The organism is Pseudomonas sp. 6D_7.1_Bac1, assembly GCF_025465945.1.
In the GTDB taxonomy this organism is placed as follows: Bacteria; Pseudomonadota; Gammaproteobacteria; order Pseudomonadales; family Pseudomonadaceae; genus Aquipseudomonas.
Map to the genome: position 1 here is coordinate 1 of NZ_JANLNW010000060.1, position 57,671 is coordinate 57,671.

The 57,671-nt window shown below is 59.9% G+C and carries 48 protein-coding genes (1 of these 48 running past the window's edge); 21 read left to right on the forward strand and 27 right to left on the reverse strand.

What is annotated here, in order from left to right:
• Positions 1–74: 74 nt before the first annotated feature.
• The 5 genes from NTD87_RS16230 to NTD87_RS16250 form a co-directional block, all read right to left on the reverse strand.
• Positions 75–1,409 (reverse strand): DEAD/DEAH box helicase, encoded by a 1,335-nt coding sequence (locus tag NTD87_RS16230; protein ID WP_262115031.1) that lies wholly within the window; start codon positions 1,407–1,409, stop codon positions 75–77.
• Positions 1,410–1,460: 51 nt separating this feature from the next.
• Positions 1,461–2,387 carry a drug/metabolite exporter YedA gene (gene yedA, locus NTD87_RS16235; protein WP_262115033.1) on the reverse strand — a complete coding sequence of 309 codons (927 nt, stop codon included), beginning with the start codon at positions 2,385–2,387 and terminating at the stop codon, positions 1,461–1,463.
• A 247-nt stretch (positions 2,388–2,634) separates the two neighbouring features.
• Positions 2,635–3,246 carry a PolC-type DNA polymerase III gene (locus NTD87_RS16240; protein ID WP_262115034.1) on the reverse strand — a complete coding sequence of 204 codons (612 nt, stop codon included), beginning with the start codon at positions 3,244–3,246 and terminating at the stop codon, positions 2,635–2,637.
• A 22-nt stretch (positions 3,247–3,268) separates the two neighbouring features.
• Positions 3,269–3,748: an NYN domain-containing protein gene (locus NTD87_RS16245; protein WP_262115035.1), complete on the reverse strand. Its 480-nt coding sequence runs from the start codon at positions 3,746–3,748 to the stop codon at positions 3,269–3,271.
• Between the two features lie 138 nt (positions 3,749–3,886).
• Entirely contained in the window at positions 3,887–4,663 is a 777-nt protein-coding gene (locus NTD87_RS16250; RefSeq protein WP_262115037.1) for a DUF2076 domain-containing protein, read from the reverse strand.
• Between the two features lie 176 nt (positions 4,664–4,839).
• On the opposite strand from NTD87_RS16250, the gene NTD87_RS16255 reads away from it, so the two are divergent.
• From NTD87_RS16255 to NTD87_RS16265, 3 genes are all read left to right on the forward strand, one after another.
• Positions 4,840–5,514 (forward strand): YciC family protein, encoded by a 675-nt coding sequence (locus NTD87_RS16255; RefSeq protein ID WP_262115039.1) that lies wholly within the window; start codon positions 4,840–4,842, stop codon positions 5,512–5,514.
• 67 nt (positions 5,515–5,581) lie between these two features.
• Positions 5,582–6,661 (forward strand): endonuclease/exonuclease/phosphatase family protein, encoded by a 1,080-nt coding sequence (locus NTD87_RS16260; RefSeq protein WP_262115040.1) that lies wholly within the window; start codon positions 5,582–5,584, stop codon positions 6,659–6,661.
• Between the two features lie 837 nt (positions 6,662–7,498).
• Positions 7,499–14,470: a TcdA/TcdB pore-forming domain-containing protein gene (locus tag NTD87_RS16265; RefSeq protein ID WP_262115041.1), complete on the forward strand. Its 6,972-nt coding sequence runs from the start codon at positions 7,499–7,501 to the stop codon at positions 14,468–14,470.
• A 335-nt stretch (positions 14,471–14,805) separates the two neighbouring features.
• Here NTD87_RS16265 and hrpB read toward each other — a convergent pair whose 3' ends face one another.
• Positions 14,806–17,340: an ATP-dependent helicase HrpB gene (hrpB, locus tag NTD87_RS16270; RefSeq protein ID WP_262115042.1), complete on the reverse strand. Its 2,535-nt coding sequence runs from the start codon at positions 17,338–17,340 to the stop codon at positions 14,806–14,808.
• A 109-nt stretch (positions 17,341–17,449) separates the two neighbouring features.
• Here hrpB and NTD87_RS16275 point away from each other — a divergent pair, with 109 nt between their 5' ends.
• Together NTD87_RS16275 and NTD87_RS16280 are read left to right on the forward strand one after the other, a co-directional pair.
• Complete coding sequence (locus tag NTD87_RS16275; protein ID WP_262115043.1) at positions 17,450–17,869, forward strand: polyribonucleotide nucleotidyltransferase; 420 nt, start codon at positions 17,450–17,452, stop codon at positions 17,867–17,869.
• Positions 17,870–17,897: 28 nt separating this feature from the next.
• Complete coding sequence (locus tag NTD87_RS16280; RefSeq protein WP_262115044.1) at positions 17,898–18,794, forward strand: cation diffusion facilitator family transporter; 897 nt, start codon at positions 17,898–17,900, stop codon at positions 18,792–18,794.
• Here the strand turns inward: NTD87_RS16280 and NTD87_RS16285 are convergent.
• On the reverse strand, positions 18,788–19,870 hold the full coding sequence (locus NTD87_RS16285; RefSeq protein ID WP_262115045.1) for a DUF6515 family protein: 1,083 nt from the start codon (positions 19,868–19,870) through the stop codon (positions 18,788–18,790). The genes NTD87_RS16280 and NTD87_RS16285 overlap by 7 nt on opposite strands.
• 435 nt (positions 19,871–20,305) lie before the next feature.
• Between NTD87_RS16285 and NTD87_RS16290 the strand changes: the two genes are divergently transcribed.
• Complete coding sequence (locus NTD87_RS16290) at positions 20,306–20,785, forward strand: Lrp/AsnC family transcriptional regulator (protein WP_007894448.1); 480 nt, start codon at positions 20,306–20,308, stop codon at positions 20,783–20,785.
• 230 nt (positions 20,786–21,015) lie between these two features.
• Positions 21,016–21,225: a DUF2788 domain-containing protein gene (locus NTD87_RS16295; RefSeq protein WP_007975837.1), complete on the forward strand. Its 210-nt coding sequence runs from the start codon at positions 21,016–21,018 to the stop codon at positions 21,223–21,225.
• Here NTD87_RS16295 and NTD87_RS16300 read toward each other — a convergent pair.
• From NTD87_RS16300 to NTD87_RS16315, 4 genes are all read right to left on the reverse strand, one after another.
• A complete protein-coding gene (locus NTD87_RS16300; RefSeq protein WP_262115047.1) occupies positions 21,220–21,861 on the reverse strand; it encodes a pseudouridine synthase in 642 nt (213 codons plus the stop codon). The two genes, NTD87_RS16295 and NTD87_RS16300, sit on opposite strands and share 6 nt — an antisense overlap.
• Before the next feature lie 69 nt (positions 21,862–21,930).
• Positions 21,931–23,430, reverse strand: a complete 1,500-nt coding sequence (gene amn, locus NTD87_RS16305; RefSeq protein WP_262115048.1) for an AMP nucleosidase — start codon at positions 23,428–23,430, stop codon at positions 21,931–21,933.
• Positions 23,431–23,607: 177 nt separating this feature from the next.
• A complete protein-coding gene (locus NTD87_RS16310; RefSeq protein ID WP_262115049.1) occupies positions 23,608–25,257 on the reverse strand; it encodes an acyl-CoA dehydrogenase family protein in 1,650 nt (549 codons plus the stop codon).
• Positions 25,258–25,331: 74 nt separating this feature from the next.
• Positions 25,332–27,716 carry a hybrid sensor histidine kinase/response regulator gene (locus tag NTD87_RS16315; protein ID WP_262115050.1) on the reverse strand — a complete coding sequence of 795 codons (2,385 nt, stop codon included), beginning with the start codon at positions 27,714–27,716 and terminating at the stop codon, positions 25,332–25,334.
• 292 nt (positions 27,717–28,008) lie between these two features.
• Between NTD87_RS16315 and NTD87_RS16320 the strand changes: the two genes are divergently transcribed.
• From NTD87_RS16320 to NTD87_RS16335, 4 genes are all read left to right on the forward strand, one after another.
• Positions 28,009–28,806 carry a hydroxymethylpyrimidine/phosphomethylpyrimidine kinase gene (locus tag NTD87_RS16320; protein WP_123423520.1) on the forward strand — a complete coding sequence of 266 codons (798 nt, stop codon included), beginning with the start codon at positions 28,009–28,011 and terminating at the stop codon, positions 28,804–28,806.
• An 18-nt stretch (positions 28,807–28,824) separates the two neighbouring features.
• Positions 28,825–29,448 (forward strand): thiamine phosphate synthase, encoded by a 624-nt coding sequence (thiE, locus tag NTD87_RS16325; protein ID WP_262115053.1) that lies wholly within the window; start codon positions 28,825–28,827, stop codon positions 29,446–29,448.
• Between the two features lie 32 nt (positions 29,449–29,480).
• Entirely contained in the window at positions 29,481–30,764 is a 1,284-nt protein-coding gene (gene hemL / locus NTD87_RS16330) for a glutamate-1-semialdehyde 2,1-aminomutase (protein WP_262115054.1), read from the forward strand.
• A gap of 227 nt (positions 30,765–30,991) precedes the next feature.
• Positions 30,992–31,546 carry a tetratricopeptide repeat protein gene (locus NTD87_RS16335; protein WP_262115055.1) on the forward strand — a complete coding sequence of 185 codons (555 nt, stop codon included), beginning with the start codon at positions 30,992–30,994 and terminating at the stop codon, positions 31,544–31,546.
• A gap of 159 nt (positions 31,547–31,705) precedes the next feature.
• Here NTD87_RS16335 and NTD87_RS16340 read toward each other — a convergent pair whose 3' ends face one another.
• Complete coding sequence (locus tag NTD87_RS16340; protein ID WP_003185742.1) at positions 31,706–32,035, reverse strand: DUF1820 family protein; 330 nt, start codon at positions 32,033–32,035, stop codon at positions 31,706–31,708.
• A gap of 134 nt (positions 32,036–32,169) precedes the next feature.
• Here NTD87_RS16340 and miaB point away from each other — a divergent pair, with 134 nt between their 5' ends.
• The 5 genes from miaB (at position 32,170) to lnt (ending at position 37,591) form a co-directional block, all read left to right on the forward strand.
• Positions 32,170–33,498 (forward strand): tRNA (N6-isopentenyl adenosine(37)-C2)-methylthiotransferase MiaB, encoded by a 1,329-nt coding sequence (gene miaB, locus NTD87_RS16345; RefSeq protein ID WP_262115057.1) that lies wholly within the window; start codon positions 32,170–32,172, stop codon positions 33,496–33,498.
• Positions 33,499–33,701: 203 nt separating this feature from the next.
• Positions 33,702–34,721 (forward strand): PhoH family protein, encoded by a 1,020-nt coding sequence (locus NTD87_RS16350; protein ID WP_262115058.1) that lies wholly within the window; start codon positions 33,702–33,704, stop codon positions 34,719–34,721.
• Positions 34,714–35,208 carry an rRNA maturation RNase YbeY gene (ybeY, locus tag NTD87_RS16355; RefSeq protein WP_262115059.1) on the forward strand — a complete coding sequence of 165 codons (495 nt, stop codon included), beginning with the start codon at positions 34,714–34,716 and terminating at the stop codon, positions 35,206–35,208. The genes NTD87_RS16350 and ybeY overlap by 8 nt, the downstream gene beginning before the upstream one ends.
• A gap of 5 nt (positions 35,209–35,213) precedes the next feature.
• Complete coding sequence (locus NTD87_RS16360; protein WP_262115060.1) at positions 35,214–36,053, forward strand: HlyC/CorC family transporter; 840 nt, start codon at positions 35,214–35,216, stop codon at positions 36,051–36,053.
• Between the two features lie 14 nt (positions 36,054–36,067).
• Positions 36,068–37,591 carry an apolipoprotein N-acyltransferase gene (lnt, locus tag NTD87_RS16365; protein ID WP_262115061.1) on the forward strand — a complete coding sequence of 508 codons (1,524 nt, stop codon included), beginning with the start codon at positions 36,068–36,070 and terminating at the stop codon, positions 37,589–37,591.
• A 189-nt stretch (positions 37,592–37,780) separates the two neighbouring features.
• Here the strand turns inward: lnt and NTD87_RS16370 are convergent, their stop codons facing one another.
• Both NTD87_RS16370 and NTD87_RS16375 read right to left on the reverse strand, forming a co-directional pair.
• Positions 37,781–38,542: a YdcF family protein gene (locus tag NTD87_RS16370; RefSeq protein WP_262115062.1), complete on the reverse strand. Its 762-nt coding sequence runs from the start codon at positions 38,540–38,542 to the stop codon at positions 37,781–37,783.
• A gap of 138 nt (positions 38,543–38,680) precedes the next feature.
• Complete coding sequence (locus tag NTD87_RS16375; protein ID WP_262115063.1) at positions 38,681–39,004, reverse strand: hypothetical protein; 324 nt, start codon at positions 39,002–39,004, stop codon at positions 38,681–38,683.
• A gap of 316 nt (positions 39,005–39,320) precedes the next feature.
• Between NTD87_RS16375 and leuS the strand changes: the two genes are divergently transcribed.
• From leuS to NTD87_RS16400, 5 genes are all read left to right on the forward strand, one after another.
• Positions 39,321–41,927, forward strand: a complete 2,607-nt coding sequence (gene leuS / locus NTD87_RS16380; protein ID WP_262115065.1) for a leucine--tRNA ligase — start codon at positions 39,321–39,323, stop codon at positions 41,925–41,927.
• 90 nt (positions 41,928–42,017) lie between these two features.
• Positions 42,018–42,623 carry an LPS assembly lipoprotein LptE gene (gene lptE, locus NTD87_RS16385; RefSeq protein WP_262115066.1) on the forward strand — a complete coding sequence of 202 codons (606 nt, stop codon included), beginning with the start codon at positions 42,018–42,020 and terminating at the stop codon, positions 42,621–42,623.
• A gap of 39 nt (positions 42,624–42,662) precedes the next feature.
• Entirely contained in the window at positions 42,663–43,700 is a 1,038-nt protein-coding gene (gene holA, locus NTD87_RS16390) for a DNA polymerase III subunit delta (RefSeq protein ID WP_262115067.1), read from the forward strand.
• A 183-nt stretch (positions 43,701–43,883) separates the two neighbouring features.
• Positions 43,884–44,039, forward strand: coding sequence for an alternative ribosome rescue factor ArfA (arfA, locus tag NTD87_RS16395; RefSeq protein WP_019693801.1), 156 nt, complete (start codon positions 43,884–43,886; stop codon positions 44,037–44,039).
• 72 nt (positions 44,040–44,111) lie between these two features.
• A complete protein-coding gene (locus NTD87_RS16400) occupies positions 44,112–45,434 on the forward strand; it encodes a lytic murein transglycosylase (RefSeq protein ID WP_262115068.1) in 1,323 nt (440 codons plus the stop codon).
• 129 nt (positions 45,435–45,563) lie between these two features.
• Here the strand turns inward: NTD87_RS16400 and NTD87_RS16405 are convergent, their stop codons facing one another.
• The 13 genes from NTD87_RS16405 to NTD87_RS16465 all read right to left on the reverse strand — a co-directional run.
• The gene (locus NTD87_RS16405; protein ID WP_262115069.1) at positions 45,564–46,514 is read right to left on the reverse strand and encodes an LD-carboxypeptidase; all 951 of its coding nucleotides are present in this window, start codon (positions 46,512–46,514) and stop codon (positions 45,564–45,566) included.
• Positions 46,515–46,686: 172 nt separating this feature from the next.
• Entirely contained in the window at positions 46,687–47,685 is a 999-nt protein-coding gene (gene lipA / locus NTD87_RS16410) for a lipoyl synthase (RefSeq protein WP_162491279.1), read from the reverse strand.
• A gap of 31 nt (positions 47,686–47,716) precedes the next feature.
• Positions 47,717–48,364, reverse strand: a complete 648-nt coding sequence (lipB, locus tag NTD87_RS16415; protein WP_262115070.1) for a lipoyl(octanoyl) transferase LipB — start codon at positions 48,362–48,364, stop codon at positions 47,717–47,719.
• Positions 48,364–48,639, reverse strand: coding sequence for a DUF493 domain-containing protein (locus NTD87_RS16420; RefSeq protein ID WP_008152827.1), 276 nt, complete (start codon positions 48,637–48,639; stop codon positions 48,364–48,366). The genes lipB and NTD87_RS16420 overlap by 1 nt, the downstream gene beginning before the upstream one ends.
• 81 nt (positions 48,640–48,720) lie before the next feature.
• Entirely contained in the window at positions 48,721–49,878 is a 1,158-nt protein-coding gene (locus NTD87_RS16425; RefSeq protein ID WP_262115071.1) for a D-alanyl-D-alanine carboxypeptidase family protein, read from the reverse strand.
• Positions 49,879–50,071: 193 nt separating this feature from the next.
• Complete coding sequence (locus NTD87_RS16430) at positions 50,072–51,082, reverse strand: septal ring lytic transglycosylase RlpA family protein (RefSeq protein WP_262115072.1); 1,011 nt, start codon at positions 51,080–51,082, stop codon at positions 50,072–50,074.
• Positions 51,082–52,092: a lytic murein transglycosylase B gene (gene mltB, locus NTD87_RS16435; RefSeq protein ID WP_262115073.1), complete on the reverse strand. Its 1,011-nt coding sequence runs from the start codon at positions 52,090–52,092 to the stop codon at positions 51,082–51,084. Before mltB ends, NTD87_RS16430 begins: the two co-directional genes overlap by 1 nt.
• A gap of 17 nt (positions 52,093–52,109) precedes the next feature.
• Entirely contained in the window at positions 52,110–53,213 is a 1,104-nt protein-coding gene (gene rodA, locus NTD87_RS16440; RefSeq protein ID WP_123423501.1) for a rod shape-determining protein RodA, read from the reverse strand.
• Positions 53,214–53,244: 31 nt separating this feature from the next.
• Positions 53,245–55,140 (reverse strand): penicillin-binding protein 2, encoded by a 1,896-nt coding sequence (gene mrdA / locus NTD87_RS16445; protein WP_262115074.1) that lies wholly within the window; start codon positions 55,138–55,140, stop codon positions 53,245–53,247.
• Between the two features lie 12 nt (positions 55,141–55,152).
• On the reverse strand, positions 55,153–55,620 hold the full coding sequence (rlmH, locus tag NTD87_RS16450; RefSeq protein WP_003185785.1) for a 23S rRNA (pseudouridine(1915)-N(3))-methyltransferase RlmH: 468 nt from the start codon (positions 55,618–55,620) through the stop codon (positions 55,153–55,155).
• Positions 55,621–55,629: 9 nt separating this feature from the next.
• Entirely contained in the window at positions 55,630–56,124 is a 495-nt protein-coding gene (rsfS, locus tag NTD87_RS16455; RefSeq protein ID WP_071552060.1) for a ribosome silencing factor, read from the reverse strand.
• 73 nt (positions 56,125–56,197) lie between these two features.
• Complete coding sequence (nadD, locus tag NTD87_RS16460; protein WP_262115076.1) at positions 56,198–56,920, reverse strand: nicotinate-nucleotide adenylyltransferase; 723 nt, start codon at positions 56,918–56,920, stop codon at positions 56,198–56,200.
• Positions 56,889–57,671 carry the 3' portion of a glutamate-5-semialdehyde dehydrogenase gene (locus tag NTD87_RS16465; RefSeq protein WP_262115077.1) on the reverse strand. It continues 489 nt past the right edge of the window, so 783 of the gene's 1,272 nt are visible here — the last part of the coding sequence; its start codon lies beyond the right edge, outside the window; the stop codon is at positions 56,889–56,891. Before NTD87_RS16465 ends, nadD begins: the two co-directional genes overlap by 32 nt.

The following is a 57,671-nucleotide window of genomic DNA, read 5'->3' on the forward strand; positions in this document are numbered from 1 at the left end:
GTTGACTGACAACCCCACCGCGCGAGCAGGCTCGCTCCCACATGGAATACGGCATCAGACACCTGGCGCTGCCGTCAAGGCTTACGCTTACGCGGCCCGGTATTGAACACCGGCACTTTTCGCACAGGCTTGATCGAAGGTTCCGGCGCCGAAGCATCACCGCTCTCCACCCACTTGCCCAGGTTGCGTTTGCCGCCACCGGAGACTTTTGGCTTCTTCGGCTTTTTCGGCTTCTTGACCACTTGGCCGCTGGCGTCGGTGTCCGGCACGCGGTGTTCCGGTTCGAAATCCTGTTCCATATGGCGGGTCAAGGTCTGACGCGTCAGCATCTCGATGGCCGACAGCTGATTCACCTCATCGGCACACACCAGCGAAATCGCCTCGCCGGTCGCGCCCGCACGGCCGGTACGACCGATACGGTGGATGTAGTCCTCGGCGACAATCGGCAGGTCGAAGTTCACCACCAGCGGCAAATCTTCGATATCCAGACCACGGGCGGCGACGTCGGTGGCCACCAGAATCTGCACTTCACTGGCCTTGAAGCGGTCCAGTGCGCGCTGACGCGTGGCTTGTGGTTTGTCGCCGTGGATGCCGTCGGCATTTACGCTCAGGCCCTGGAGCTTTTCCACCAACTGGTCAACGCCGTTGCGGGTCTTGGCGAACACCAGCACCTGCTTCCAGCGATTCTTGCGCAGCAAGTGAATGAACAGCTCGGCCTTGCGCTTCTTGTCGACCGTGACCACCCATTGCTTGACCGTATTGGCCGCAACGTTACGCGGGCTGACTTCGATGCTCAGCGGATCATTGAGCATTTGCCCGGCCAACTCGCGAATCGCATCGGAAAAGGTCGCGGAGAACAGCAGTGTCTGACGTTTTTTCGGCAGTGCCTTGTAGATGTTCGCCAGTTCTTCGGAGAAACCCAGATCGAGCATGCGATCGGCCTCGTCCAGCACCAGGGTTTGCAACTGGTTGAACTTCAGCGCGTTCTGGCGGAACAGATCCAGCAGACGACCGGGCGTAGCCACCAGCAGGTCGACGCCTTTACGCAGCTTCATCATTTGCGGGTTGATGCTGACGCCGCCGTACACCGCATAGGTGCTCAGCGGCAGGTGTTCAGCGTACTGACGCACGCTTTCATGAACCTGCTCGGCCAGTTCACGGGTCGGCACCAGGATCAGCGCACGCACCGAGTTACTGGTGACTTTCGGCCCTTCCATGGCCAGCAACTGCAACAGCGGCACAGCGAAACCTGCGGTCTTGCCGGTGCCGGTCTGGGCCGCAGCCATCAGATCGCGACCGGCCAGCACCGCCGGAATGGCTTGCGTCTGCACTGGGGTTGGGGTCTGGTAACCGAGCGTCTCAAGGGCGCGCAGCAAGGGTTCGATCAGGCCAAGAGTGGCGAAAGTCATGGGAATACCGTAGGAAAATCAGCGCGAGTGTGCAATGGCGCGCAGTTTACCCTAATTCACACGGGATTCTGTCAGCACCACGGCGGCAGGCCGCTCAGGAGCACGTCGCCACTGCGGCAAGCCGATCAACACCACGGCGCTGATGATCACCGCCATCGCCACCGCCTCTTCGATGCCGATGCTTTCGCCGGCAAAAACGATCCCCAGCAACACCGCCACCGCCGGGTTGACGTAGGCATAACTGGTGGCCGCTGCCGGGCGCACGTGCTTGAGCAGGTACATGTAGGCGTTGAAAGCAATGATCGACCCGAAGACGGTCAGGTACACCAGTGCTGCCCAGCCTTCCAGCGGCGGCAGGCGGTCCAGGTGTTCTCCCTTGAGCGCGCTGCCGATCAACAGCACCACGCCACCGACCAGCATTTGCGCCGCGCTGGACATCGCGCCCTGAGGCAATGGCAAATGCTTGCTCCACACCGAACCAAACGCCCAGGCTGCCGCCGCACCAATCAGCAGTGCAGCCCCCAAAGGGCTCGATTGCAGATTGGAGCCCAGATTGAGCATGGCGATACCGATCAGCCCCAGCACAATCCCCGCCCATTCCAGACGGGTATTACGCGCGCCCCAGAAATACCCGCAGAGCAAGGTAAACAACGGCACTGTCGCCACCGCCAATGCCGCGACGCCGGAGGCTACGCCCGTGTGCTCGGCCATGCTGACCGCGCCGTTGCCAAAACTGAGCAACAACATCCCGATTAACCCCGCCGCCTTCCACTGCGGCCACGTCGGCGCTGGCACACCGCGCCAGCGCAGGAAGGCGTACATCAGCGTCCCGCCGACAATAAAACGAATGCCGCCGAGCATCAGTGGCGGCCAGTACTGCACGCCGATGCGAATCACCAGATAGGTCGACCCCCAGATCACGTACAACGCGAAAAAGGCACCCATCAGCGGTAACGGGAAACGGCGCAGGCCAGGCATGGGACGCTCGAAGGCAGGACAAGGAGAGCGTTATTTTAGAAAGCCGACAGACGAAACTTAAGTTACAAAACCTGTTTATAAGGCCGGTACACTTTTCAAAGCACCTTTGAGAAACGCATGCCGTTGGGATAACTGCGCCACTGTGGGAGCGAGCCTGCTCGCGATGACGCCGGCACGCTCACCCCACAAGTGACTGACAGACCGCTATCGCGAGCAGGCTCGCTCCCACATGGAGGTGGTGCTGCGGTCAGAACCCGCGATGGCGCTTGAGGTGTTCGTTGATCTTCGCCGCCGGCACCTTCTGCAAGCTGCACAGCAGATCATGGGACAACTCGCGCAAGCCGTATTTGTGCCGCAGTTCCTGTGCCAGATGGGCGGTGAGGTTGGCGGCCATTTCGGCGTCGGCCATGGCCCGGTGAGCCTGGCCGGTATGGGGCAATTGAGCGAAGGTGGTGAGGGTGCCGAGTTTGTGGTTCGGTGCGGCCGGCATCAGGCGGCGGGCGAGTAACAGCGAGCAGGCAAAGTTCTGCAAGCGTGTGCGTTTGATCCGCCCCAACTCGTAGTCCCAGAACTTCTGGTCGAACGCAGCGTTGTGGGCCAGCAGTGGCGTGATGCCGACGAACTCGTTGACCTCGTTCATCACCTGCTCGGCCGAGGGTGCGGTGCGCAACATGGCGTTGCTGATGCCGGTCAGTTGCTCGATGAACGCTGGCACTCGCACACCGGCATTCATCAGGCTTTGGTAACGCTCGACGATGCGCCCCTGTTCAAGAATCACCACGGCAATTTCAGTGGCCCGGCAGCTGCTGCTCGGGGAGATTCCGGTGGTTTCAAAGTCGATGACGGCTATGCGTTCCAAACCTGTTCCTTGGGTAAATTGTTCAGTTTTTAAGCAGCAATGCGCCTTCGATCGGCACGTAACGACTGGCAGCGCGAATCAGCGAGTTGGCGGTGAGCCCCGGCACGCCATAGGCAACCGCTTCAACGCCGTGCTTGCTGATGATCCGCTCCAGCAGCATGTCGAAATCACCGTCACCCGAGGCCAGCACCACTTCGTCGACGTGATCGGCGGCGTCCATGATGTCAAGGGTGATGCCCACGTCCCAGTCGCCCTTGGCCGAACCATCGCTGCGCTGGATGTAGGGCTTGAGCTTCACGATGAAACCGAGGTTGCGCAGGATCTGCTGGAATTGCTGCTGCTTGCTGTCGCCGCGATCGATGGCGTAGGCATAGGCCTCGACGATCTGCCCACGCTGACTGATGTCAGCCCACAGGGCGGCGTAGTTGAAATGACAACCGTAGGCCTGGCGCACGGTGTAATAGAGGTTTTGGACATCGGCGAACACTGCGATCTTCTTCACCGCAAATCCTCATGGCGCACACAAGCGCAGGCGATTGATCAGACCCAAGATCTGAAAAGTCGCCCAGTATGCCAGCCAGAAGGAATTTTCCGCGAATAATCAGTCCGGGGCGCTATAAGGCCCCGGACGAATGGCGTATCAGACGAAGGAATCGTCGTCATCACCGCCGCCGAAGAATGAGCTGTCGTCGCTGTCGCCGCCCTGGTCGCTGTTGCTCCAGGAATCATTGTTGGCCATGCGCTGGTCGTCATTGCCCCAGCCATTGCCGGAATCACTGGCCGGTGCCGGCTCTTCCTTGATGACTTCAACGATTTGCTGCGGCTGCTGATTGCTGTGGAACAGGCTGCTGATACCTTCTGCCAGCATCACGCCACCCGCCACGCCGGCTGCGGTTTTCAAGGCACCACCGAGGAAGCTGCTGCCCGCTGCCGGAGCCGGAGCCGGTTGCTGCGGGGCATAGCCTTGTTGCGGGGCACCAAAGTTCTGCTGTGGCGCACCATAGTTTTGTGGTGGTGGGGCAGAAGGCCGCGCCGGTTCACGCCAGCCGCCGCTCGATGCCGGTGCGCTTTGGGTCGGTGCAGGCTGCGGATCACGGGAACCACCGAAGATGCTCGACAGGAAACCACCGCCACTGCTGCTCGACGCCGGTGCGGCGGCCTGAGCCTTGGCTTGTTGCAATTCGGCTTGCAGTTGCTGGATTTGCTGGGTGAGCTGTTTGTTCTGCTCGTCGAGGCTCTTGATTGCTGCCTCTTGCACCAGAATCGCCTGAGTCATGAAATAGCCCGCCGCAGGCTGGCGGTTCAAATGTTCCTTGATCCGCGCTTCGGCCAAGGCATCGCGCGGGGCTGAATCCGTCTCGGCCTGTTGCAGCCGGGAAAACAGTCCATCGATCAGGGTTTGTTCTTCGCTGTTCATGGCGACCTCATAGATTGCCGGAAATCATTGTCCTTTTCCCTTATGGAGAAGGTGCTCACTAGTTATGGGGCTGTTACCGGTTGTTTCAATAGCCTTTACCGAACGTTTACGTTTGCTCGACTGCCGGTTGCATCGGTTACAGTGTCTACATACTTTGTAACCTGCGATAGCGACCGATGAATCCGTTAGACGTACTCCGCGACTCCCTGTATTTCTTCCAGCGCAACCTGGGCCGCATCGTGCCGCTGTGTCTGCCATTGGTGGTGCTCGAAGCCCTGCTTCAGCAACTGGTCGACCACTCCCAGGGGCCGGAGGCATTTCCCGGCTATAGCGTGATCGTCGGGCTACTGGTCTACCCCTTGTACACCGCCGCGCTGATCCTGTTTCTCGATGCCCGCAGCCGTGGCGAATCGCCGCGCACGCTGGACCTGTTGTCGGCGTCTGTCAGCCTGTGGCCGCGCTTCGCCCTGCTGACGGCGCTCAATACATTGCTGATTCTGGTGGGTTTGTCGCTGTATTTCCTGCCAGGCATCTGGCTGATGGTGATGCTCGCCTTTGCCGAGTACCTGTTGGTGCTGCGCAATATGCAACCGCTACAGGCCATCAGGGAAAGCATGCGCCTGGCCCGTGGCAACTTCCTGCGCATTCTGTTCTGCATTTTCTGTGTGATGGGCCCGTTGTGGGTGCTCAAGGGCGCGAGCATGGCCATCTACCCGGAGCCGCAGAACCCGGCACTGACGCTGATCATCGAAAGTGTTCACAGTTTTCTGCAATTGTTCACCAGCGTGGTGCTGTTTCGCCTGTTCATGTTGATCAGCGAGGCGCCTGACAGACCCGAAGGAAGCGCCTGACAGCTCTACCCTTGGGGTCTGGGCCTCGGTTATGCTCGGGCTCAACTTTGTAACGCCAAGCCGAGCCATGACCCGTCTACTGCGCTACACCCTGCTGGGCCTGCTGATGCTCATCGGCCTGCTGTCTGCCTTGCTCTATAGCCTGACCTGGCGCCCCGATGCCAAAGAGACGCTGGCGGTCAGTTGCACCAGCGTGGCCCCCACGCTGGTGCCGGGTCAGGCGTTGAAGGTGATGACCTGGAACGTTCAGTACCTGGCAGGCAAACGCTATGTGTTCTGGAATGACCTGGCCCAAGGCACCGACGAAAGCCCGACCCCGGAAGACATGGCCTTCAGCCTCGACGAAGTGGCGCGGGTGATCCGCGATGAACAGCCGGACCTGGTCCTGCTGCAAGAACTGGATGATGACGCCAAGGCCAGCGACTATCAGAATCAGCTCAAACTGCTCCAGGAACGCCTGGCCGACCTCTACCCTTGCAGCACACACGCCTTCGACTGGAAGGCCGACTTCGTTCCCAACCCGCATATTTTCGGCAGCGTCGGCCGGCAATTGGCGACCTTGAGCCGCTACCAGATCGAACACGCCGAACGCCTGCAACTGCCCGAAGCACCGATCAACTTCATCAGCCGCCAGTACCAGCCGAAAAATGCCCTGCTGGTGAGTTACTTGCCGCTGCGCGACGGCGGGCAAATGGCGGTGCTCAATACTCACCTCGATCGGGCCGTGCAGCCGGACGAAACCGTGCAAGCCAAGGTGACGGCGGTTGCCAAAGTGCTCGACACATACGAAGGCCACGGTACGCCGTGGCTGATCGGCGGCGACTTCAACCTGTTACCGCTGGGCCAGTATCAGCGCCTCGCGCCCGAGCAGCGCACACCCTACTCCGCCGACAGCGCGCTGCATGTGCTGTGGGACAAGTACCCGATGATCCCGACCAACAACGAGGCCAGCGGCATTGATCGGGACCAGTGGTTGACCCACTACCCCAATGACCCCGCCCTCAACGGCCCGGATCGCACCGTCGACTACCTGTTCTACAGCCCGCGGATCAAACGGGTCGAAGCACAGGTGCGACAGGAGGATACGTTGCGCATCTCCGACCATTTGCCGGTGATTGCACGGTTTCTGCTGCCCGCCGCCCCGTAACACTGATCGTTCTCACGCTCCGTGCAGGAATGCATCAAATTCAGGCTTTGGGTCGCTAGATCTTACCTCTGCGCGGCATTAATCCGGGGGCGAGCACTGCACCTTGTGACGGATTGTTAAGTCAAATTGAATACTTTGCAGTTATGCCAACCCATCAGCTTTAAAAAAGAAAACCTCTGCGGCTAAAAACACAAGAGAAGCAGAGTGATGCAAGTTACCCACCGTAACTGAGGCGCCCCCACCTTCAACGCTGACATTGGATGCTCGATGTAGCGGCTCCGACTTTAAGGTTTTTCAGGGCCGAACTGGGGCATCATAAAGCCCATGGATTATATTTATTGCAGCTGCAAACTTCGCTAAACCGCGCTTAGGCAACGCCCCCCGCTATCGGACTGACAGTATGGGATAACATACTGCTGCCTTAAGATCTATATAGGCCATCTCACTTCACAACTGCACTTTTAATCCTTTCAGTCTCGGATAGCCAGACAGGAATATGAAATCATACCCTTGTTGATTGTCGACACACAGTAAAGCATGATCGAGTTACTGTAATGCACAAGCAAGCATTGAATACTGATTGTTTGTACGTGCCATGAATTGGTTACACAGAGCCCCGCCAATCGCGACCTTTAGGTAACTACTGGTTTGTTTGTTAGCGGCTTGGCCATGCAGCCTTCACATCTGACACTGCCTCATCGGTCCGCGCTTGCCGGGCTTCAATAATGGAAGATTAATCACGTTAAGCGCCCGATCATTGACGGTCTTATAACTGCCATCACGTGAGTTCACGTGTTGCACCTCGTAATTAATATAACTTTTCTCAGGAGACATATGATGCCTAGCAACAGCTATCAATCGTTACTTGCATCTGCGCAAGCAACATTTAAAGAGATGAGCCGAACAAAAAAAGTACAGACACTGATCGATGAAATTAAAAGTAACTACCGGGATAACGGTAAAAAGTGGACCCCCGAGGCACTTGGCAAGCAACGGCTGTTGGAAGACACGCTGGAGAAAGATGCTTACCAGCGTTACAGCAACGACACTCCAATCGGTGTCAGCGGCCTCGACGAAAATGAACAACGGGAGTTTGTTGCCTATATCAAGGCGCTGGCTGCTCGCGTTGAGACCGTCGACATCCTGGTGCAAGGCAGTGAGAAAGTTGCATTATCGTCGCAACCCGATAGCGTTCTGGAGGGAGCCGAAGCATTTCGAGTACTGCCCAAGGACTTCGCGCAGCGGCACGGTGCTCGCGCCAAGGTTGGAGCGCGGTTGACCATCAACGTCGATAAGGCGCACTTCAATCAGTTGGCCCAGGCGTTGACCCAATTGTTCAGTGACGACAATCGAGGCTGGCTTGATCAGGCCAAGATCATCGGGCCGAAAAAGCTTGGCAGTCTTACCGACCAGGCCGTGATCTACCTTTCCAGCGCTGGAGTGGAATATGCCCAGGCTATCAATAAAAAACTCAGCGAGCTGCTACCGGCGACAGCCTTTGTTGAGCATACCCCGAGCGGCATGTACCGAGTGGGCAAAGGCATTGCCTACTCTGAGACAGCCGAGGGTGAATCGAGCAGTCACGGCCAGTCCAGGGCAAAATTGATTGCGGCAGCGGGTGCTCAGTCCTTGCTCACCGATACCCCTATCGAGAAGACCTTGCCGAGAGTCTTGCAGACACGCGGGTACGATGTACGTAATCCGGCCCTGCTCGCTCAAGCAGTGCTAGACCGCAAACTCAAGGGCGGGCTGGTTCCTATGAGCGGCGGGGCTGAACCCCGCGAAGGCAGCGTCGACATCCAGCAGTTTATTACTGATCCTGTACTGTTCGCCAAATCCCATACGATCAGCGCTGAGGCACTGGCCAAGTCAGGGCGCCTGCCGGCAGAGGGGCATGCACAACTGGTGAACGTCACGCCAGGCGTGTACGAGGTCGAATACATCGACCAATCTGACCACCGTGACAGCGTGCAGGCGTATTTCCTCGGCTACAACGGCTCCAACCAGGCTAATGCGTCACCCGCCTATGTGGATATTCCCAAGCGGGCAGCCCCCAGCGCCTTCCTATTCACGGGAACGTTGTCGGGGTGCTCGCTGGTAGTGACCACACTCGACGCCAATACCTACCGGGTGTACCACGATGGTCGAGTCAACAGCTCGTTACTTTATGACCGCGTGGTAATGGCCGTTGACTATAAGGATTATCAAATCCCCGGCACTGCTGAAGGCCTCGCAGCGGCATACATGCAGTACATCAATGGCGAATGGCAATTGGTGTTTCAGAAGCAGGAGTACCAACGAGAGGCTCAGATGCTATGGCCAAAGTTACGCAATGGTGAGGAACCGATCTCGATCCAGGTCGCGGGTGATCAAGTGGTGGAGCAAAACCAAACCGAATTTGCCACCTACCGCGAACAGGTTCACCAACAACTGAAGAAGGTTGCGGCCCAGTTCCGAGTGTCCGTCGAAGGGATCACCGACGGTGTTTACACAACGGGGGAGTTTTCTCCTCATCACCCCGCGATTGCCGAGTGGACTAAACTGCGTGATCAGGTTCATGCCAAGATCAACACCGACATCCAGCAGTTGGTAGACAAGCGATCCCAGCTTCATGAGACGCGACGGAATTCAACCCAAACCACCTTGATCGACCAACAGATCAAGCAGGTCAACCTCACTCTGGATTACTACAAGGCGCAGTACGACGCAGTGTTGCGTGAAGCCAGCTCCGTGGAAAAGACCTGGCTCTGGCAACAGATCAAGGCCAAAAACGGTACGGGCGCCGTGGTGCGGATTGACGATGCATCGATTCAGGATGGGGGGGAGGAACGCACTAGCAGCCTGGCCGAACATTACGCGATCACTGAAGCTTACCAGCGTGGAGCTCTAGGTTCAGCGTTCGTCGAAGGCTTGCGCAACTTCCACGAGACCACTATCCCTGGGGTAGACGACAAGACGTCGGTTCTGGAGATGAAACGTTTGGTTCTTGAGGGGCAACTGACCCCCACGCAGAAGGGGGCATTGAGTGGGCGCATTACTGAAGTGAGCCAAGCGGAGTACATCGACAAGGTCTTGGCGCAGGCAGCCGTATTCAGCGAGGACTTTCAGGGCGCCGGCAGTACGTTCAGCCGTCTGGTGCCGCAGGACTTTTATCTGTCGCTGGTCGGCGACAAATCCGGTGGCCGTTGCTACCCCTTGGTCCGGGCGATGGCAGTGGCACTCGCCAGTGGTGGCGAGGAAGGTATTGATAGCCTGGTTGAAAAATTGTTCCTGGCCGCCGCTGATCCAGAAGCCGGTAGCTCCACGCTGCTCAAAAATAGTCTGATCACGTTGCACTCCAACGTGGATGCCGTTCAGGCGTCAACGGCGCGGGGCCGGGTCAAACTGCGTGATGTTGTGTCCCGGCTGGCCGCATCAACCCAGACTTCGATGTTCGCGCTTAATACTCAAGGGCACTCGATGATGGTGGGAAGCACCGTTGGAGCCGAAGGACGTCGTTACTATTTCTATGACCCGAATGTGGGGATTTTTGCCTTCGAAGATACGAATAGTCTGTCCAAGGCGATGACGCAGCACTTGGTAGACCGCAAACTGGCGGCTCATTACGGCTCGTTGGGCAGCGCGTCGTCACCGATTTTCAATCTGGTTGAAATCGATACTGACAAGATGGCCGCGGTTCCCTTGAACCGCCGCCTGAGCGTGGCCGATCTGAGCCGTCCCGGTGAGTTGGTCAATGTGATCGAAACACAACACCAGGTTGAGCGTACGGTCAATGCGCAAGAGCGGGTAGGCGCGGACTCTCTGTTACGCGCCTCATTGGCGACTTTCGATGCCGAGCAGTGGGGCGTCAAGTATCACGAGGCCAGTACCCGGCTTGCCCTGGAGGCGGGTCTGGATTACCGCTGGATGCCGGTGATTGCCAATACCCAAAAGCAAGGTGAGGGGCGCTACGAGGTACAGTTCATCAACCGTGAGCAGCCCGAGGAAACTCGCTGGCTGACCACTCACGACGCCATCTTTGTCGAGTTCCGCGACTTTGTCGATGAGCACACCTCGGCCATGGGCGAACACTATACGCTCGATCGCGGCCAGATTCGGCCTAAGGCTGGAGCCGGCGAAGCGGCGCCAGTTGACGGTTTGAACTCCGGGTTTGCGGTGCAGGCGCTGATCCGTTGGTTTACCGATAAGAGTCGTCAAGACGCGGCCAGCGGCATTACGTCGCCTGAGTTGGCGATCGCCTTGAAGGTCCACAGCTATCTGAATCTCGCTCAGATGGTTCATGGCGGCGTACAGGACGTGACCAAGATCATCGCGCTAGTCCGTACAGCGTTACGCGGCGAAGTGGTGGCTGCTGAAACCTCGCTAAAGGACTTTGTCTCATCCTTGGGCCACACCGTCAACGAAGGCGTAGGCGTGGCGTTTGGCGGCGCCTTCGTCGTACTGGACGCCTACGAGCTGGCGTATGCCGAGAATGAAGGCCAGAAGGCTATCTACGGGACCCAGTTGGCGTTCGACTCGGCCAGTTTCGTCTCGAGTGCTGCGGGGATTGGTGCCGGGCTGCTCGGTGCCTCGACTGCCGGGGCGGTGCTTGGTGGGGCTGGGGTGATCTTGGGTGGGCTCGCGGTGGGCTTTACTGGATTGGCGCAAGCGTTTGCTCCGGTGGCGGAGGACATCAAGGCAGTGGGCCGTTACTTTGATGCAGTTGACGCCGCGTACAAAGGCAATGGCTACCGTTACGACGACAAGCAACAGGTGCTGGCGCCCCTTGCTGGGGCGGTGATCAAGACCCTTAACCTGCTCCAGGGTCAGGTCGAATTCGACAGCCAGTACATCTATCGCACTCATCACGGTAAAACTGGGTCGGGGAAAATCAACTACTTCTTCTGGGGCGGTGACTTTCCGACCATTGTTCGTGACCGCAGCCAGGCGATCGAGGTGCGTAGTGGAATTGGTTACGGGAGCCAGCATGGGCTCTCTCACAGCGACAGCAAGGTGGTCATTCTACCGGGCACAGTCAAATCCTATATCAGCTATGGATACATTCATTTCCCTGGCGCAACCACTCGTCACGATTCTGGCTTCGATGTCATCCGCAGGCTTGAGCAGGACTACCGGTTCGACTACGACTTCTACATTTTTCCATCTGAATATACGGTCAGCAGGATTCATCAAGAGTACGTCGCGACCCCGATCGACGTGGTGCTCGATCAGCGCAACCGACACCTGTTGGTGCCCGAGCTACCCAAGGAGCTGCACGGCTACCTGCACTACGAGATAAAGGGTGGGGGGGGAGAGTATTTAATCGCGCTCAACGAAGGTGCCACTGTCAAATTGACCAGCGCTAGCGCAAGCGTGCCGTCACGCTGGATCATTGACAGCAATCAGCTCGATAGTGACCACATCACCGTCTCGAAGAGTCGACTGGTGGTCGGCGGCGTAGTTGTTGACCTCGATTCGCCCCAGAGCGAACGCGTACTGGTGATTAGCCACAAGGGCGAGGTACGTGAAGTCGATTTCGCCCGCCTGACCACTCAGGTCGTGGGCGAAGACGCCAGCAAGTGGAAGGTTCCTGGCCAGCCAATTGAGCAATATCTGCGTGAACTTGCCCAGAAGCATCAACTGAATGGGCAATATGTGGTGGTTGAGAACTACAACCATGGCGGACGCAATGTTGGGCGAGGGTTCTACGATGTGGCCAAGGACCGGATGCTGTTTACTGACACCGTCCAAGAACAGGCCAAGCAAGGTAATCTGGGGGCGGTGATTGGCGACCATGCCTATTTCTATGACGCCGAGAACGCGGCTGTGTGGCGGGTCACGATTGCCAACGGACAGGTCAACGCGCAGTTCGATCCATGGTTCAGTCAAAGTGCGGGCAAGATCAGCCGGCTATGGCAGGAGGGCGATGCAGTCCACCTGGTTCGCAATCATCTGCTCAAGGATGGTAGTGAGGCCGAGCTGAGCTATCGGATCTCAGGCGATCAAATGGAACTGGTCAGTGCTGTGGGTGATGATGCCTTGTTGCGGCTCTCGGCGCGTACTGACCAACACGGCGATGCGGTCAAAGACTTGCTCAAAGGCTACGAGAGCAATAGCACGCCGCGCGCGACCCCGGCCTATGTGCTGCGCGCTCCTTTGGTTAAACCTATCAATGCGGCGCTGGTGACAGTGTTTGGCAAAGATGCGGCCGGCGTAGCGCACCGCTACTGGATTCGCACCAGCGATGGCATGGTGATCAAACCGAATCTGGCGCCACCAAAGGACCAGACACTGCGCTTCCAAGCGCATGAGCAGACCCGTAGCGCCTGGCCGATCCCGGCTGACCTGATGTTGGCTGGCAGCATGCATCGCTCAAATGCAAAGGAGGTGTTCTTCTTCTACAGCAAAGAGCAAAACGTCCTATTTCGTCAGGAAGGGGCCGGTCAAGCGGTACTCGATGCCAACCGGCCCAGTGCATTGCGGATAACCGCCCCGCCCCTGGCCAGTGTGGTTGATGTGAACGGCAACCTGATCGCCATTACCGAAGATGGGCGCGTGGCCCAACTTGATGTTCTGGGGCGGCTCAACTACGAAGCCGTCAACGAACATTGGCTCAAGGGACGTACAACTTGGTGGAAAGACCTCGAGGCTGTTAATGGCAAGGGCGCCACCCTAGCCGTGTTCGGGATCAAAGGCACTGACGGCAAGAGTGTGCTGCCAGTGTGGTACCACAACGGTCAGGTGGTGGTAGCTTCGGCGGCGCTGCAGAACAAGTCGCTGCAATTCCTGGAATTCGAAGCGGATGGCTCCGCCGCACGGCTCTTCGAGCCCCAGAGCGGTAAGCTGTATCGCCAGCCGGCCATGGCCCCGGATGCACTGACCGCCGCGTTTGGCGCCGATCAGGTGCTTAAACCGTCGGCGCAGCGTCCTGTTGCCAGTGAGTTGGCGCCTGAGCTGCACCTCAGGGCGGCGGAGCAAGTCGATACCGGAATGCGGCTGACCACAGTCAAGGGCGAGATTTTGCTGCGCGCCAACAGCGGCGAGCTTCAGCTGGTTGCGGTCGACAATGAATGGCAGAAGGATAACCTCAGCAATCTGCCACAAGCACTTGCCAAAGTAGCCTCTCAGTGGCGGGCCAAAGGGGTGCTGACCTTGCAAGGCAAGCTCGCACAAGGCTGGTTCGATGTCGCCAGTGGCCAGGTGTTCTGGAGTGGCGGTGTTCCTGCTGCGGACAATCTGCGCTTCCTGGGGATCGCCCCAGGGGAAAAGGCGGCCTACGTGTATAACCCAACGGTTCAGACACTGTATCGGGTCAAGGATAGCGGCAGCGAAATGCTGAGCCATTTCACCAATGCCGGGCGCTTTGGTACGTCTCTACTGCTCCAAGGCGGGGGCAGCAAGGACGATCTGACAGCACCGATCATTGCCGGTGTCGACAAAGTGGTGTTGCATGGCGGCGGCGCTGATGATACCTACCGCCTCAGCAAGGCAATGTGGCGGCATTACCCAACCGTCGTCATTGACAACGAGGATCCGGGTCAAGCCTTGGATCGCCTGATCATGGCGGTGGCCAATCCGGAGCAAATCCTCGTCAGCCGCCACGATGACGACCTACTGCTGAGCGATTCCGACACTGGAACGGTCTTGGTGGTGCGCAGGGTATTCAGTAGCTCGTCCGCGGCGCATCGGCATCTGCAAATCGAGCTAGAGGGCACTTCGTTGGCGGTCAGCGTTGACCAGCTAGTCAAGGTCTTTGCTGCCGTGGGGACCCACAAGGACGTGCTGTTCGCGCTATCGTGGGCCATTAAATCGCCGCCCCCGGCGACTTGAGTGTAGGGCTGCAGCCTGGCGTAGTTGAGGGACGCGCGCACTTGCCGCAAAGTCGTCGATCCGCCCAGGCCGGGCTGGTGCCTACGCTGTATTGAGATCGCAGGACAATTAGCTGGAGGGGTGCAATGCCCCTTCTGCTTTTTTGTGCGCTTTCGGTTTTTTTGTGGAAGCTGTCCAGCTCATGAACAACCCAACGGATTCGCAACGGCGACCGCTCATGGTTTTTTGATGCCATATGACTGGTTAACACTCGGTGTAATCGAGCTCATCTGTGCACCATAGGCATTGCGCAGCATCTGACGCTGCCCAGTCTGAGCATTTATTCAAAGCGCAGGTCAGGTACCCCTGGGTTTTGCCCGAGCAGTGGCCTCTGCTACCAAGGGATCATCCGGCCAGTAATGCTTTGGGTATCTCCCCTTAAGGTCTTTCTTCACATCGCTATAGGTCGTACGCCAGAAATTGGCTAAATCCTGGGTAACCTGCACAGGCCTCCGAGCCGGTGACAGTAAGTGCAGCTTGAGCACTTGCTTGCCATTGGCAATACGCGGGGTATCGGACAGACCGAACAGCTCCTGCAGCCTGACCGCCAAGACTGGCGGCTGCTCGCTATAATCGATTCGGATGTTCGAGCCGGAAGGCACAGTGATTGTCTGCGGTGCTTGCGAATCCAGTTGCTGTGGAAGCGGCCACGGCAGGAGGTTGCGCAAAATCGCAGGCAAGTCGAGTTGCCCGAAATGGCTCAGGCGGGAGACCTTCGCAACGTAGGGAGTAAGCCACTCTTCTAAGGTCGCCATGAGCATCTGATCACTAAGGTCAGGCCATTCACTCTCTCCGCCCCTATCGAGATCCAGTTTTCGCAGAAGCCCAACGCGTGCCTGCCACTGACGTAGCTCCGGGGTCCACGGCAACAGCTCCAGCCCTTTGCGACGCACCAGATTGACCAACGCCTGGCTACGCGCGGCCTCATCAAGACCGGTCAGCGGCTCGCGGCTGAGCACCAGCTCGCCGACCTTGCGCTGACGCTCGGCCCGCAGCACGCCCTCACGCTCGTCCCAATCGAGTTGATCGACGCAACGCACCTGCTCCGCCAATACCGAATCGAACAGCGCCGGATCAAAATCCGCCGCCAGATAAATTCGCTCTTCGCGCTGCCCCTGACGGCTGCCCAGATCGGCGATTACCAACCAGGGTTGCTTCATCAGGCTGTCGGCTTCGGCGAACAGTGCCGCACGACCGTTGGCCAGACGATATTCAGCACCGCCGGCCCGTCGTTGCTGCGCGACGCGGTCCGGATAGGCCAGCGCCAACAGCGCACCGAGCCAGCGCGGATGCTCTGGATCGCTGACCGGTTCCTCGGCTTTGCCGCGTAGATAACCGCGATATTGCCGGGCCAGTTGCCGTGCCCGCTGCACGCCACCCTGAGCGCCGCGTGCCGCCCGTTCTTCGCCAGATAAAAGCACCAGACGACTGTGCAAGTCCGCGCCGACACCACGCAAAATGTCCCGTTCACCGAGTAACGCGGCAACGTCGCAGGCCATGTTCGCCAACCCCAGCGCCTGCCCTCGCAGTAACAAATGAGCGATACGCGGATGGGCCGGCAGTTCGGCCATGGCCTGGCCGTGACGCGTGAGTTTCCGGTCTTCAGCGGACTTGCCTGCAAGCGCACCGAGGTGCTCGAGCAAGTCCTGAGCCTGTGCATAAGCCGCCGCCGGCGGCATGTCGAGCCAGACCAACTGCCCAGGCAGAACACCCCAACGCCCGAGCTGCAAGGCCATCCCGGCGAGGTCCGCCGAGAGAATTTCCGGGCTGGCATAAGCCGCCAGTTGTTCATGCTGATCCTGCGACCACAACCGATAGCACACGCCCGGTTCCAGCCGTCCTGCCCGACCGGCACGCTGAGTGGCGCTGGCGCGGGAGATGCGCTGGGTATCGAGGCGAGTCATGCCGCTGCCGGGGTCAAAACGCGGCACTCGCGCCAGCCCAGCGTCGATGACCACGCGCACACCGTTGATGGTCAAACTGGTCTCGGCAATGTTGGTGGCCAGCACCACTTTGCGCTGGCAGGGCGGCGCCGGATCGATGGCCGCCCGTTGCGCCGCCAGATCGAGCTCGCCATGCAACGGGCAGAGCAGCACCTCAGAGCGCTCGCCCAAGGCGTCGGCCAGTTGCTGATGCACGCGACGGATTTCCGCTTGCCCGGGAAGGAACACCAGCAGGCTGCCGCTTTCATCATTCAAGGCATCGAGAATGGTCTGCACCACTCGCGGTTCAATGAACTCCCCCGGCTGAAACGCTCGACCCCAGCGCATCGTCACCGGGTACATGCGACCTTCGCTGCGCAGGATCGGCGCGTCATTCAACAAGCCGGCCAAGCGTTCGCCTTCAAGGGTCGCCGACATCAACAGGATCTTCAGCGGCTGTTCATCGCGAAACAGCTCACGGCCATTGAGGCTCAGCGCCAGCGCCAGGTCGGCATCGAGACTACGCTCGTGGTATTCGTCGAAGATCAGCAGGCCTACGCCTGCAAGCGACGGGTCCTCCTGCAAGCGGCGAGTGAGGATGCCTTCGGTGACCACTTCGATGCGGGTGTTCGGCCCGACTTTGCTGTCCAGACGAATCCGGTAGCCGACCGTTTCACCGACTTTTTCGCCCAGCTCACTGGCCAGCCGTTCGGCCGCCGCCCGCGCGGCCAACCGACGCGGTTCAAGCATGAGGATGGTTTGCCCGGCCAGCCACGGCTCATTCAACAGCGCCAATGGCACGCGGGTGGTTTTACCGGCGCCGGGTGGTGCTTCGAGCACAGCTTCGTGGCGTGTCGCCAAGGCCTCACGCAGCGCGGGTAAAACTTCATCAATTGGCAAAGAAATCATGCTGGCTCCAAAACAGATCGCCGAGTATAACGGCGAACTGCCTGGCGTTAATCACGGTCCTAATTCATACCAACGACGTTTCGTTTCATGTTTGCTCAGGAGATTTACTATGCGTGCTCCGTTTCGCCTGATTGGCGGTGTATTGGTGGCGACCCTGCTGACCCAAGTGACCGCGTGCGGTTCGATTTTCTACCCGGATCGCCGTGGCCAGATCGACGGCAAGATCGACCCGGCCATTGCCGCGCTCGATGCCGTGGGTCTGCTGTTCTATATCATCCCCGGGCTGATTGCGTTCGCCATAGACTTCACCACCGGCGCGATTTACTTCGAACCAGGAAAAACCGCACAAGTGGCGCCCGAGAAACTCCGGCAGGCCATCGGCGCCGACGGCACGGTCGATAACCACAAGTTGCAGACCATTCTCGAAAGCGAACTGGGCCGCAGCTTCCCGCTGGATGACCCGCGCCTGATCCAGCACAAGGGCAGTGCCCAGCAACTGGCCATGTTCGGTCTGCAACCCGCCGCTTGATACGACTCACCGAGGGAACGCTCCACTTATGACCAGCAGCCCGGAACACGCTCGCCTGTTACGCCTTGCCACCCGCGCCTCAGTGGCCGTGGCGAGCACCCTGATTATCGCCAAGGCCATTGCCTGGTGGCTGAGCGGATCGGTGAGCATGCTCGCCGGGCTGACGGACTCGGCACTCGACGGTGTGACGTCGCTGCTCAATCTGTTGGCGGTGCATTACGCGTTGCGCCCGGCCGATGACGATCACCGCTACGGGCACGGTAAGGCGGAATCCTTGTCGGGCATGGCCCAGGCCCTGTTCATCGCAGGCAGTGCGGTGTTGATCGCGTACCAGGCCTTTGAGCGCCTGCAACACCCGGAACCGGTAGGCGCGCCGTGGATCAGCATTGGCGTGATTATCTTTTCCCTCGTCCTGACCCTGGCCCTGCTGATGCTGCAACACCGGGTGGTCCGCGAAACCGGCTCCAACGCGGTGCGCGCCGACTCGCTGCATTACCGTTCCGACATGATGCTCAACGGCAGCATCCTGGTGGCGTTGGTACTGGCCAGTTTTGGCTGGCATCAAGTCGATGCCTGGTTCGGCCTGGGGATCGCCTTCTACATTTTGTGGAGTGCGATCCAAATCGCCCGGGAAAGTTTTGCGGTGTTGATGGATGAGGAGCTGCCGCCAGACGTCAGCCAGCACATGCTCGAACTGGCGTGCAGCGTACCTGGCGTGCTCGGCGCACACGACTTGCGCACACGGATTTCCGGCAGTCACTGGTTCGTGCAATTGCATCTGGAGTTGCCGGGGGAATTGACGCTGTCAGTGGCGCACGGCATCAGCGATCAAGCGGCGGATGCCATTCAGACCGCTTACCCGCGAGCCGAAGTGCTGGTGCACGCCGACCCGCAGGAAGTGGTGAAGGCCGCCCAGGCTCAGTAGCTGACCTGATAACCGCGCGAGCTCAGACAGTTGCCCTCGGCCTGGCGATAGGTCTGTACTACTTGTGGTGCCGGTTGATAGGTCACAGAGTGTGGATCAAAGCCACTCTGCTGGACCGCCCAACGGTAGCAGTCATAACCGTCCTGAGTGACCTGCTCGGGCGACTGCCCATTGGCCGGATAAGCCACTACGTCATAACCATTGCTGGTGGGTTGCGGCTGCGGGTTACCTACCGGAGGCTCAACCACGACGTACTCCTGAGTGCTCTCCTCATAGGTGTAGTACGCACCTGCCGCCAGAAACATCAGCGCGCCACCGATCCAGACCTCCTGAGCGTAATCGGGCAAATACCTCACACGGATCCCGCGAGGCGGTTCAACCACCACATAGCGCGGCCCTTGTGGGCGATACCAATAGCCGCCGGAGTAGAAATAATCCTGCCCACGGTACGGCACACGGTCGTGGCGCTCAGGGAAGCGGTCGATCATGTAACCCGGCCGATAGCGCGGACCATCGCCCCAGCCATTGCCATGTCCTTCCGGACGTCCCGGCCAGCGACGCTCATCCCGATGGTCATCGTGACCGCCGGCTTGCCAGTGCTGGTTGTAATCGTTGCGCCGCGGGACGTCCTGATAGTAGCCACGCTGCGGCTCCTGGGTCTGGCGAACAGTGTCCGGATGGCCCTGGATCGGCAGGTTGTTCACCGGCGCAGGTCGGCCCTGGTTCTGCCCGTTGCGCTCGAACTGCTGACTATTGTTGCCATGGATGACTTCAGTCTGCGGACGTGGCTGATTATTCTGGGGGCGTGGTTGGTTGTATTCCACGCGGGGTTGATTGTTTTGGGGGTGCTGTTGGTTGGGCTCTACGCGAGGCGGATTATTTTCGGGGCGCGGTTGATTGTTGCCCTGATGACCTTCGCCGCCATGCTCGTGCTGACCACCACCATTATTGTGTTGCTGTTGTCGTTGCTGCTCCTGAAGGTGCTCCTCTGGCCCCTGACCTTCTGCCAGCAATGGCGCGCTGACACTCACACACAACATACCAACACCTGCCATACGCCAGATGCGCGACTTCATGCTATTCCTCACTGCGGTGGTGACCTATACGTAAGACTGGAAAAGCACAGGCCGGTTCAGCAACAGGTTATCAGTCACGAGACTTATTTTGCAGGCAATAAAAGGCGTTTCGCAGGCAATAAAAAAGGGAGACCCGTCGGCCTCCCTTTGAGAACTTAGTCCGTGCTCGACGCTTTTGACGCCGGCTCACCTCACTCCGTCTTCTGGACAGTGTGTAGCCCGGGGGCCAACTCAACCCCTGTGGGAGTGGTGGCCGCGGCTGGCCTGATTCGGCGGGCCGCTGTGGACTGTTTGTCCGGGCAGTGATTCTGGTGATAAGAATAGGCTTGAGGCGGCGACAGAGGATTGCGAAGATTGCTCAAATAAACATGACTTGCGCAATTTTTCATCGCAGATAGATAATCCACCGCAATAGTTAAGACAAAGGCCTGATTCATGAGCAAACTCGACCGATACGACTTGAGCATTTTGGCGGAATTGCAGCGCGACGCACGCATCTCCAATCAGGAGCTGGCCGAACGCATCGGCCTGTCGCCATCGCCTTGTTCGCGGCGGGTCAAACAGCTTGAAGACGACGGCTACATCACCCGCCAGGTAGCCCTGCTCGACCGCAAGATGCTCGGCCTGAGCCTGACCGCCTACGTGTTGATCGGCATGGACCGCCACACGCCCGAGCGTTTCGAAAACTTCGAAGCCGCCATCCGCACCTTGCCGCAAGTGCTCGAATGCAGCCTGGTAACCGGAATGGACGCCGACTATCAACTCAAGGTGGTGGTGCCGGACATGGATCACTATCAAAAACTGTTGCTCGGCCACCTGACCCGCATCGAAGGCGTGACCAGCGTGCGCTCAAGCTTCGTGCTGAATCAGGTACTCAACAGCACCGAGTTGCCGCTGACTCACCTGCGCAGCTAAGTACGCCATCGCGAGCAGGCGAACGTCGCCCGGCTCTTCCCACATTGGATCTTCAGTGAACACATTATTTGTGAACACCCTAGATTAACTGTGGGAGCGAGCCTGCTCGCGATGGGGCTGGCACAGGCGACGAACAACTGCGGCAGACCGACGCACGTCAATGCGCCGCCAATCCCCCTTGGCGTATACTCTTCAGGCCTTTTTTGCCCCGCACGCGCTGGAGATAGTCGATGGATCCTGCAGTATTTGAAGAGTGGATGATGACCGGCCTGGTGACCATCCTGATCATTTTCATGGGTTTCATCGTCTGGGATCTGGCGAAAAAATCCAAGGCCGGACGCTTCGGCTCGTTCATCCTGTTCTTTGTGCTGGGCTTGGGCGTGGCTGCGTTCATCATCAAAAGTGTGGTCATCGGCCTGATCGAATCCGGCGCTCTATAAGCGCGCTGGCACTTCTTTCCACTGGCCCTGATCAAGTCCTTCGATCGTCCAGTCACCGATTCGCACCCGCACCAGACGCAGCGTCGGCAAGCCCACCGCAGCGGTCATGCGCCGCACCTGACGGTTGCGCCCTTCGCGAATCACCAATTCCAGCCAACTGGTCGGCACGCTTTTTCGAAAGCGCACGGGCGGGTTGCGCGGCCATAGCTCAGGTTCTTCCAGCTGCCGTGCCTGCGCCGGCAAGGTCATGCCGTCATTCAACTCGACGCCCTCGCGCAAACGCTGCAATTGCTCGGCGCTCGGCTCGCCTTCCACCTGCACCCAATAGGTCTTGGTCAACTTGTGTTTCGGGTCGGCGATGCGCGCCTGAAGCTGGCCGTCGTTGGTCAGCAACAGCAAGCCTTCGCTGTCACGGTCCAGCCGTCCTGCCGGGTAGATCCCCGGAATCTCGATAAAGTCCTTGAGCGTCGCCCGCCCTTCACCGTCGCTGAACTGCGTCAGCACATCGAAGGGTTTATTGAACAGAATCAGTTTCGGCTCGGCCGGCGGCGCTTTGGCAACACGTCGCGGAGCTGAAGAGGATTGTGCGGGCGCAACACCTGGGCGGCGGGAAGCGGGACGAGGAGGACGCGACATGGCAAAAATAACATCTAACGGTCAGGGCTGGTAATGCTAGTGCCCTGACCATCAAATGACCATCGCGAATCAGCGGAACGGCGGTTCGTCGAAGCTGCGCAGTTTGCGCGAGTGCAACGAGTTGAGTTCGGTGCGCAACAGGTCCACCGCCGCGATACCGATCTTCAAGTGCTGGCTGACCGCACGTTCGTAGAAGGCGTTGGCCGAACCCGGCAGCTTGATTTCGCTGTGCAGCGGCTTGTCCGACACACACAGCAAGGTGCCGTACGGCACGCGCAAACGGTAGCCTTGCGCGGCAATGGTGCCACTTTCCATGTCCACGGCAACCGCCCGCGACAAGTTGATTAACGGACGCTCCTGCGCCCAGCGCAGTTCCCAGTTACGGTCGTCATAGGTCAGCACAGTACCGGTACGCAGGCGCTTTTTCAGGTCATCGCCCTTTTCACCGGTGACGTTGGCGGCCGCCTGCTGCAAGGCCATCTGCACTTCGGCCAGGGCCGGAATCGGAATGTTCGGCGGCACCACCCGGTCGAGAATCCCGTCGCGGCGCATGTAAGCGTGAGCCAGCACGTAGTCGCCGATGGTCTGCGACTGCCGCAGACCACCGCAATGACCGATCATCAACCAGCAATGCGGGCGCAACACGGCCAAGTGGTCGGTGATGTTTTTGGCGTTGGACGGGCCGACACCAATGTTCACCAGGGTCACGCCGTGGCCGTCAGACGCCTGAAGGTGATAGGCCGGCATCTGATAACGGTGCCAGACCACGCCCGCCGCAATGGCCGACGCTTCGCCGTGATCCATGCTCTTTTCAATGATCACGTTGCCTGGCAAGACCATGCGCACGAAGCGCGGATCGGTGCGCAGTTGCTCCAGGCCATGGGTGATGAACTGGTCCACGTAACGGTGATAGTTGGTCAGCAGAATCCACGGTTGCACATGGCGCCAGTCGCTGCCGGTGTAGTGCACCAGACGACGCAGGGAGAAATCCACCCGCGCGGCGTCGAACAATGCCAATGGCAGCGGATCAGTGTTTTCCCAATCGTACAAACCATCGGCAATGCCATCGGTGGCGGCCGACAAATCGGTACTCGGGAACACCCGCGCCAGCACCGCAGCGGTCACGCCGGAGCCGGCCAGTTCGTCGCCCTGCTCGACCACGTACGGGTACGGAATATTTTGTTCGCTGACACCCACTTCCACCGTTACGGTGAAGTCGTGCATCAGCGGCACCAGTTGCTCCAGCAAATACTTACGGAATGCCGCCGGATGGGTCACGGTGACGCTGTAGGTCCCCGGCAACTGAACCTTGGCGTAAGCGCGGGTGGTCTGTGGGACTTCGCCTTGGCAAAGGTAGGTCAGACGTAATTCTGGATAACGAAACATCGCACGCTGTTCAGCGTCGGGCTCGATGCGGTCTTTCAAGTAGCGCTTGAGTGCCTGACTCAACGCAGTGGTGGCCCGCTCGTGCAGAGCGGCCAACCGATCCACGGCTTGTTCGGCGGTTTGAACGACAATAAAGGCTTCGGTCACGATCAGCTTCCTGTGTTCTGACTTGCAGACCTTCATCTTGCCTGTATCGCCGCCTCACGGGAACAGCAACGTGTTGGCTATACATCAATCGCGACGTACAGAAATACCCTGTGGGAGCGAGCCTGCTCGCGATAGCGGTGTAACAGCCCGCATCAATGTTGAATGTTAATCCGTCATCGCGAGCAGGCTCGCTCCCACAGGGGTTGATGGTGGTTAAAAACCTTGAGGTGTGGACCGTGCGACTATCGCTTCCACATCCAACCCGCGCGGCAAGGTGCCATAAACCCGACCGGCCGTTCCCAACCGGCTGGCGATGAAGGCATCGCTGACAGCGGCGTTGCCTGCTTCCAGCAACAGCTTGGCCTGCAAGCCCAAAGCAATGTCTTCGGTCAGTTGCCGGGCGCGGTATTGAATATCGTCGGTGTCCTTGAACGCCGCGTGCAACTGGTTGATGTGCGCGGCCAGGCGCTTGTCGCCATGACCATCACCCAGTTCACTGAACAGTACTTCGAGCACACCCGGCTCTTTCGACAGTGCGCGCAACACGTCAAGGCACTGAACGTTGCCGGAACCTTCCCACGTCGAGTTCACCGGCGCCTCACGGTACAGGCGCGGCAGGATGCTGTCTTCGACATAACCTGCGCCGCCCATGCATTCGGCGGCTTCGTTGATCATGGCTGGCGCACGTTTGCAGATCCAGTATTTGCCCACAGCCGTCACCAGTCGGGCGAATTTGGCTTCCCGGGAATCATCGAGGTGATCCAGCGCCCGGCCCATGCGCAGGCTCAAGGCCAGCGCGGCTTCGCTTTCCAGCGCCAGATCGGCGAGCACGTTTTGCATCAGCGGCTGCTCGCTGAGCAATTTGCCGCCAACCTTGCGGTGAGCGCAGTGATGGCTGGCCTGGGTCAATGCCTGACGCATCAGGGCACTGGAACCGACCATGCAATCGAAACGGGTCATGGCCACCATTTCGATGATGGTCGGTACGCCGCGCCCTTCCTCGCCGATCATCCACGCCAACGCGCCACGGAACTCGACTTCGCTGGAGGCATTGGAGCAATTGCCGAGTTTGTTTTTCAGCCGCTGGATGTAGAACTGGTTGCGTGTGTCATCCGGACGATGGCGTGGCAGCAGGAAACAGGTCAGGCCCTTGTCGGTTTGTGCCAGGGTCAGGAAGGCGTCGCACATCGGTGCCGAACAGAACCACTTGTGCCCCACCAGCTCATAGGCCTGGCCCGGTCCCGCAGCACCGACCGGATAGGCCTTGGTGGTGTTGGCCCGAACGTCGGTGCCGCCCTGCTTCTCGGTCATCGCCATGCCGATGGTGACACCCGCCTTGTGGGCCATGCCGACATTACGCGGGTCATATTCAGTGGCGAGGATTTTCGGCAGCCACTGCTTCGCAATGTCCGGTTGCAGGCGCAACGCCGGGACGCTGGCGAAGGTCATGGTCAGCGGGCAGCCACTGCCGGCTTCAGCCTGGCTGTGCAGGTAGCTCATGGCCGCACGGGCAACGTGAGCGCCGGACTGCGGGTCGGTCCAGGGCAAGGAGGTCAAACCGTGCTCGACCGCCGTGCGCATCAGCTCATGATAGGCCGGGTGAAATTCCACCAGATCGATGCGGTGGCCGTAGCGATCATGGCTGGCGAACACCGGCTTGTTCTGGTTGGCCAGAAACCCGGCCTCCATCAACGGACCACCGGCCAAAGCGCCATACGCATCGATCCGCGCGTCAGCCCAACCCGCCCCGAAACGCCGCGCCCACTCTTGCAACGGCAGATCGATGCGATAGAGGTTGGTCCCGTCCAGCGACGGCGGCTGATTGGTGACTTCGTGGGTTTCGGCGAACTGATGCAGGTTCATGGCGGGGCCTCCTTGGGTCAGCTAAGACCTTCAGTTAAGCACCGCTACCCCGGTGAACAAAGTGGCATATCCGCCTAAATATCGGCGCTTTCACCTTGTTTCGGACACAGCACCCGACGATAGAGCGCCGCTTGCAACTCTTCGAATTTCACCGGTTTGCTGAGGTAGTCAGTCAGCCCCCGCTCGTGATCAAAGCCCTGTGCCGAGACCACAGCGGCCAGCACCGGCAACTCGGCATAACCCGGCAGCGCGCGGATCTGGCAGTCGATCGACAACCCATTGAGCGGCGGCAACAGGCAGTCGATCAGTACCGCATCGAACGGTTCGCGACGCAAAAACTCCAGCGCCGCCGGACCGCTGTCGGCGCTGCAAACCCGATAGCCAAGCTTGAGCAACATGCCCCGCACCACCAACTGATTGATGCTGTTGTCGTCGACCAACAACACCGTGCACTCCTGCGGTGCCCGCAAGCGGACGGTACTGTGAGCCGGGGGCGATTGAGCGGCAAGCGGCTGCACATTCACCACGTCGAACTCGACATCGAGCTGAAAACGGCTGCCGCGACCGGGCTCGGAGCGGTGGGTCAGACGCCCGCCAAGCAGTTCAACCAATTGCCGACAAATCGCCAGCCCGACCCCCAACCCGCCGTATTCGCGAGTCATCGAGCCGTCGAGCTGGAAGAAGCGTTGATACAACGTTGCTTCACCCAAATCGGTGAAGCCGATGCCGGTGTCGATCACCGCAAAGGACAACGCCTGGCGCCCTACTTCGGCGGGCTTGCCACTCACCCGCAAGGCCAGCCCGCCCACCCGGGTGAACTTGATCGCGTTGTCCAGCAAACACTCCAGACCCTGCGTCAGCTTGGCGCTGTCACCGTGCAGACGGTCAGGCAGCCCCGGCGCCAGATCAACCTTGAAGTCCAGCGCCTTGCTCGCGGCGTTGGCAGCGAACTGGTGCTGCAAGGTCTCAACCACCGAGCGCAAGCTGAACGCTTCGGGATAGACCTTGAGGCGGCCAGCCTGCAATTCGGTCAGGGTCAGAATGCCGTTGACCATGCGCATCATGTCCCGCGCCGAACCGGCGGCGGTCTGCTGATACTGCTCAAGCTCCGGGTCGAGTTCGACGGTCTGCATCAACTCCAGCGAACCGATCACGCCATTCATGGGCGTGCGCAGTTCGTGGGTCAGCGTCGCGAGGAATTCATCCTTCAACTGGTTACTGCGGGCCAGTTGCTGGTTCAACACTTCGAGTTTCTGCCCGGCATCGAACAGCGTCTGCGCCTGCTGCTCGCGCATGGCGTTGATCCGGTCAGCCAGGGCCAGCGACAGCAGCGCGACTTCAATCGCCGAGCCGATCTGGCTGGCGTACATGGTCAAAAACATATTGGGCAGGTAGCCGAGCACCATCAGCGTGTTGACGATGCCGCCCAACAAAAAAGCCGTCCAGGCAATGATGAAGTAGCGCGCCACACGCAGGCCACGCCACCAGGTGAAGATCCCGGCGGCGAAAATCACCACGATGAAGACCAGCGCCAATGCCGTCGCCAGGCGCAGAGCCAGTGCATAGCTGGTCATCAACGACAGGCCGACCACCACCGCGCTTCCAGCCATCAACACCAGCAGCAAACGATCAAGCCAGCGCGTGTGGCTGGCGGTTTGCAGGAAGCTGCGGGCGAACTGGCTGCCAAACAGCGCCGCCAAACCGATGAAAAACGGTGTCGCGGCGCTGGCCCACCACGGGTTGTTCGGCCAAAAATACTCGACCGCAACACCGTTGACTGACAGTTGGTAGAGACCGAACGAGGCAATATAAACGATGTAATAGAGGTAGCTGGTGTCGCGCACGCTAAGGTAGATGAACAGGTTGTAGACCACCATCCCCAGCAGCACGCCATAAATCAGACCGAGCACGTAGAGACGCAAAGGCTGGTCTTCCAGATAGGCAGTACTCGACCAGAGGGTCAGCGGTGCCTGGACCGATCCCTCGCTTTGCAGGCGCAAGTACAGCGTTTCGTATTGGTCTGGGACGAAGTCCAGTTTGAACAGGTAGTTGTTTTGCCGGATCTGCCGATTGGCGAAGGGCAAGGTATTGCCGGTACGACTGGCCAATCGATAACCACCGGTACTGTCCGGCAGATAGAGGTCGATATGGCCCATGGGCGGATAAGCCAGTTCCAGCAGCCAGGTGCGCTGGGCGTTCGGATTGCTCGGGCGGTAGTGCAGATCGACTTTCAACCAGAACGCCGACTGCGAGTAACCTGCGTTCAGCGTGTCTTTGTCGTGGGTCTTGAAGTGACCGGCCGCGGCTTGCGCACGGACATCGTCGATGGATGCAGTGCCGGCGACATCTTCGTACACCTGCATGACTCGACCCAAGGGGAGGCTTTGGGTGAGCTCATCAAAATCGGCTGCGGCCGCCAACATGGGCAAGCTCAACAGCAACATCAGCAAATAGCGCATAAAGCCCCAGCGTGGCCAGTCCGGTTGTGTCAGGAAGCCCCCCATTCCCTTTGAGTAGACGTAAAACCGGCATTACCTGTTATTGGTTTGGATCCACTCTAGCATAGCCGTTGATGGCCATTGAGCACCATTGAAAAATTTAGTCTAAAGGCTCTAGAACAAGCCTTTCAGCGCAAACCACATGCAATAGAAAACGCAATGAGCCGGTCAAGTCCGTTTCGGCTACACGGACCGAGTCATGACTCGATGGTCAACAACCGAAAAAAGATGTTTGGTGGTAAGCTCGCGCACCATGAATATCTACAGCTCTCGCCCCGTTGTCCTCTGTCTCTCCGGCCACGACCCAAGTGGTGGCGCCGGCCTGCAGGCAGATATCGAAGCCCTGCTCGCTCAGGGTTGTCATGCCGCCCCGGCAGTTACCGCGCTGACCGTGCAAGACACGGTCAACGTCAGCGACTTCCGCGTTCTCGACCGTGAGTGGGTGTTGGCACAAGCCAACGCCGTGCTCAACGACTCGACGGTCGCGGCGGTCAAGCTGGGTATGCTCGGCTCACTGGAAATGGTCGACACCGTGGTCGAACTGCTTCAGGCGCATCCGCATTTGCCGGTGGTCTGTGACCCGGTGCTGCGCGCCGGCGGCGGTGGACGACTGGGCAAGGATGAAGTGGGCTACGCCATGCGCGAGCGCCTGTTGCCACTGGCGATCATCGCCACCCCTAACCTCCCTGAAGCCCGCATTCTCGCCGAACTGCCCGAAGGCACGGCCGATGAATGCGCGGAAAAACTCCTGCCGTACGTCAAACACCTGCTGATCACCGGCGGTCATGGCGACGAACACGAAGTGCATAATCGCCTGTACAGCCGCGACGGCAGCCGCCAGACCTACACTTGCCAGCGTTTACCCGGCAGCTATCACGGTTCGGGTTGCACCTTGGCCAGCGCTCTGGCCGGACGTCTGGCCCAGGGCGAACACCTCGCCAGTGCGGTGCAGTCAGCACTCAATTACACCTGGCGCACCCTGCGAGACGCCGAACAACTGGGCAAAGGCCAGTTCGTGCCGCGCCGCCTGCCGCTGGATTTTTGCTCGTAACGCCATGAGGCCTGCCCGATGAAATTACGTGGCCTGTACGCCATTACCGACAGTCAGCTGCTGGCCGGCAAGTTCCTGCCTTACGTGGAGGCCGCTCTGGACGGCGGCGTCACGCTGTTGCAGTACCGCGACAAAAGCAGCGACGAGGCCCGCCGTCTGCGCGAGGCCGAAGCCCTGCGCAGTTTGTGCGAGCGCTACAAGACGCTGCTGATCATCAATGACGACGCCGAACTGGCCGCTCGCCTGGGTGTCGGCGTACACCTGGGGCAGACCGATGGTCCGTTGACCCCGGCCCGCTCGCTGCTGGGGCGACAGGCGATCATCGGTTCGACCTGCCATGCGCAACTCGAACTCGCCGAACAAGCGGCAAAGGAAGGCGCCAGCTATGTCGCCTTCGGCCGCTTCTTCAACTCCAACACCAAGCCCGGCGCACCGAGCTGCAGCCTGGAATTGCTCGACCAGGCCCGTAGCACACTGCACCTGCCGATCTGCGCGATCGGCGGCATCACCCTGGACAACGCCCCCCCGCTGGTCGCTCACGGGGTCGATCTGCTGGCCGTCGTCCATGGCCTGTTTGGCGCCGACACTGCTCAAGAAGTGACGCGCCGTGCTCGCGCCTTCAATAACTTATTCAATGCTTAAGCATTCAATTCCTGATTTCTGAGAGCCAAATCATGTCTCGTTCCGAAACCCTGTTTGCCAATGCCCAGAAACACATTCCCGGCGGCGTGAACTCGCCTGTTCGTGCATTCAAGAGCGTCGGCGGCACGCCGTTGTTCTTCAAGCACGCCGAAGGCGCCTACGTGACGGACGAAGACGACAAGCGTTATGTCGACTACGTCGGTTCCTGGGGGCCGATGATTCTCGGCCACAGCCACCCGGACGTCCTGGACGCCGTGCGCAAGCAGCTTGAACATGGTCTGTCCTACGGCGCGCCGACCGCGATGGAAACCGAGATGGCCGACCTGGTCTGCTCGATCGTGCCGTCGATGGAAATGGTGCGCATGGTCAGCTCCGGCACCGAAGCCACCATGAGCGCCATTCGCCTGGCCCGTGGTTTCACCGGCCGCGACAGCATCATCAAGTTCGAAGGTTGCTACCACGGTCACTCCGACAGCCTGCTGGTGAAAGCCGGCTCCGGCCTGCTGACCCAAGGCGTGCCGAGTTCCGCTGGTGTTCCGGCTGCTTTCGCCAAACACACCCTGACACTGCCATTCAACGACATCGACGCCGTTGAAAAAATGCTCGCCGAAGTCGGCCAGGAAGTGGCGTGCATCATCGTCGAACCAGTGGCGGGCAACATGAACTGCGTGCCACCGGCGCCAGGTTTCCTCGAAGGCCTGCGCACCCTGTGTGACAAACACGGCGTGGTGCTGATTTTCGACGAAGTGATGACCGGTTTCCGCGTAGCACTCGGTGGCGCCCAGGCGCACTACGGCGTAATCCCGGACCTGAGCACCTTCGGCAAGATCATCGGTGGCGGCATGCCGGTCGGCTGCTTCGGCGGCAAACGCGAAATCATGTCGCACATCGCGCCGCTGGGCCCGGTTTACCAGGCAGGCACCCTGTCGGGTAACCCGCTGGCCATGGCCGCCGGCCTGACCACCCTGCGCCTGATCAGCCGCCCGGGCTTCCACGCAGAACTCACCGAGTACACCCGCCGCCTGCTCGATGGCCTGCAACAACGCGCCGACGCCGCTGGCATCCCGTTCGTGACCACCCAGGCCGGCGGCATGTTTGGTCTGTACTTCAGCGGCGCCGACGACATCGTGACCTTCGATGACGTGATGGCCAGCGATGCCAATCTGTTCAAGCGCTTCTTCCACCTGATGCTGGAAGGTGGCGTGTACCTGGCACCGAGCGCCTTCGAAGCCGGTTTCACCTCGATCGCGCACGGCGAAGCCGAGCTGAAACTGACGCTGGACGCCGCTGAACGCGCGTTCGCCGCATTGAAGTAAGCAGCGATAGACGCTGACGTCGACGATTGTCGACGTCAGCTTTATCCTACATTCCTACCTTATTTCTTACGCAACGCTCGCAAATCCCCCAAAAAGCGGCAGATATAATCCCCGCGCGGCAGAAAAACGAGTAAAGACTTTGTAAGGTGGGTCCTGCTTATTTCATAATGCGCGCTTATTGGATCCCTCGATGGGTCCGCGCGCCCTTCAGAGGTAAGTCGATTCCCATGAACCGCACCGGCCGCACCCTTGCCTTGGGCTGCCTGTTGCTCCTTCAGCCCCTGCTCGCGCACGCACAAGCAGGCGGCAACTCGTTGTTGATCCCGGCAATGGGTCGTTGCACCCTCAATACCCAGCCTGAAGACCTGAAGGAGGCACTCGCCGCCTGCCAGAAAGCGTCGGACGCCGGGGATGCGCAAGCGCAATACGAGTTGGGCGAGTTCTACTACGAAGGCAAAAGCGCGCCGCGCGACCTCAATCAAGCCCTCAGCTACTTCGAAAAAGCCTCGCTGCAAGGCCACGCTCAGGCGCAATTCAAACTCGGCACCATGTTCTTCCACGGCGAAGGCGTACCGGCCAATAACGTTCAGGCGTATATCGTGCTGAAAATGGCCGCGGTCAACGGTGCGGAAGACGCGCTGGACACCGCCGACGAAGTCGCCGAGCACATGCAACGCGATGAACTGGAAGTCGCCACCCAGGTACTGGGGCAAATTTTCCGTAAATACCTGATGGAACTGCAAAGCGCGGATGGGCGTACGCCGTTCTCGCCATTGCCCTGAATCCAGCGCGAGCAGTGTGGCGAGGGAGCTTGCTCCCGCTGGGGCGCGAAGCGTCCCTAAACCCTGCGATCACTGTCGACCTGGCAGACCGCACTCTTAGGTTTTACGACTGCTGCGCAGCCGAGCGGGAGCAAGCTCCCTCACCACAGGGGCAACCGCTTACTTCTCAGGCATCGGCATCGGAAACGGCATGACATTGCCGACCGCGCCACGGGCTTCGCTGATTTTCGGTGTGCCCAGGCGCTCGACTTCGTCGATGCGCACAATCGAATGCATCGGCACAAAGCTGCGCACCACGCCTTCGAACTGAGCCTTGAGCTTCTCTTCGCTCGGATCGACGACCACTTGCGTGCGCTCGCCAAAGACGAACTCTTCCACTTCCAGGAAGCCCCACAGATCACTTTGATAGATCTGCTTGGCGTACATTTCGAACACCTGGCCCTGATTGAGGAAAATCACCTTGTAGATTGGAGCTTCACGTTTGGTCATGGTGGGCGGGTAACACATCGAGGGATAAAAATGAGGGCGCGAACTATAGCATAGCCGCTGGACGCACGACGGTAGGAACCTGGGGACTTGTTCCCTATAATACGCGGTTCTTTGAATCAGTGAGACCGGGGTCCATGGCCAAGAAGCTCTATATCGAAACCCACGGTTGCCAGATGAACGAGTACGACAGCTCGCGCATGGTCGATCTGCTGGGCGAACATCAGGCCCTGGAAGTGACCGCCCGCGCCGAAGACGCGGACGTGATTCTGCTCAACACCTGCTCGATTCGCGAACGCGCCCAGGACCGGGTGTACTCCCAGCTTGGACGCTGGCGCGAACTGAAGCTCGCCAACCCGGAAATGGTCATCGCCGTCGGCGGTTGCGTGGCCAGCCAGGAAGGCGCGGCGATCCGCGACCGCGCACCCTATGTCGACGTGGTTTTCGGCCCTCAGACCCTGCACCGCTTGCCGGAAATGATCGACGCTGCGCGCCTCACCAAACTGCCGCAAGTCGACGTCTCGTTCCCGGAAATCGAAAAGTTCGACCACCTGCCAGAGCCTCGCATCGATGGCCCGAGCGCCTACGTTTCGGTGATGGAAGGTTGCAGCAAGTACTGCACCTTCTGTGTGGTGCCGTATACCCGCGGCGAAGAAGTCAGCCGGCCATTCGATGACGTGATCGCCGAGATCATTCACCTGGCCGAGAACGGCGTACGTGAAGTCACCCTGCTGGGGCAGAACGTGAACGGCTACCGCGGCCTGACCCACGACGGTCGCCTGGCCGACCTGGCCGAGCTGATCCGCGTGGTCGCAGCCGTCGAGGGCATCGACCGTATTCGCTACACCACGTCACACCCGCTGGAGTTCTCCGACAGCCTGATCCAGGCCCACGCCGATGTACCGGAACTGGTCAAACACCTGCATCTGCCGGTGCAGTCGGGCTCTGACCGGATTCTTGCAGCCATGAAACGCAACCACACTGCGCTTGAATACAAATCGAAGCTGCGCAAGCTGCGGGCCGCCGTTCCGGGTATCTGTATCAGCTCGGACTTCATCGTTGGCTTCCCCGGCGAGACCGAAAAAGACTTCGAACAGACCATGAAACTGATCGAAGACGTCGGTTTCGACTTCTCCTACTCGTTCGTCTACAGCCAGCGCCCGGGCACCCCGGCTGCCGATCTGGCCGACGAAACCCCGGACGAGCTGAAAAAAGAGCGCCTGAACGCCCTGCAACACCGCCTCAACCAGCAAGGTTTCGAGATCAGCCGACAAATGGTCGGTTCGACCCAGCGGATCCTGGTGACCGATTATTCGAAAAAAGACCCGGGCGAGCTGCAAGGCCGGACCGAGAATAATCGAATCGTCAACTTCCGCTGCGACAATCCAACCTTGATCGGCCAGTTCGCTGATGTGCACATCGATGCCGCACAGCCGCACTCGCTGCGTGGTTCGTTGATTCAATAACACCACACTCCACTGTGGGAGCGAGCCTGCTCGCGATGGCGCCAGGTCAGACGGCTTAGATGTTGAATGTCAGACCGTCATCGCGAGCAGGCTCGCTCCCACAGGGTCGGTGTTTAATGTTGCTTATTTAAGAGCTTTCGCACGTAGCCTGCTGGCGTTATCCTTTATTTATCTCCATTGCCCCAGGGCGGCTAAAAACAACCTTGAACGCACCCATAGAACCACATCGCTTCATCCTCGAGCCCTTTGAGGCTCACCGCTTCGCCAATCTGTGCGGGCAATTCGATGAGCATTTGCGCTTGATCGAACAACGCTTGGCGATCGTGATCCGCAATCGCGGCAATCAGTTTGAATTGATTGGCGAACTCAAACACACCACCTCCGCGGAAAACCTTCTGCGCCGCCTCTACCGCGAAACCAAGGGTAGCGAGCTGTCGCCAGACATGGTTCACCTGTTCCTGCAGGAGTCGGCCGTGGAAGAAATGGACAACCATTCGCCCGCCGAACACTCCGTTGCCCTGCGTACCAAAAAAGGCATGATTCGCCCTCGCGGCTTGAATCAGCTGCGCTACGTGAAGGAAATCCTGGCCAACGACATCAACTTCGGCATTGGCCCGGCCGGTACCGGCAAGACCTATCTGGCCGTTGCCTGTGCAGTCGATGCGCTGGAGCGCGAGCAGATCCGCCGCATCCTGCTGGTACGTCCAGCGGTCGAGGCTGGCGAGAAACTCGGCTTCCTGCCCGGCGATCTGTCACAAAAGATCGACCCGTACCTGCGTCCGCTCTATGACGCGCTGTACGAAATGCTCGGTTTTGAACACGTCGCCAAACTGATCGAACGTCAAGTGATCGAAGTCGCACCACTGGCTTACATGCGTGGTCGTACGCTGAATAACAGCTTCATCATCCTCGACGAAAGCCAGAACACCACCGTCGAACAGATGAAGATGTTTCTGACTCGGATCGGTTTCGGCTCGACGGCAGTCATCACCGGTGACATCACCCAGATCGACCTGCCGAAGGGCACCAAGTCCGGGCTGATTCATGTGATCGACGTGCTCAAGGAAGTACCGGGTATCAGCTTTACCCACTTCAAGCCCAAAGACGTCGTGCGCCACCCGCTGGTGCAGCGCATTGTCGAAGCCTACGAGCGCTTTGAAAATCGCCTGATCGACGAACCTGCGACGCTTTCCGCCGAAAAGGGCAACCGCCACGATGCTTGAGCTTGATCTGCAACTGGCGACCGAAGCGTCTGCTCCCAGTGAAGCCGAATTCCGTCAATGGTGCGAACTGGCCCTGCGCCAGCGCACTGCCGACTCCGAATTGACCATTCGCCTGGTCGACGAGGAAGAAGGCCGTGAACTGAACTACACCTGGCGTCAAAAGGATTACGCGACTAACGTCCTGTCGTTCCCTGCCGATGTGCCCGACGAGTTGCTGGACATCCCGCTGCTGGGCGATCTGGTGATCTGCGTGGCCGTGGTCGAGCGCGAAGCTGCCGAACAAGGCAAGGAATTGAAGGCCCACTGGGCTCATCTGGTCATTCACGGCTGCTTGCATCTGTTGGGTTACGACCATATAGATGACGACGAAGCCGAAGAAATGGAAGCACTGGAACGAACGTTGCTTGCAGAACTGGGTCATCCTGACCCTTATGCGGACGACGAAACCGAAACATCCCCTATCGTTACAACAAAGGATTCAGAGTAATCGCTATGAGCGAAGATCGATCGAGCAACGGGCAAAAGTCCTGGCTGGGTAAACTCACCCAAGCTTTTGCCCACGAGCCGAAAAACCGTCAGGAGCTGCTGGAGCTTCTGCGTGATGCCCATCAGAACAAGTTGCTGGACAGCGAAGCGCTGGCCATCGTCGAAGGCGCCATCCAGGTGGCTGACCTGCAAGTACGCGACATCATGGTCCCGCGCTCGCAAATGGTCAGCATCAAGGCGCACCACACACCCCGCGAGTTCCTTCCGGCCGTCGTTGATTCCGCGCACTCGCGTTATCCGGTGATCGGCGAGAGCCACGACGACGTCATGGGCGTGTTGCTGGCCAAGGACTTGCTCCCCCTGATCCTCAAGGAGAACGGCGACAGCTTCAACATCAAGGATCTGCTGCGTCCGGCCACCTTCGTGCCCGAATCCAAGCGTCTGAACGTGCTGTTGCGCGAGTTCCGCGCCAACCATAACCACATGGCCATCGTCATCGACGAGTACGGCGGTGTGGCGGGCCTGGTGACCATCGAAGACGTGCTGGAACAAATCGTCGGCGACATCGAAGACGAGCACGACGTCGAAGAAGACAGCTACATCAAGCCACTGCCCAGCGGTGACTTCCTGATCAAGGCCCTGACGCCGATCGAGAACTTCAACGAGTTCTTCGACAGCGAATTCTCCGACGACGAGTTCGACACCGTTGGCGGCCTGGTGATGAGCGCGTTCGGGCACTTGCCAAAACGCAACGAAATCACTGAAATCGGCGCCTATCGCTTCCGCATTCTGAACGCCGACAGCCGTCGTATTCACTTGCTGCGCCTGACACCTATCGCCCGGTAACACTAAGGATTGAAATGCGCTGGATAACCCGCCCCGGCTGGCCCGGTAACCTGCTGGCCGTGGCGGCCGGTGCACTCACCACCCTGGCCTTGGCGCCGTTCGATATCTGGCCGCTGGCATTGCTGGCGGTCGGGTTTTTCTACGCCGGTTTGCGCCAACTGACGCCTCGTCAGGCCTTGGGCCGTGGCTGGTGTTTCGGTTTTGGCCTGTTTGGCGCTGGCACCAGCTGGATCTACTACAGCATTCACAACTTTGGCGGTGCTTCGGTGCTGCTGGCCGGGTTGCTGATGCTGGCGTTCACCGCTGCGATTGCCTGGTTTTTCGCCTTGCCTGCCTGGCTCTGGGCGCGCTGGCTGCGCCGTAACGAGGCGCCATTGGCCGATGCCCTGGCGTTCTCAGCGTTATGGGTCGGTCAAGAAGCCTTTCGCGGCTGGTTCCTCACCGGTTTCCCGTGGCTCTATTCCGGTTACAGCCAGCTCGACGGCCCGCTCGCCGGGTTGGCACCCTTGGGCGGCATGTGGCTGATCTCCTTCTCCCTCGCCCTGACCGCCGCGCTTGTGTACAACCTGGCGCAACTGATCAAGGCAGGACGCAAAGGCTTTATCGTCGCAGGCTTGCTGTTGCTGGCTGCGCCATGGGTGATCGGTCTGTCGCTCAAGGGCCACGCCTGGACCAGCCCTTCGGGCAACCCGCTAAGTGTCGCGGCGATCCAGGGCAACATCGAACAAAGCATGAAGTGGGACCCGGCGCAGCTCAACGCGCAGCTGGCGCTATACCGCGACATGAGCTTCAGCTCCAAGCGCGTCGACCTGCTGATCTGGCCGGAAACCGCGGTCCCGGTGCTCAAGGAGTCCGCAGAGGGCTACTTGAACATGATGGGCAGCTTCGCCGCCGAACGTAACTCGGCACTGATTACTGGAGTACCCATTCGTGAGGAAGTCCACCACGAAAAACGCTTCTTCAATGGCATCACTGTGGTCGGCCAAGGTGATGGTACCTACCTCAAGCAAAAGCTGGTGCCGTTTGGCGAGTACGTGCCGCTGCAAGATCTGCTGCGGGGGCTGATTGCGTTCTTTGACCTGCCGATGTCGGACTTCGCTCGCGGCTCGGCCGATCAACCTCTGCTGCAAGCCAAGGGTTACCAGATTGCGCCCTTCATCTGCTACGAAGTGGTCTACCCGGAATTTGCCGCCGGCCTTTCGGCACGCAGTGATTTGCTGCTGACCATCAGCAACGACACCTGGTTCGGTACCTCCATTGGCCCGTTGCAACACTTGCAAATGGCGCAGATGCGGGCACTGGAAGCCGGCCGCTGGATGATTCGCGCAACCAACAACGGTGTCACCGGGTTGATCGACCCATTCGGCAAGATCACGGCGCAAATCCCGCAATTCGAACGCGGCATTCTCTATGGCGAAGTGGTGCCAATGCACAACCTGACGCCCTACCTGCAATGGCGTTCGTGGCCGCTGGTCATCCTGTGTGTGCTTCTGTTTGGCTGGGCACTGCTGGCGAGCCGGATAGCGAAGACGGTTTAAAGACTTGGCCTGTTCCTCTCGCGAGTGGGCTGTTGTGGCGAGGGAGCTTGCTCCCGCTGGGCTGCGAAGCAGCCCTGAAACCTGCTCCCCCCATTTTCTCGGAAACACCGCGTTCGCCTGCATTGCGGCCGCTGCGCGGCCGAACGGGAGCAAGCTCCCTCGCCACAGGGCTCATGCTCGCTCCCTGAATCAGCGATAGAAGATCGAATACCCGATCTGCCCCACCGCCTCATTCAGCAGTTGCCCGGACCGCCAGATCGATTTGAACGTCGGCATCCAGCCGCCCAGCGGCTCGGCATTGTCAGTGCCCAAAAAACCCACCGGGGCCGGCACCACGGTGAAACCCGCGTGCTCGAAACTCCAGACGCTGCGCGGCATATGCCAGGCTTGCGTCACCACCACGACCCGCTTCAACCCCAAAGGCTCCAGCATCTGGGCGGTGAACTGGGCATTTTCCCAGGTGGTAAGGCTGCGCCCCTCCTGCCAACGGACCGTCACACCAAAATCATCCTGCAACGAATCGGCCATCAACTTCGCTTCGGTCGGCGGCGTGCCGTAGTGCAGGCCACCACTGGTCAACACCGGAAGGCCTGACGCCTTGGCCAGCCGTGCTGCGTAACGCTCCCGTTCCAGCGCCACACCGGTCGGCTGATCGGAACCCCAGGCAAGGTCGCCCCGTTCGCGCCCCGCCCCCAGCACCACGATCACATCCGCGCGTTCGGCCAGGGTCGCCCATTCGCTACGGGCCAGCGGTGAATCACGCTCAAGGGCCTTGGCGCCCCACTGCACGACGACCGGCAAACTCATCAACCAGAAACCACCGGCACCCAAGGCAAAACACAGCCCTGCAAGGCGTGGTCTTGAGCGGCGCAGCCACCAGGCGAGTGCAAGCAACAGCAAGAGGATGCCGGGGGGCAAAAGAAGTTGTTTCACGAAATAACGAAAAGGCATCGAGCATCTCCAAAAAGATGCCCGAAGCCTAAGTGGGTTGAAGCAAAGCAACAACTGAAGTGGAAGACCTTTTTATCAAAAAGCCATCCGGGGTGACTTCATGCGCCCGCAGGGGGCAACAAACACTTGCCTGATCACTTACTTGACCTGCAGGGACCGGACCTTTACCGCGTCCCTGCCAGATACCTTGTCTTTCAACCATATAATTTTGGCCGAACGGGGGGCGTCCTTTTGCTTCACTGCTTCTGATAACAAGCATCCTTGCCCCTCGCGCTCACAACGGTCCAGGTAAGCCTTGATCAATTCGAACTCTGCGCGGCTCAAACCGCGAAGCTCCAGCTCCACCGGACGCTCATCGCGCAACCGGCCCGCTGTCTTTACGGCATCCAAGGCCACCCCCAGACGCTCTATCAGCTTTTCGTACAACTCTGGTTTTGTTACTTTTCGTTGTGACTCAACCATCCCTCACCTCATTGAAGATAAGACTCACTCCCCATCTAGAGCTTAGCTTCGCTGGGCAAACCGTTCTGATGCCGCGACCAACGGCCCTAGGGTCTGTTGACGTTGGGTGGCGGACCGCGTTGCTGTGCCAACGTCAACAGACCCTACGCACGTAATCAGGGTTTCCCTCGGTAGAGCGCGGTCATGTATGCTACGGCGCTTCCTGTAACTCCACTTCCAGCTCGGCTGGGCATCGAAAACGCCACATGTGGCGTCGTCAGCGTCCAGCGTTGCATTGAAGAGGATTAGGCCACCCCTATTCAGTTCAAAAGTAGCCATGCACGAACTCTATCAGCCCCGTGAAATCGAAAATGCTGCCCAGTCGTTCTGGGACGAGCAAAAGTCCTTTGAAGTCAGTGAACAGCCAGGCAAGGAGACTTTCTACTGCCTGTCGATGTTCCCTTACCCCAGCGGCAAGCTACACATGGGGCACGTGCGCAACTACACCATCGGCGACGTGATCTCCCGCTATCAGCGCATGCAAGGCAAAAACGTCCTGCAACCCATGGGTTGGGACGCCTTTGGCATGCCAGCGGAAAACGCCGCGATGAAGAACAATGTCGCGCCGGCCAAGTGGACCTACGAAAACATCGCCTACATGAAAACCCAGCTGCGCAGCCTGGGCCTGGCGGTCGACTGGTCACGCGAGGTCACCACCTGCAAGCCCGATTACTACCGCTGGGAACAATGGCTGTTCACTCGCCTGTTCGAAAAAGGCGTGATCTACCGTAAAAACGGCACTGTGAACTGGGACCCGATCGACCAGACCGTTCTGGCCAACGAACAGGTGATCGACGGTCGCGGCTGGCGCTCTGGCGCGCTGATCGAAAAGCGTGAAATCCCGATGTACTACTTCAAGATCACCGCCTACGCGGATGAACTGCTGGAGAGTCTCGACGACCTGCCGGGCTGGCCTGAACAAGTCAAAACCATGCAACGCAACTGGATTGGCAAATCCCGTGGCATGGAAGTGCAGTTCCCGTACAACGTCGACTCGATCGGCGAAGCGGGCACACTGAAAGTCTTCACCACCCGTCCGGACACTCTGATGGGCGCGACCTACGTTGCCGTGGCAGCCGAGCACCACCTGGCGACCCTGGCGGCGCAAAACAACCCTGAGCTGCAAGCGTTCATCGCGCAATGCAAAGGCGGTAGCGTGGCCGAGGCCGACGTTGCCACCCAGGAGAAAAAAGGCCTGCCGACCTCGCTGTTCGTCGAGCACCCGCTGACTGGCGAAAAACTGCCGGTGTGGGTCGCCAACTACGTGCTGATGCACTACGGCGATGGCGCGGTCATGGCTGTGCCGGCGCACGACGAGCGTGATTTCGAGTTCGCCACCAAGTACAACCTGCCGATCAAGTCCGTGGTGCGCACCAGCGCAGGCGACGAGAACCCGGCTCCGTGGCAGGACGCCTACGGCGAATACGGCATGCTGATCAATTCCGGTGAATTCGACGGCCTGGACTTCGCTGGTGCGTTTGACGCCATGGAAGTTGCCCTGATCAAGAAAAACCTCGGCACCTCGCGCACCCAGTTCCGCCTGCGCGACTGGGGCATCAGCCGTCAGCGTTACTGGGGCTGCCCGATCCCGATCATCCACTGCGACACCTGCGGTGACGTGCCGGTGCCGGAAGATCAACTGCCTGTGGTGCTGCCGGAAGACGTCGTACCCGATGGCGCCGGTTCGCCATTGGCGCGCATGCCCGAGTTCTACGAGTGCAGTTGCCCGAAATGCGGCCAGCCTGCCAAGCGTGAAACCGACACCATGGACACCTTCGTCGAGTCCTCCTGGTACTACGCCCGTTATGCCTCGCCGCATTACGAAGGTGGCCTGGTAGACCCGGCTGCGGCCAACCACTGGTTGCCGGTCGATCAGTACATCGGCGGTATCGAACACGCGATCCTGCACCTGCTGTATGCGCGCTTCTTCCACAAACTGATGCGCGACGAAGGTCTGGTCAGCTCCAACGAGCCGTTCAAGAACCTGCTGACGCAGGGCATGGTGATCGCCGAGACCTACTACCGTCGCGAAGCCAATGGCAGTCTGACCTGGTTCAACCCGGCCGACGTCGAGCTGGAGCGCGACAGCAAGGCCAAGATCATTGGCGCCAAGCTGATCAGCGACGGCATGCCTGTCGAAATCGGCGGCACCGAGAAGATGGCCAAGTCGAAGAACAACGGCGTTGACCCACAGTCGATGATCGACCAGTACGGCGCTGACACCTGCCGCCTGTTCATGATGTTCGCTTCGCCGCCTGACATGAGCCTGGAATGGTCCGACTCCGGCGTCGAAGGTTCGCACCGCTTCCTCAAGCGCGTCTGGCGTCTGGCTCAGGCCCACGTTGGCCAGGGCCTGCCGGGGAAACTGGACATCGGCACGCTGAACGATGAGCAGAAAGCCATCCGTCGAGCGATCCACCTGGCGATCAAGCAAGCCAGCCAGGACGTCGGCCTGTACCACAAATTCAACACCGCCATCGCCCAGGTGATGACGCTGATGAACGTACTGGAAAAAGCCCCGCAAGGTACTGAACAGGACCGTGCGCTGTTGCACGAAGGCCTGGAAACCGTTGCCCTGCTGCTGGCGCCAATCACGCCGCACATCAGCCACGAACTGTGGCATCGACTGGGTCACGCCGGCCCAGTGATCGATGCCGGCTGGCCAGTGCTGGATGACAGCGCTCTGGTTCAGGACAACCTGCAACTGGTGATTCAGGTCAACGGCAAGCTGCGCGGCCAGATCGAAATGCCGGCCAGCGCCAGCCGCGAAGAAGTCGAAGCCGCCGCACGGACCAATGAAAACGTGCTGCGCTTCGTCGACGGCCTGACTATTCGTAAAGTGATCGTAGTGCCCGGGAAACTGGTCAATATCGTCGCAAGCTAATTGGATCAGGCGCAAGGTCCCGTACCTGGCGCCGAATAGAACCTTTCGGGCCGCACCGTCGGCCCACATGGTTTCAATGGGAGCAACAAGATGATCAAACGCAATCTGCTGGTGATGGGCCTCGCAGTCCTGTTGAGCGCCTGCGGCTTCCAGCTGCGCGGTACCGGCACCACCGAACTGGCGATCAAGGAACTGGACCTGAGCGCGCGTAACGCCTACGGCGAGACCGTAGTGCAGATGCGTAAGACGCTGGAAAGCGGTGGCGTCAAAGTTTACGTCGGTGCGCCTTACAAGCTGGTGTTCACCAATGAGCAAGAAAGCCTGCGCACCCTCAGCTACATCGGTGGCGCCCAGTCGGCCGAGTATGAGCTGACCACCGTACTGAACTATGAAATCGTGGGCCACAACAAGTTGTCCCTGATCGACGACAAGCTGCAGGTGCAGAAGGTCTACATGCACGACGGCAACAACCTGGCAGGTTCTGACCAGGAAGCCGCCGAAGCGCGCAAGGAAATACGCCGCGAGCTGGTGCAACGCATGATGTTGCGCCTGCAACAGCTCACCCCGGCTCAGCTTGATCAGTTGCAGCAGACTGCCGATGCCCGTGCAAAGGCTGAAACCGATGCACTGGAAGCCGCACGCAAAGCTGAAGCGGACACTCCGCGTCAGTCGCCTCTGCAGCTGCCCGCTGAATAAGCCTTACGGGGCGCTCCGGCGCCCCGTTCGCCCCGCCTTATGAAACTAGCCCCCGCCCAGCTCGGCAAACACCTGCAAGGCGCCCTTGCGCCGGTGTACATAATCAGTGGCGATGACCCGCTATTGTGCCAGGAGGCCGCCGACGCGATCCGTGTCGCTGCCCGCCAGCAAGGCTTTGACGAGCGTCAGGTGTTCAGCGCAGACGCCAGTTTCGACTGGGGTACGCTGCTGCAAGCCGGCGCCAGCATGTCGTTGTTCGCCGAAAAGCGCTTGCTGGAGCTGCGCTTGCCGTCCGGCAAACCCGGCGACAAGGGCGCAGCCGCACTGATGGAGTACTGCTCGCGTCCGGCCGAAGACACCTTGCTGCTGATCAGCCTGCCAAAGCTTGACGGCAGTGCGCAGAAAACCAAGTGGGGCAAGGCGCTGGTCGAAGGTCCGCAGACCCAGTTCGTGCAAATCTGGCCGGTGGATGCCAATCAGTTGCCGCAATGGATTCGTCAGCGTCTGTCCCAGGCCGGGCTTGCCGCCAGCCAGGACGCCGTTGAGCTGATCGCCGCACGAGTGGAAGGCAACCTGCTGGCCGCCGCCCAGGAAATCGAAAAGCTCAAGTTGATGGCCGAAGGTGGCCAGATTACGGTTGAAACGGTGCAAGCTGCGGTGGCTGACAGCGCGCGCTTCGATGTTTTCGGGCTGACCGATGCGATTCTTAACGGCGAAGCCGCCCATGCCTTGCGCATGCTCGAAGGCTTGCGCGGCGAAGGCGTCGAGCCTCCCGTGATTCTTTGGGCGCTGGCCCGCGAACTTCGGCTGCTGGCCAACCTGTCGCTGCAATACAGCCAGGGCGTGCCGTTGGACAAGGCCTTCAGTCAGGCCCGACCACCCATCTGGGACAAGCGCAAACCATTGATGAGCAAAGCCCTGCAACGCCATTCGGCACAGCGCTGGGCGCAGCTGCTGCTCGATGCCCAGCGGATCGACGCACAAATCAAAGGCCAGGCCGCGGGCTCACCGTGGATGAGCCTGAGTCGTTTGTCGTTGTTGATGGCCGGCCAGCGCCTTTCATTGCCCGCCGAGTAAGTCTTTCGACCGCATAACGGCCATCGCGAGCAGGCTCGCTCCCACAGGAATAGCGTCAACTTTGTGGGAGCGAGCCTGCTCGCGATGAGGGCCGAAAGGTCCTACACATCGTAGGGACTAGACAGAATCCCCACTTCGGCCGATGATTTGCCCCGCGAAAACCACTCACCGAGAGAACCGCCCATGAGCAAACACAAGCGGCCCAACAAGGCCAAATCCATTGTCGCCCAGCCACTGTTCCGCAGCCGTCAGGAACAACCCGGCAAGGGCAAAGGCAGCTACCGCCGCGAAGCCTTCCAGTCTAAAAGCTGGGAGGCTTCTTACTTTCTGGCGGCTTGAAACTTCAACATCACCCCGCTCCCCCTCGGCATGATAAGGTCTGCACCTGATTCGTATTATCTGGACCTGTGCATGCCCCTTTGTCTTTCCCGTCGTTGGCACCTGCGCCAACTGATTGCTGCCTCCAGCCTTGTTCTGCTTGTCGCCTGCGCGGAAAAACCCACCGCTGCCGACGCGCAACCGCTTCAAACCGTCCCCGTTGCGAGCGCCCCGGCCATCATCCCCCCGGTAGTGCCGACTGGCGACAACCTCGATATCCAGCCGACCCAGACCTTTGAAGAATGGGAAGCCGGCTTCCGCAAGGACGCCCTCGCAGCCGGTATCCGCCCGGACGTGTTCGACCTCGCCTTTGCCGGTGTCACGCCGGACATGAGCGTGATCCGCGCCGACCGCAGCCAACCGGAGTTTACCCGCCCGGTGTGGGAATACCTCGATGGCGCGCTCTCCGCCGCGCGCGTGCGCAAAGGCCAGGCATTACTCAGCCAGTACGCCGAGACCTTGACCACCATCGAGCAGCATTATGGTGTCGACCGCCAGGCACTTGTGGCGGTCTGGGGCATGGAAAGCAACTTCGGCAGTTTCCAGGGTGACAAGTCAGTGATCCGTTCGCTGGCGACCCTGGCCTACGAAGGCCGGCGCCCAGGCTTTGCCCACACCCAATTGCTGGCTGCGCTTCAGATTCTGCAACAAGGGGATATCACACCCGAGAAAATGCTCGGTTCCTGGGCCGGCGCCATGGGCCAGACCCAGTTCATCCCGACCACCTATCTCACCCACGCGGTAGATTTTGACGGCACCGGTCACCGCGATATCTGGGGCAGCCCGACCGACGCATTGGCCTCGACCGCCCATTACCTGCAAAGCTCCGGCTGGCAGAAAGGTCAGCCCTGGGGCTTCGAAGTGCAACTGGCGAGCGGTTTCGACTATTTGCTGGCTGACGGTGCGATTCGCAAAAGCGTCTCCGAGTGGATGCAACTGGGCTTGAAGCTTCCTAACGGTGCCCGCATTCCGGCCGGCACCGAGCAGCTGTCAGCCGCCCTGCTGTTGCCTGCCGGCTATCGCGGCCCGGCCTTCCTGATCCTCGACAACTTCCGCGCCGTCCTCAAATACAACAATTCGTCGTCCTATGCATTGGCCGTCAATCTGTTGTCCGAGCGCTTCACCGGGGCAGGCCTGATCAACGGCGACTGGCCGAAAGACGACCTGCCCTTGAGCCGTTCCGAGCGAATCGAACTGCAGAGCTTGCTCAGTGCCAATAACTACGACGCGGGTAACGCCGACGGCATCATCGGCGCCAACACCCGCAAGGCCATTCGCAGCGCCCAGCAGTCGTTTGGCTGGCCAGCGGATGGCTACCCGACACACAAGTTGCTGGAAGGTTTGCGTAACCGATAGTCAACCGTATGGCGGATACCGCTTTCGCGAGCAGGCTCGCTCCCACAGGTGACCGAGTTCCTTCATGGAAATACGGTCTAATGTGGGAGCGAGCCTGCTCGCGAAGACTGACTAACTGGCAACCACACTCTAACGCCTGAACACCACATCCTGCTCCAGCCACAACTCCTTGCTCCCCGCATCCAGCCGCACCAACGCGCCCATGGGCAGCGTGAGGTTCGGGTCGCAATGGCCGCTGCGCCAGCCAGCGAGCACAGGAATGCGCAACGGCTCGAAGGTTTGCTTGAGCAACTGCGCCAATGCATCGCTGTCCACGCCTGCCACATCCCCCACCAGCACCCCACGCAGACGGCTCAACTTGCCGGCCAGGCGCAGATGGGTCAGCAACCGGTCGATGCGATACAGCGGCTCGTTGATGTCCTCGATGAACAGAATGATGCCATCGGTATCGATTTCAAACGGTGTGCCCAGGGTCGCGGTGATCATTGACAGGTTGCCGCCCAACAAACGCCCATGAGCGATGCCGGGCTCGATCGTGGTCAAAGGGTATGCCACCGGATGAGCCAGCAGACTTCCGGCGCTCAGTTGGCCTCTGAGCAGGCTGAACAACGAAGATTCGGTAGGTTGCTGCTTGTCCCCGAGCAAGTCGGCATTGAGCATCGGCCCGTGAAAGGTCACGAACCCCGCATAACGGCTGATGGCCAGGTGCAGCGCAGTGATATCGCTGTAACCGACAAACGGCTTGGCATTGCGCCGCAGCAGTTCGAAGTCGATCCGGTCCAGCAGGCGCGGGCTGCCGTAACCGCCGCGCAAGCAGAGAATCGCATCAATGGCCGTGTCGGCAAACGCCTCATGCAGATCCTTTAGACGAACATCGTCACTGCCGGCCAGGTAGCCGTCGCTCTCAAGGACGCCCGGGAAAATCCGCAGCGAATACCCCCGTGCGCGCATCCATTGAAAAGCCTTATCGGTATCCAGTGCCGCCGGTCCTGCCGGCGCAATGATACCGATCAGCCCCTCGGCGGGTAATGCCGGGACCTGCGTGTGCTCAGAAATAACGAGGGTCGAGCGAGTGGTCATCCGTGATTCTCCCTGTGTGAATGTTTCAACACACAGTAGTCAGGAACGGGGGCAAACAGAAGAGGATCAGCCATCCCACAGGGTGCAGGAACAAGCTGAATGTGACGTGGTACCGGGGTAGCACCCATAAACAAAAATGCCCGCAAGGTTCAAGCCTTGCGGGCATTGTGGATCAGGACGACATCAACTCGGCCTTGACCAGCTTCGCTTGCTCGTCAGCGTGGTACGAGGAGCGCACCAACGGGCCGGAGGCGACGTTCTTGAAGCCCATCTTGTAGCCTTCTTCGGCGAACCAGGCGAAGGTGTCCGGGTGCACGAAACGCTGCACCGGCAAGTGGCTGCGCGACGGTTGCAGGTATTGGCCCAGAGTCAGCATGTCGATGTCGTGTTCGCGCATGCGCTTCATGACTTCGATGACTTCTTCGTCGGTTTCGCCCAGACCCAGCATCAAACCGGACTTGGTCGGAATGTGCGGCATCATCTGCTTGAATTTTTGCAGCAGGGTCAGCGACCACTGATAGTCCGAACCCGGACGCGCCGCCTTGTACAGGCGTGGCACGGTTTCCAGGTTGTGGTTGAACACATCCGGCGGCTCGGCGGCGGTGATGGCCAAGGCCACGTCCATCCGGCCACGGTAGTCCGGCACCAGGGTTTCCAGCTGCACGTTTGGCGACAGCTTGCGGATTTCACGGATGCAATCGGCGAAGTGCTGGGCACCGCCGTCACGCAGGTCATCGCGGTCCACCGAGGTGATGACCACGTACTTCAGTTTCAGGTCGGCGATGGCGATGGCCAGGCTTTCCGGCTCGTTGACGTCCAAGGGCTTCGGACGACCGTGGCCGACGTCGCAGAACGGGCAACGACGGGTGCAGATGTCACCCATGATCATGAAGGTCGCGGTGCCACCGGAGAAGCACTCGCCGAGGTTCGGGCAGGAGGCTTCTTCGCAGACACTGTGCAGCTTGTGTTTGCGCAGCAGGGCCTTGATACGGTCGACTTCCGGGGAAACCGGGATGCGCACGCGAATCCAGTCAGGCTTTTTCGGCAATTCGGTGGTCGGAATGATCTTCACCGGGATGCGCGCAACCTTTTCGGCGCCGCGCAGCTTTACGCCAGCTTCCACTTTGGCGCGCGGGGCCGGGCGCTCGGTAACATCCAGCGTCGGGATCATGGTTTGCACAGCGTCTTGCGCAGTAGTCATATCAGTCGATTCCGCCCGTTAGGGTCGTCTGCTCAGCATAGTCGAGGTGTTTGACGAGCTGCGCACGCAGCCGGGCACTTACCTCGGCAAATTCAATCGGCCCTGTATGGTCACGCAGCTGGGTCATGGCCAGCCCGGCGTAGCCACAGGGGTTAATCCGTCGGAACGGCTCCAGATCCATATCCACGTTCAAGGCCAGGCCATGAAAGGAGCAACCGTGGCGGATCCGCAGACCCAAAGAAGCGATTTTTGCACCGTCGACGTAGACGCCCGGCGCATCGGCCTTGGCCACGGCGGTGACGCCGTAGCTGGCCAGCAGCTCGATCAGGCACTGCTCCATCCGGCTGACCAGGTCACGCACGCCGAAACCCAGCTTGCGCACATCCAGCAGCAGATAAGCCACCAACTGACCCGGGCCGTGGTAAGTCACTTGACCACCACGGTCGACCTGCACCACCGGAATATCGCCGGGAAGCAGCAGATGCTCAGCCTTGCCGGCCTGGCCCTGGGTAAAAACCGGCGGATGCTCGACCAGCCAGATTTCATCGGCGCGGTCGCTGCCGCGCTCGTTGGTGAACCGTTGCATGGCATGCCAGACCGGCTCGTAAGCCAGCTGGCCGAGCTCGCGAAAGCCCAGCGGTTCGGACATCACAACACCATGTGCACGAAACCGGTAGCCCGCAACTCGCTGTTGATGTCGTACAGCTGTTCTTGGCCGGTAGCGATAATGTGCAACTGGATGGTCGTGTACTTGCCATTGGTACTCTGGCGCTCGGCCAGGGTCTTGTGGTCTACGGTGGCGTGCTTCTCAAGGATCGCGATGATCTTGTCCTTGAAGCCCACACCGGTATCGCCGATCACCTTGATCGGGTAATCCGCGCAGGGGAATTCGATCTTTGGCGCCTTTACTTCGGTATCTGTCATGGCGTAACGGCCTCGCAAGCCGTGGCAACGGACATGGCCCCGCTCCGGGTCGGAACGGGGCCATGCAGGTCCACACTAAATTCAGTTGAACAAGCCGTAGAAGAATAGACGGATGCTATCCCACATGCGGCGGAAGATACCACCTTCGTCGACCGCGTCCAGCGCGATCAGATCGGCGCTATGCACGACCTTGTCGTCCAGTTTCACTTCGACTTTACCAATCACGTCGCCCTTGGCGATCGGTGCGACCAGTTGCGGGTTCATGGTCATGCTGGCAGCGAGCTTTTTCAGCTGGCCTTTAGGCAGGGTCATGGTCAGGTCTTCAGCCAGACCGGCTTTGACCTGGTGGGTGGTGCCCTTCCAGACTGGAGCCTGAGCCAGCTCAGCGCCTTTCTGATAGAAGGTCTGGGTTTCGAAGAAGCGGAAACCATAGGTCAGCAGCTTCTGGGTTTCAGCCGCACGAGCACTTTCGCTGTTGGTGCCGAACACCACGGCGATCAGGCGCATGCCATCACGTACTGCCGAGGACACCATGCAGTAGCCGGCTTCTTCGGTGTGACCGGTTTTCAGACCGTCAACGGTCTTGTCACGCCACAGCAGCAGGTTGCGGTTCGGTTGCTTGATGCCGTTCCAGAAGAACTCTTTCTGCGAGTAGATCGCATAGTGAGCCGGGTCTTCGTGGATGATCGCGCGCGCCAGAACGGCCATGTCGTGAGCCGTGGAGTAGTGCTCCGGGTTCGGCAGACCGGTCGGGTTCATGAAGTGACTGTTGGCCATGCCCAGATCGGCAACGGTCTTGTTCATGAGATCGGCGAAGGCGTCTTCGCTGCCGGCGATGTGCTCGGAGAGCGCGACGCTGGCGTCGTTGCCCGACTGGATGATGATGCCGTGCAGCAGGTCGCTGACGGTCACCTGCGAGCCCACCTTGATGAACATCCGCGAACCGCCGGTGCGCCAGGCGTTTTCGCTGACGGTGACCGGATCGTTTTCGCCGATCTGGCCGCGACGGATTTCCAGGGTCGCAATGTAGGCCGTCATCAGTTTGGTCAGGCTAGCGGGCGGCAGACGCTGGTCACCGTTGTTCTCGACCAGCACGTTGCCGCTGCTGGCGTCCATGAGCACATAGGCTTTAGCGGCCAGTTGCGGTGGCGACGGCATCATCTCGACCGCGAAAGCGGCGGGTGAGATCAGCAGCGGGACTAGCAGGCACAGGCGTTTGGCAAAGGTGGTGATGTTCATCCGTCTCTCGAAATCGCTAATGGAAACTGCCCTACGGGCAAAACTAATCTGACAACCTCCCAGGCGCTGAGCCTGCGGGTTATCGCGTGTTCAGTTGTTCACTCTCTAACCCTTGCCGGGTTTTTATTGTTCGACGAGCCAACAACTCAGGTTCGCCCCCCAAACCGCAAGCGAACCTTGAATCAGGAATTACTTACTCGGCAGTCACCAGGCTCGGCGAACCGAGATTGGCCAGACGCACGCTGTTCTGCACTTGCGCGATTTCACCCTGCGAACCGATTGGCCCCAGGCGAACCCGATGCAGCGTCTGTTGATTGCGTACGATCGAGCTGATGAACACCGGAGCGCTCACCATCCCGCTCAACTTCGATCTCAGGAGTTCTGCAGCGTCCGGGTTGGCGAACGCGCCCACCTGCAGATACTGGCCAGAGGCTGGTACAGAAGCGTTTTTTTTTGCATCGATCTGCACCGGCACAACGGCCGCGGCGTGTTGCTGCGGCGGCGGTGTCCATTGCTCGACGGTGCCGGCCGACGCCGTAATCACCGGCGCACTATTTTGCGCGACTTGCGGCTCGTTGAGCATCAACGGTGCTGGCCGGCCTTTCGCCGCCCACCACTCTTGCGGGTCGATGCCTTCAACCTTGACCCGCGCAGTGCCGATCTCGGCATACCCGAGTTTCTTGGCCGCCGCGTAGGACAAGTCGATGATGCGATCCGAATAGAACGGCCCACGGTCGTTGACCCGCAGGATCACGCTCTTGTTGTTGTCCAGGTTGGTCACCCGAACGTAACTGGGTAACGGTAGGGTCTTGTGTGCGGCACTCATGCCATACAGGTCGTACACCTCGCCGTTGGCGGTGTTCTGGCCGTGAAACTTGGTGCCATACCAGGACGCCGTGCCGGAGGCGACATAACGCTTGGATTCGGCCAGCGGAAAGTAGGTCTTGCCCAACACGGTGTACGGATTGGCCTTGTAAGGCCCGGTGTGCAGGGTCGGTGTGGCGTCGGGAATACGCGAGATGTCCACATCCCACCACGGCGCACCGTCTTTGTGGGCACGGTTGATATCCAGCCCTGGTGTTGCGCGTATGGCGGTCGTGGTTTTTTGTTGCGGCGCACGGCTGGTCGAACAGCTGACCACCAGCAACGTCAACGCGGCGAAAGCCACCAGCTTCAGGGGTTTACGGATTGGCGATGCCAGCATTACTTGACGCCCCGTGCTTGGACCAGCATTTCAGACAACTGATGTACCGCCATGGCGTACATCACGCTGCGGTTATAACGCGTGATCGCGTAAAAATTCTTCAGACCCATCCAGTATTCTGGACCATTGTCACCATCCAGACGGAAAGCGGTGACCGGCATATCATCGCGCAGCGCATCATGACTCGACCAGCCCAACGCCCGCAACTCCCCGACGGTTTTCGTCGGCTCGATGCCGGTGGTCAAGCCTTCGTCGACCTGATCGCCGCGCACATCGGCCCGACTGACCACCGGCTCGCCAGCCACCCAGCCGTGACGCTTGAAATAGCTGGCAACGCTGCCGATGGCATCGTCCGGATTGGTCCAGATATTGATGTGGCCACTACCGTCGAAATCCACCGCATAGGCGCGAAAACTGCTCGGCATAAACTGCGGCAAGCCCATGGCGCCGGCGTACGAGCCTTTAAGCGTCAGCGGGTCGACCTGCTCTTCGCGGGCCAGCAGCAGGAACTCACGCAATTCCTTACGGAAAAACTCGGCACGTGGAGGGTAGTCGAAACTGAGGGTCGACAAGGCGTCGATCACCCGATAATTGCCGGTATTTCGGCCGAAAAAGGTTTCAACGCCGATGATCGAGACGATCACCTGGGCCGGAACACCGTATTCGCGCTCGGCGCGGGCCAGCACCGCTTCGTGCTGGCGCCAGAAGTCCACGCCCCGAGCGATCCGCGCATCGGTCAGGAACATCGGACGATATTCCTTCCATTGCTTGACCCGCTCGGCCGGTTTGGAGATCGCGTCGAGAATCGATTGTTTGCGCTCGGCTTCGCGGAACACGCCCATCAGCTGTTCGCCGGCGAAACCGTAGTCGCGGGTCATCTCACCGACAAATTCGGCCACTTGCGGCGAGCCTTCATAATCGCCGGCCAGCGCTTCCTGCGCTGCACCAAGGATGCTTACCAGGCCGACCCACGGAGCGTATCGAGTCGCCCAGCCACGCATTACTTGCATTGAAATCTTCACCTTATTCAAACCTGTGCGATCCACTTACGATGGGTATGGATCGACATCAAAACCCCAAACGCTGACAGCAGCGTCACCAGCGAAGTTCCGCCGTAGCTAATGAACGGCAGCGGCACCCCCACCACCGGCAACAGGCCACTGACCATACCGATGTTGACGAAAACATAAACAAAAAACGTCATGGTCAGGCTGCCGGCCAGCAATTTGCCGAACAGTGTCTGCGCCTGGGCGGTAATTACCAGCCCACGGCCAATCAACAACAGGTAAATCAGCAGCAGGGCGCAAATGCCCACCAGACCGAACTCTTCGCCCATCACCGCGATGATGAAGTCGGTATGGCTTTCCGGCAAAAAGTCCAGGTGCGACTGGGTACCCAGCAGCCAGCCTTTGCCAAACACGCCGCCGGAACCGATGGCGGCCTTGGACTGGATGATGTTCCAGCCCGTGCCAAGCGGATCGCTCTCCGGATCGAGGAAGGTCAGGATCCGCTGCTTCTGGTAGTCGTGCATGATGAAGAACCACATGGCGACGGCCACCGGCACGGCCGCCGCGACCACGCTGAGGATCCAGCGCCAGCGCAGGCCACCCATGAACAGCACGAAAGCTCCACCCGCGAGGATCAGCAGCGAGGTACCGAGGTCCGGCTGACGGACGATCAATATGAACGGCAATCCAATCAGGAACAGACTGACCCCGACGTGCTTGAGCTGCGGCGGCAAGGTGCGCTTGGACAGGTACCAGGCAATGGTCGCCGGCATCAGGATCTTCATGAATTCCGAGGGCTGGAAGCGGATCACCCCGGGAATGTTGATCCAGCGCGTGGCGCCCATGGCGTTGTGGCCCATCACGTCCACCACCACCAGCAAGATCACCCCGAGCACATAGCCCAGCGGCACCCAACGCGCCATGAACCGTGGTTCGAACTGGGCGATGACGATCATCGACACCAGGCCGATGCCAAACGACGTCGCTTGCTTGGCCAGCAGGTCCCAGCTCTTGCCGCTGGCCGAATACAGCACGAACAGGCTGCCGGCAGCGAGGATCAGCAGCAGGATCAGCAAGGGGCCGTCGATGTGCATGCGCTGCAACAGCGTCGCGCGGCGACGCATCACATCCTCACTGGAGAGGATGCGATCAAAATTACTCTTCACGGGCCGTAGCCTCCGCGCTGATAGGGCTGTCGAACTCGGGCTTGAGTCGGCCGTCCTGGCCCAGGAGCCAGGCATCCATGACTTGCCGCACCACTGGCGCCGCGACACCGGAACCGGACTCACCGTTCTCGACCATCACCGCCACGGTTATTTTCGGGTTGTCGGCCGGCGCAAAGCCGACGAACAAGGCGTGGTCACGGTGGCGCTCCTGAACCTTGGAGCGGTCGTACTTCTCGCCTTGTTTGATCGCGACCACCTGGGCGGTACCCGATTTACCGGCAATCCGGTATTGCGAGCCAATCGCCGCTTTACGCGCGGTGCCGCGGGCACCGTGCATCACTTGCTGCATGCCGTGGTTGACCTTGGTCCAGTCCGACGGATCGCGCAGAACGATGTCCGGCACCGGGTTCGGGTCCAACGGTTTCTCGCCTTCAATGGTTTTGGCCAGGTGCGGACGGTTCCACTTGCCCTTGTTGGCGACCAGCGCGGTAGCCTGGGCCAGTTGCAACGGGGTGGACTGCATGTAGCCCTGACCGATCCCCAGAATCAGCGTTTCACCCGGGAACCAGGCCTGACGGCGGGTTGCGCGCTTCCACTCGCGGGACGGCATCAGCCCCGGCGACTCTTCGAACATATCCAGCGAGACCTTCTGGCCGATACCGAACTTGCCCAAATACGTCGACAGCCGATCAATCCCCAGCTTGTGCGCCAGGTCATAGAAATAGGTGTCGTTGGACCGCATGATTGCCGTGTCCAGATCCACGTAGCCGTCGCCGGTGCGGTTCCAGTTACGGTATTTGTGATCGTAGTTGGGCAGCATGTAGTAACCCGGGTCGAAAACCCGGGTCGAAGCGGTCACTACACCGGAGTCCAGCCCGGCAATCGCCACGGCCGGCTTGATGGTCGAACCCGGCGGGTACAGACCGCGCAGCACGCGGTTGAACAGTGGCCGGTCGATGGAGTCACGCAGCTCGGCATAGGCCTTGAAGCTGATGCCGGTCACGAACAGGTTCGGGTCGAAACTCGGCTGACTGACCATCGCCAGCACTTCGCCGGTGTTCGGGTCCAGCGCCACCACCGCACCTCGGCGCCCGCCCAATGCAGCTTCGGCGGCTTCCTGCAACTTGATGTCCAGGCTCAGGACGATGTCCTTGCCGGGAATCGGATCGGTGCGCTTGAGCACCCGCAGCACGCGGCCACGGGCGTTGGTCTCGACTTCTTCGTAACCGACCTGACCGTGCAACTCCGGCTCGTAGAAACGCTCGATGCCGGTTTTGCCAATTTGATGGGTGCCGCTGTAACTCACCGGGTCCAGAGACTTGAGCTCTTTTTCGTTGATCCGTCCCATGTAACCGACCGAGTGCGCAAAATGCGCGCCCTGCGGATAGTGACGCACCAGCTGCGCAACCACTTCGACACCCGGCAGGCGGAACTGATTCACCGCGATCCGGGCGATCTGCTCTTCCGACAGCTCGAACAGGATCGGCACCGGCTCGAACGGTCGGCGCCCCTGCTTCATGCGTTTTTCGAAGACCACCCGGTCTTCGGGCGTCAGTTGCAGCACTTCAACGATCACATCGAGCACTTGCTTCCAGTCACCCGAGCGCTCGCGCGTCATGCTCAGGCTGAAGCTGGGCCGGTTATCGGCCACCACCACGCCATTACGGTCGTAGATCAGCCCACGAGTCGGCGGAATCGGCTGAACATGGACGCGGTTGTTTTCCGACAGGGTCGAGTGGTACTCGTACTGAATCACTTGAAGGAAATACAGCCGCGCAATCAGCACGCCGATCAGCGTGACCACCGCAATTGCCCCGAACACGACCCGGCCGCGCACCAGACGGGCGTCTTTCTCGTGGTCCTTGATGCGGATCGGTTGAGACATGAGGGCGCAGAACTACTTGTGGTAAGGGTGCCCGGACAGCACTGTCCAGGCGCGATACAACTGTTCACCAATCAGAATCCGCACCAGCGGGTGCGGCAAGGTCAGTGGCGACAGCGACCAGCGCTGATCAGCCCGCGCACAGACTTCCGGCGCCAGCCCTTCGGGGCCGCCGACCATGAAGTTCACCGTGCGCGAGTCCAGCCGCCAGCGGTCCAGTTCGACCGCCAGTTGCTCGGTACTCCAGGGCTTGCCATGCACTTCCAGGGTGACGATGCGCTCGTTCGGGCCCACCTTGGCCAGCATGGCTTCGCCTTCCTGACGGATGAAGCGCGCCACGTCAGCGTTCTTGCCACGGGTATTGAGCGGAATTTCCACCAGTTCCAGCGCCAGCTCGGACGGAAGACGCTTGGCATATTCATGCCAGCCTTCTTCCACCCATTTGGGCATGCGTGAACCGACGGCGATCAGACGCAGTCGCACAGCGATCCCTTATTGCTGGTCTTTGTTGAGCTTGGTGAAATGCTCGTGACCGACTTCAGGGCTGTGATGCTTGCCATCGGTGGCACGGCTCAGCTCGGCACCTTCCCACAGACGCTCCAGGTCGTAGAACTGGCGGGCCGAGGCGGTCATCATGTGTACGATGACATCGTCCATGTCCAGCAGCACCCAGTCACTGTCGCCCTTGCCTTCTTCACCCAGCGGCTTGACGCCTTGGGCCTTGACCGCTTCGCGGACCTTATCCAGCATCGCGCCGATCTGGCGGTTGGAAGTACCGGTAGCGATGATCATGAAGTCAGTGATGCTCTGCTTTTCACGAACGTCGATCACCAGGATGTCCTGGGCCTTGACGTCTTCCAGGGCCGCTACGGCGACCTTGACCAGCTCTTCGCCGACGAGTGCCGGGCCGGTTTCAGCCGTTACTGGCAGCGGGGCGCTCTTGAACGAACCTTTGCGCTTTACTTTAGTTACGTCTTTGTCAGTCATATAAAACTCGTTTTGCTCGTATGTTCGGGCGCTTCAATACACGTTGTTGCCACGTGCCTCAAAGCACTCCTATTCAGTTCGACGCACGGTAAAGCCCGTGCGCATCGATGTAGGCCAGGACCGCGTCGGGCACCAGGAAACGTACCGACTTACCGCTGGCCAGCAGTTGACGGATCTGGGTGGCGGATACCGCGAGCGGCGTCTGCCAGACGAATGCAATCTGTCCGCTCGACCCTTTGAGGGCCAGCGGGTCGCTTACCGAGCGCGCTGCCAGCAGGTTGCGCAAGGCATCCGGCGGTTCGCTGTCGGCATCCGGGCGTTGCAGCACCAGGATGTGGCAATGCTGGAGCAACTCTTCCCAGCGGTGCCAAGTGGGCAGGCCGCAAAATGCGTCCCAGCCCAAAAGTAGAAACAACTGGTCGTCAGCGGCAAGTTCCGCACGCATCAGTTCCAGGGTGTCGATGGTATAGGACGGTTTGTCGCGTTTGAGTTCGCGGTCGTCCACCACCAACGGTGCCACGCCGGCCACCGCGCACTCGACCATCGCCAGACGGTCCTGCGCCGAGACCTGCGGCGTGTCCCGATGCGGGGGCTTGGCGCTGGGCGTCAAGCGCAACTCATCAAGGGCCAGAGACTCGGCCACTTCCAGCGCACCGCGCAAATGGCCGATGTGCACCGGATCGAAGGTCCCGCCCAGGACACCAATGCGCCGGGGGCCGGGTTCGCTGGTGGTCACTGCGGCGCTCTGGCCGAGATCGCCCAAGTCAGACCGGCTCCTGGCCGCGTAACTGGCCATCACCGACCACGATGTACTTCTCGCAGGTCAGACCTTCGAGACCCACCGGGCCTCGGGCGTGCAGCTTATCAGTAGAAATGCCAATCTCGGCACCCAATCCGTATTCGAAGCCATCGGCAAAGCACGTCGGGGTGTTGATCATCACCGAGGCCGAATCGACTTCAGCCACAAAACGCCGGGCTTCGCCCTGGTGTTCGCTGACGATCGAGTCGGTGTGGTGCGAGCCGTAATGGTTGATGTGCTCGATCGCCTGGTCCAGGCCGTCGACCACCAGGATCGACAGGATCGGCGCCAGGTATTCGGTGCTCCAGTCTTCTTCAGTGGCGGCCACGGCGTCGATGATCGCCCGGGTGCGCTCGCAACCACGCAACTCGACGCCTTTTTCGCTGAACTGTGCCGCCATCGCTGGCAGGAAATCCTTGGCGACCGCTTGATCGACCAACAGGGTTTCCATGGCACCGCAGATGCCGTAACGGTAAGTCTTGGCGTTGAACGCAATGCGCTGGGCTTTCGGCAACTCGGCGTGGGCACTGACATACACGTGGCAGATACCGTCCAGGTGCTTGATCACCGGTACGCGAGCGTCGCGGCTGACCCGTTCGATCAGGCCTTTGCCGCCACGCGGTACGATCACGTCGACGTACTCGGGCATGGTGATCAATGCGCCAACGGCGGCACGGTCGGTGGTTTCGACCACTTGCACCACGGCAGCTGGCAAACCGGCCTCGGCCAGACCGCGCTGAATGCAGGC

Coding starts and splice junctions, on each gene's coding strand:
- NTD87_RS16230 (WP_262115031.1), bottom strand. CDS start 1,409: ATGACTTTCGCCACTCTTGGCCTGATCGAACCCTTGCTGCGCGCCCTT.
- yedA (WP_262115033.1), bottom strand. CDS start 2,387: ATGCCTGGCCTGCGCCGTTTCCCGTTACCGCTGATGGGTGCCTTTTTC.
- NTD87_RS16250 (WP_262115037.1), bottom strand. CDS start 4,663: ATGAACAGCGAAGAACAAACCCTGATCGATGGACTGTTTTCCCGGCTG.
- NTD87_RS16255 (WP_262115039.1), top strand. CDS start 4,840: ATGAATCCGTTAGACGTACTCCGCGACTCCCTGTATTTCTTCCAGCGC.
- NTD87_RS16260 (WP_262115040.1), top strand. CDS start 5,582: ATGACCCGTCTACTGCGCTACACCCTGCTGGGCCTGCTGATGCTCATC.
- NTD87_RS16265 (WP_262115041.1), top strand. CDS start 7,499: ATGCCTAGCAACAGCTATCAATCGTTACTTGCATCTGCGCAAGCAACA.
- hrpB (WP_262115042.1), bottom strand. CDS start 17,340: ATGATTTCTTTGCCAATTGATGAAGTTTTACCCGCGCTGCGTGAGGCC.
- NTD87_RS16275 (WP_262115043.1), top strand. CDS start 17,450: ATGCGTGCTCCGTTTCGCCTGATTGGCGGTGTATTGGTGGCGACCCTG.
- NTD87_RS16280 (WP_262115044.1), top strand. CDS start 17,898: ATGACCAGCAGCCCGGAACACGCTCGCCTGTTACGCCTTGCCACCCGC.
- NTD87_RS16285 (WP_262115045.1), bottom strand. CDS start 19,870: ATGAAGTCGCGCATCTGGCGTATGGCAGGTGTTGGTATGTTGTGTGTG.
- NTD87_RS16290 (WP_007894448.1), top strand. CDS start 20,306: ATGAGCAAACTCGACCGATACGACTTGAGCATTTTGGCGGAATTGCAG.
- NTD87_RS16295 (WP_007975837.1), top strand. CDS start 21,016: ATGGATCCTGCAGTATTTGAAGAGTGGATGATGACCGGCCTGGTGACC.
- NTD87_RS16300 (WP_262115047.1), bottom strand. CDS start 21,861: ATGTCGCGTCCTCCTCGTCCCGCTTCCCGCCGCCCAGGTGTTGCGCCC.
- amn (WP_262115048.1), bottom strand. CDS start 23,430: ATGAAGGTCTGCAAGTCAGAACACAGGAAGCTGATCGTGACCGAAGCC.
- NTD87_RS16310 (WP_262115049.1), bottom strand. CDS start 25,257: ATGAACCTGCATCAGTTCGCCGAAACCCACGAAGTCACCAATCAGCCG.
- NTD87_RS16315 (WP_262115050.1), bottom strand. CDS start 27,716: ATGCGCTATTTGCTGATGTTGCTGTTGAGCTTGCCCATGTTGGCGGCC.
- NTD87_RS16320 (WP_123423520.1), top strand. CDS start 28,009: ATGAATATCTACAGCTCTCGCCCCGTTGTCCTCTGTCTCTCCGGCCAC.
- thiE (WP_262115053.1), top strand. CDS start 28,825: ATGAAATTACGTGGCCTGTACGCCATTACCGACAGTCAGCTGCTGGCC.
- hemL (WP_262115054.1), top strand. CDS start 29,481: ATGTCTCGTTCCGAAACCCTGTTTGCCAATGCCCAGAAACACATTCCC.
- NTD87_RS16335 (WP_262115055.1), top strand. CDS start 30,992: ATGAACCGCACCGGCCGCACCCTTGCCTTGGGCTGCCTGTTGCTCCTT.
- NTD87_RS16340 (WP_003185742.1), bottom strand. CDS start 32,035: ATGACCAAACGTGAAGCTCCAATCTACAAGGTGATTTTCCTCAATCAG.
- miaB (WP_262115057.1), top strand. CDS start 32,170: ATGGCCAAGAAGCTCTATATCGAAACCCACGGTTGCCAGATGAACGAG.
- ybeY (WP_262115059.1), top strand. CDS start 34,714: ATGCTTGAGCTTGATCTGCAACTGGCGACCGAAGCGTCTGCTCCCAGT.
- NTD87_RS16360 (WP_262115060.1), top strand. CDS start 35,214: ATGAGCGAAGATCGATCGAGCAACGGGCAAAAGTCCTGGCTGGGTAAA.
- lnt (WP_262115061.1), top strand. CDS start 36,068: ATGCGCTGGATAACCCGCCCCGGCTGGCCCGGTAACCTGCTGGCCGTG.
- NTD87_RS16370 (WP_262115062.1), bottom strand. CDS start 38,542: ATGCCTTTTCGTTATTTCGTGAAACAACTTCTTTTGCCCCCCGGCATC.
- NTD87_RS16375 (WP_262115063.1), bottom strand. CDS start 39,004: ATGGTTGAGTCACAACGAAAAGTAACAAAACCAGAGTTGTACGAAAAG.
- leuS (WP_262115065.1), top strand. CDS start 39,321: ATGCACGAACTCTATCAGCCCCGTGAAATCGAAAATGCTGCCCAGTCG.
- lptE (WP_262115066.1), top strand. CDS start 42,018: ATGATCAAACGCAATCTGCTGGTGATGGGCCTCGCAGTCCTGTTGAGC.
- holA (WP_262115067.1), top strand. CDS start 42,663: ATGAAACTAGCCCCCGCCCAGCTCGGCAAACACCTGCAAGGCGCCCTT.
- arfA (WP_019693801.1), top strand. CDS start 43,884: ATGAGCAAACACAAGCGGCCCAACAAGGCCAAATCCATTGTCGCCCAG.
- NTD87_RS16400 (WP_262115068.1), top strand. CDS start 44,112: ATGCCCCTTTGTCTTTCCCGTCGTTGGCACCTGCGCCAACTGATTGCT.
- NTD87_RS16405 (WP_262115069.1), bottom strand. CDS start 46,514: ATGACCACTCGCTCGACCCTCGTTATTTCTGAGCACACGCAGGTCCCG.
- lipA (WP_162491279.1), bottom strand. CDS start 47,685: ATGATCCCGACGCTGGATGTTACCGAGCGCCCGGCCCCGCGCGCCAAA.
- lipB (WP_262115070.1), bottom strand. CDS start 48,364: ATGTCCGAACCGCTGGGCTTTCGCGAGCTCGGCCAGCTGGCTTACGAG.
- NTD87_RS16420 (WP_008152827.1), bottom strand. CDS start 48,639: ATGACAGATACCGAAGTAAAGGCGCCAAAGATCGAATTCCCCTGCGCG.
- NTD87_RS16425 (WP_262115071.1), bottom strand. CDS start 49,878: ATGAACATCACCACCTTTGCCAAACGCCTGTGCCTGCTAGTCCCGCTG.
- NTD87_RS16430 (WP_262115072.1), bottom strand. CDS start 51,082: ATGCTGGCATCGCCAATCCGTAAACCCCTGAAGCTGGTGGCTTTCGCC.
- mltB (WP_262115073.1), bottom strand. CDS start 52,092: ATGCAAGTAATGCGTGGCTGGGCGACTCGATACGCTCCGTGGGTCGGC.
- rodA (WP_123423501.1), bottom strand. CDS start 53,213: ATGCGTCGCCGCGCGACGCTGTTGCAGCGCATGCACATCGACGGCCCC.
- mrdA (WP_262115074.1), bottom strand. CDS start 55,140: ATGTCTCAACCGATCCGCATCAAGGACCACGAGAAAGACGCCCGTCTG.
- rsfS (WP_071552060.1), bottom strand. CDS start 56,124: ATGACTGACAAAGACGTAACTAAAGTAAAGCGCAAAGGTTCGTTCAAG.
- nadD (WP_262115076.1), bottom strand. CDS start 56,920: ATGGCCAGTTACGCGGCCAGGAGCCGGTCTGACTTGGGCGATCTCGGC.